This window comes from Paenibacillus sp. 32352, from assembly GCF_002042965.1.
Classification (GTDB): Bacteria; Bacillota; Bacilli; order Paenibacillales; family NBRC-103111; genus Paenibacillus_S; species Paenibacillus_S vulneris.
On the sequence record NZ_MZNT01000007.1, the window covers coordinates 230,687 to 288,357 of the forward strand.

Genomic DNA, 57,671 nt, shown 5'->3' on the forward strand with positions numbered 1-57,671 from the left:
GGCGCCTGTCCCCGACCCCAGTTCAGCCAAATGCTTAACCTCATCCCAAGGAACGTGTTGAAGCATCGTTTGGGCCAAGTAGACGGAGCTCGGAGTTACACTCCCGATTTGTCCCGGGTGCCGGGTGAATTTATATAAAAATAACAGCTTTTCTTGAACGGATTTCATCATGTTATAATCGCCACTCCCTTCGAATTTATCCTAAGAGTAACGGATAAATCTGCAGAACAAACGAAGGAGTTTCTTAAGATATTCTGAAGATTAAGCAGATTTTCCCCTCAAAGTACAAGGATAATCACATAGATTAAGAGAATGTATAGAGAACCGATATCCAAAATATAGTTTATTTGGAATCCCCCCATCAATAAATAGCAACAAGATTGGAGAACGCTATGACTTTCCCTATTTGGATCAACCTTGGATTTATAAGGCTTCATCCCCATATCGTCTTTGAAGCATTGGCTTATTTTATTGGCTTTCGAGTGTACCTATTTACTCGCAGCAAGGACAAAATTCCGGCTGAACAGGGCATATGGGTCATCGTAGGAGCGATCTTAGGAGCAGCTATCGGCTCCAAGATACTGTATTGGCTGGAGGATCCTATTAAAACTATAGAAAATTGGAACAGCTACACCTATTTGATGGAAGGAAAGACGATTGTCGGAGGACTGTTAGGCGGGCTGATTGGTGTGGAGTGGGTTAAAAAGCGTGTCGGTATTACTCGGTCAACAGGGGATGATATGGCGCTGCCGCTTATATTGGGTATGGCGATCGGACGCATCGGCTGCTTTATGACAGGGCTGGACGACCATACCTATGGTACTCCTACGTCTTGGATTATAGGCGTCGATTTTGGTGATGGCATCCCTCGTCATCCTACTCAGCTCTATGAGATTGTCTTCTTAGTGCTGCTTGGCGGCTTTCTGCTTATTTGGAAACACCGGAAGAGAACGCACGAGATGTCAACGTCATCTGCCTTCAGGCCGATACCCGATGGAGCTATGTTTCAGCTGTTTATGACAGGATATTTAGCTTTTCGCTTGGTCATAGACTTCATCAAGCCGACGCCTCATCCTTTTATCGGGTTAAACAACATTCAATTAGCTTGTCTCGCAGGCTTGATCTATTACATCGTTTTATTGAACAAATGGCTTGGCAAATCACACAGCATACCTAAGGAGGATTACCGTAATGTCAACCAAGAATAGACCCTATATTTTCTATGAGCTTACTAACAGCATTTGCTCCCAGTGCCTGCGAAAGGTGGAGGCCAAGGTTATTATTGAGGATGATCAAGTATTCCTGCTCAAATATTGCGGGAAGCATGGCCGTGAGAAAGTCTTAATCGCCAATGATGCAGCCTATTACAAGAAGTGCCGCGAGTTTCTAAAGCCCGCAGAAATGCCCCAGCATTGGAACACACCGATCCGCTATGGCTGTCCTTATGATTGCGGGCTATGCCCCGACCACGAGCAGCACAGCTGCTTGACCTTGATCGAGGTCACGGACCGATGCAATCTCCAGTGTCCCATCTGCTATGCCGAGTCTTCACCGCAGCGGGAAACGTGGCGCTCTCTAGATCAGATCGAAAAGATGCTCGATGCGATCGTCCGAAACGAGGGTGAACCGGATATTGTGCAAATAAGCGGTGGGGAGCCTACCATCCATCCGCAATTTTTTGACATCCTCGATCTTGCCAAAAGCAAGCCGATCAAGCACATTATGGTTAACACCAACGGCATTAAAATTGCCCAAGACCGCGAATTTGCAAAAAAATTGGCAGCCTATATGCCAGGATTTGAAATATACTTACAGTTTGACAGCTTTCAGGAAGAAGCATTACGGGAGCTCCGCGGCGCGGATTTGCGGGATATTCGCCGCCGGGCCCTGGAGCATCTGAATGAATTCAACATTTCGACTACATTAGTCGTCACCCTAAAAAAAGGGTTGAATGACCATGAAATCGGGGACATCATTCAGTTCGGCTTGAAGCAGCCGGCCATACGTGGAGTTACCTTCCAGCCTATCCAGGCCGCAGGACGCTTGGAGGATTACGATCCGGCGAAGGACCGACTGACGCTCAGTGAGGTAAGGCAGCGTATTATTGAGCAATCCGGTGTGTTTCGTGCGGAGGATATGATCCCTGTCCCATGCCATCCCGATTGCCTGGCGATGGGTTACGCCCTGAAGCTCGGCGATGAAGTACTGCCGCTTACAGGTCTGATGGACCCGCAAATTTTGTTAGAAGGCGGTCGCAACACTATCGTTTTTGAACAGGATCAAACGCTCAAGTCAAAAATTTTCGAGCTATTCTCGACAGCCCATTCTCCTGCCTCATCAGCACTTTCGCTTAAAAATTTGTTGTGCTGTCTGCCCATGGTAGCCGTTCCGGAGAATATCAGCTACGATAACGTATTTCGCGTCATTATAATGCAATTCCTGGATCCTTACAATTTTGATGTTCGCTCCGTCAAAAAATCTTGCGTCCATATCGTGCACCCTGATGGAAGAATTATCCCGTTTGACACATACAATATGTTTTATCGGGGAGATCAGGAGCAGAAGCTGGCTGAGCTCCGTGCTGAATTCGACTTACAAGCAGGAGGTGTCATTCATGACTGAAGACGGAAACAAGGAACAGAATCATCTTCCATCTGAAGAAGGCACGTTATCCAATGATCAGGGACCTAGCGAACAAAGACCTCCTACCCAGCCGCCGCCGCAGAACCACACCTTGCAAGTGCTGAAGGGAATGGGGTTACTGCTGCTGCTTCATCTGTTATTGTTTCTTGTCCCCGTTGCAATTTTCTTTATAAGTGTCGCTCAGCTTGTATACCTGATTCCGGCGCTTATTCTTTTACGTAAAAATAAAGGCATTTTTCAAGGCCTGCTGATCGGCGCGGGAATTACCTTTCTGCTTAATGCCGCCTGTTTCGGTCTTCTGCTTGGCGGCAATTTTAGATTATAGCGAAGCTGAATAGACTGCAAACACAATGCGAGGGTGTCCCAAAGCCATGAATATGGTTTTGAGCACCCTTTTTTTCAAGAATATACAACTTTACTTCAGGACGTCCTCTTCATAATCTGCTTCCAATCTACTTCCGTTTCTCCTGCTCGATCGCTTTGTTGGCCTCTTCTTCGGCTGTCCGCAATGCGGTATTAAGATCGATTTTGCCGAGCGAGAGATCGACTTGCGGCTTAGTGTAGGCCTTCTCCACGGCACCGTCATACTTGCTTTTAGAGGATATCGGCGCCAGCTGATTGAAGAAGATCGCTTTCAAATTTTTGTCTTTGAACTCCGCACTTTGTCCAAGCGCATCCTGCACGGTCTTGCTCTTCAGAACCGGCAAAGCCGCTTTCTTCGCCGCCAGCGTCTGGTATTCTTCGGAGACCAAATATTTCAGCACCTCCATGGCTGCATCTTTATTAACGGTTTGATTGGTAATACTCATGAAGGTTGGATAAGCTTGGGAGCCCATCCCTGGAAGCTCTTTGAAGGTCGGCATTGAGACGATATCCCAATCCAGCGCGGCCATCTCCTTGGACAGAATGGATTGCAAATCCGACAAATAGACGAACATAGCCAGATTCTGATCCTTGAGAAAGTCATCCTTATACGGCAGCTTGTTATTCAGTGCGACAATCCGGTCTTTGTAGCCTTGATCCTGAGCGGGGATCGTATAGTATGCCTCGTACATCCTTTTCCACATATCGCTATTGATGGTAGCCTGCTCCGTTTTCGGATCGACGTAAGGCTGTGAAAACTGGTTCAACCGAAGCACATGCGTCGGGGACACCACGAGACCGATATATTGCTTGCCTCCGTCATTGCGTGTCATCTTACGTGCAAGATCATGCATTTCGTCCCATGTCATGCCATCCTTAGGAGACGGAATTCCAAATTTTTGAAATAACGTCTTGTTATAATAAGTCACCATTATGTTGTTAAAGACAGGTAATCCGTACAGCTTCCCGTCCGAAATCATTTTCGCCGCATCAATCAGTGTCGGTTCAAAGCTGCTCAGGTCCACGTTATGCTTCTTAACCAGGTCGGTCATATCGAATTGAAGTCCGATTTGGGTAAATTCGGGGAACACACCGATAGAGCCGTAATAAAAATCAATGCGTTTGCCCGCCGTGACCAGCTGCTGCAATCTATTATTCGTGTCAACAGGAATGTAGGTAATATCATAGTTCGGGAATTTTTTGCGGAGCGCATCGCCGAACCTTGCATCGAAGGCTTCAGTCGTATCCCCGCCTCCGGAATAAAAGAACAGCTCCGTTCGTTCCCCGCCGGGTGGTGAAGCGTCATTAGTCTGAGATGCACTAGGCTGACCCTTACTGCACGCGCTTAAGCCCGCTGCGGCTAACACACAAATGGACATGAATACAATACGATACCGCTTCATAGGAGTTCCTCCTCAAAGAACTGAATGTGCCTTCACTTCTTTTTCGCGCTTTCGATCCCCTTGTTGGCCTCTTCCTCTGCTGTTCGGAGAAGGGTATTCAGATCGATCTTCCCAAGGGAGAGATCGACGATCGACTTGGTGTAAGCCTTTTCAGTAATGCTATCGTAAGGGGTTTTGCTCATAATACTTGGAAAACGATCGTAGAACACCGCTTTATAATTTTTGCCCTGATACCTGCTTTCCCCATACAGGTCCTTGAATTGTTGCCCGTTCAAAACGGACATGACGCCTTTTTTGGCGTTATCCTTCTGAACCTCATCCGAGGTCAAATATTGAATAATTTGAAACGCTTCCTCCTTGTGCTTGCTGAAGTTCGGAATGGCAAAGTAGGTCGGGTAGCTCTGGGTGCCAACCCCTGGCAAATCCTTGAATGTCGGTGTCGCGACCATATCCCAGTTGACATTGGCAAATTCCGGTATGAGGGTCGGAAGGTTGGACAGCATTTCAAACATGGCTACGGTCCCGTCCTTAACGAAGTTATCCGTATAAGGCAGTTTGTTTCCTATAGCCTGGATCGCATCCCGGTAGCCCGAATCGGACGTCGGCTCGACAAAGACCGTTTGAAACAGCTGCTTCCATCGCTCATCCTTGTTGATGGTTGCAGTCCCGGTTGCCCGATCCACCAAGGGGAGGGAGAACGGATTCATCTTGATAATATGTGCCGGAGATACGGCTAGGCCGAAATACTGCTTGCCACCATCCTCCTTGTTCAGCTTGCGGGCAAGCGTCAGCACTTCGTCCCACGTCATCCCGTCCGTCGGATAGGGAACCGCAAATTTATCGAAAATATCCTTGTTATAATAGAGCACCATGCTGTTCGTATAGACGGGCAGGCCCCATATTTGGCCGCCCGCATTTTCTTTCATCGCTTCTATGGCAGTCGGTTCGAACCGGCTAACGTCCAGATTATATTTCTTGACCAGGTCACTCATATCGTACTGCAGTCCAATCTCCGGAACACTAGAGAAAAAACCGCCTATCGATTCGTAATATATGTCGATGTTTTGCCCGGCTACAATCTGGTTTTGAATCTTGAGCGCGTCATTGCCCCGGGGATTGATGAAACGGATCTTGTAATTAGGAAATTTTTTGCGGATGGCGTTTCCGAAATTTTCATTCCAGGATTCTTCCGAGTCTCCTGGCGCCGAATAGACCGTGATCTCAACCTGCTCGCTCTGGACCGGAGGCGCCGGCTTCGAATCCCCCTCTACCGGCTGGACTGCCTGCTGCTGACTGCAGCCGGCAATGAACGAAATGATGGCCGCCGCACCTGCGATGGTTCGCAATGCTTTTGATTTCATGGACACCGACACTCCTCTAATTGAGCAAGATTATCTTCGATTAGCTCAAGCAGCGGCTGCAAGCCGCCGTACAACCGCTGGACCGAACCTAAGCGAAATCCCTGATTCATCACCGAATGAACATGCTTTGCCCGTTTTCCGGATCCTATTGTTCAAAGAGCGCACCTGTGTTATCCAGATTCAACGAGCCGTTCCATCTATCATTAGCTGCCGTAGGGTCCTATACCGTCTCGCCTCTTCAGGTTACAAGACGGGCTCTCACGGCCAGATACGGCCTTCCCGGTAATTCGACACGGCTTATCCCGCTATATAGTCCTTCAAGGGTCTGAATCTCCATGCTCCATGTATCGATAATGTCAATTTGGAAGGAGGCATCCTCCGGCAGCGGCAGCTCGCGGTAGGCAGGACGGTGATTCCCGTAATATTGCAGATAGCAGACACCCGCGACGCCGATCGTAGGCACATCCCGGAATGATTCCAGCGGCGCTGTTTCAATTGGCAATTCGTTAAGTATCCTTTGGAGAAATGCGATTCGCGGTACACTTTCACCATGCAGCCGCCCCCCCTTGGACCACCAGATCACGTCTTCCGGATGCAGGAAGGTCTCGCCATGACCAACATAACCGCCTCGAGCAATGCCTTCCCAGAACCGTGCCGTCATGTCCTCCCCTGTAATGTTACCCCATCGCTGCGGCAAATTGCCCTCATAGCAGCACTCATCCACCACTACAGGCTTCCCATATCTGCTTCTCCACGCCGTGACCGGTGAGAGCTCCCAGTACTGCATGCTGACATGCGTTACCCACGGCTTGGTATGATCGTACAAAACAAGCTGAGACGGATCGTACATTTTGGTTCCGTTATGTATCGAACGCAGGTGCCCGTAAGGGTCCTTCTCTTGTATAAACTGGAAGAAGCAGTCCCAATCGTCCATCGTTTTGTTGGACATAAAATCAAACTCATTCGCCAATGACCACCAAACGTTGCGGAAAGCGGCCAATCGGTTGATCACGTAACGCAGATATAGCAAATCCGTATCGCGATCCATCCTGTCGAATCCCCAATGGCCTTTATCGTAAGGATGGAATAAGATCAAATCCGCTTCGATCCCTAATTGCTGCAGCTCAACCAACCGCTTTTCGAGACGGTGAAAATACTCCGGATTGAAGCGAGTCCATTGAAAGCCCTCCTCTCGTGAGCCTTCAAAAGGAAACCGCTCCGGTTCATTCGTATTAAAGCTGTACCGTTTGGGGAACAAGCACATCCTGATCTTGTTAAATGGCGAATCGGCCAAGCTTTGCAGGGTTTGCTCCTGAAGCATATCGCTCTGATGGGTCCAAGCATAGCAGGTCGTACCAATCGGCCGGTAAATGCTGCCGTCTTCATAGCCAAAACGGTCGGCATCCTTGACTCGAACCGGCCCATGGTTATCCGCCGATGGAGCCGTGCAAAGGAAATGCCCCGCTGCACCATCCAGCTCCGAGCAGCCGCTCTTCACGGTAAAGCTCCATTCCCCCTCCGCGTCGGGCATGAATCGGGCTTTATATGCCCCGTTCCCGTCATAAAATCCTTCAACAGTCACGGTGCGGGTTGTCGTCGTATGCTGAAACCGGGCTTGAAGCTGTACATCGACAAATGGATTGCCATCCTCAGGTCCGGATAAGGAAAGCTCAAACACTCCCCAGCGTTCGATCGTTTGCAATTGGTTTTCTGAAACCATAGATCTGTTCCCCCTTAAATGAATGAAGACTTATGCTTCGTCCTGTTCATTCCATCGTTGTAAGCGATTGCAAAATTGCCGATAATGTTCTATTATCGTACTTATGGCCTAGAATTTTACGTAACCAGCAGGCTGTCCACACCAAAATAACTAAATATATTTAGTTGTATATTGACGGCAACCTCCCGATTTAGAAGTGCTTATTACCCTTGAACCGTGGGGTTCAACCTACATCCATCCAACGCGCTTCTGTAGCTAAAAAGTTAAGACTTAACAGTAACTTTATCCAAATGATATCATCACGCCTAAACCGGGTCAACTATTTTTAGTAAAATTATTTATATCAAAATCAAAATTTGTATAAACATATTCACCTCCATTTGATAGCCGGCTAAGATCCCCACTCTAACAAACCGCAGGCGCACATATTGAATAATGATAGTAATCATTGTAAACTAATTCTAAACAAGTTTAGAAAAAGTGAAAAGACGTTCACAGAAGGAGCGACTGTATTTCGTGAAGATTAAGATGGAAGATATAGCCAAAATGGCGAATGTTTCAAAATCAGCTGTCTCGCTGGCCTTAAGCGGGAAGCCCGGAATAAGCGAGGAAACCCGCTCCAAAATATTAAGAATCGTGAAGGAAAGCGGATACCTGCCCCGTCCGATGATCAAGGCGGATCGCGTTTACGGCTTAACGAAGACACTCCGGTTCGTGGCTTGCACCAATTCCGGTATTGTTCTCGAGGAATATTATAAACAACCCTTTTTTATGGAGCTGATTCATCACATTGAAGAGCAATGCCGTTCTCGCGGCTACTCCCTGTTCTTCTCCTCCGTTCCTACCGATCAGTTCGAGGAAGTGATAGAGTCGATGGAAACGGAGCATGAATCCAACGGACTTATCCTGCTGGGGACCAACCTGACTTCCGACCAGATACGGACTATAGCCAAAAAGCAGCCCAATCTGGTTGTCCTGGACACCTGCTATGAAACGCTAAGCGTGAATTATATTGTTATGAATAACGTGATGGGCGCCTACCAAGCCGCAAGCCATCTCATAGAATTGGGTCATCGGACTATCGGGTATGTCGAGTCGAATACGCGCATGTATAATTTCGATTCGCGCAAACGCGGATTTTTCCAGGCATTAGAGGAAGAACGCATCAAGTGGAACGACCGGTATCTTTTTACCGTGTCCCCGACCGTTGTGAGCTCTCAGGAAGAGTTCAAACAGCAGCTGGCCAAGCTTAAGGGAGAGCTGCCGACCGCTCTTTTCTGCGAGTGCGATTATATTGCCATTAGTGTCATCAAGTCCTTGGTAGAGCTAGGAATCCGCGTTCCGGACGATATATCGGTCATCGGCTTTGATAATATCCGGGAATCGACCGTCATTACACCGGAGCTTACGACCGTGCATGTTGAAAAAGGGAAATTGGCCGAGCTCGCCGTCACCAAGCTGATCGATATGATCGAGTACGGCGACAATATTAAAATCAAGTCATTCATAGACACCCAGTTGATCATACGAAGCTCCTGCAGGGAACTTCATTGATTAGGTATATGCTGTGTAACGGAACGTTAATAAGAAAACCGACCCTTCTGTTGAGAAAGGTCGGTTTTTGCAATGGGTGGAAACTTTAGATCGAACTCCGAATCGAAAATTTATTTCCATATTATAACAATATCTGTAGGATACCGTCCCGAATTTCGGCCGTATAGCGCGAGTCCTCCTGCCTCCCCTTCAACACTGCCAGCAGGTACGGAGAACCTTAAGCTGAAGCTCCCTTTATCGAGGATACGGGCAACGAGCCTGCTTGGGATCCGCACCCGATGAAGATAACCGTAAGATCCGGCTTCTTCGAGCTTGCGGTCATTCGACTGATAGTGCCACGATAAGACTCCCCGGCTGTCCGCAGGATCATCCTCCAAATAGCAGGTACGAATCAACTCCCCATCAATGGAAACCTCGATGGAGGAGGGCGACTTATGCTCATCGGTCATAAAGTAGGAGTTGATATTCATACCCGGATCCATCTTCGCGCCATGCATATAAGAAATATCCTGCGGTTTCGCATGGACCAATTCTTTATCCTTACCGAGAACCGCTTTGGCTCCGGCCTCAAAAACCACCTCAAGATCCGTTACGGCAGAAGGGTTGACGCTCTCGGGCAGTACAATCTTATATTCAAAAAAGCCCGCTCCGCCGCCATTCACTTTATGCCCAGACAACGCCTTCCACTCGTAATCCCACTGAGCAGCTGAATAGGAAGCCGGACGAATGCTCATCCACTTCCCTTCGATGGCATACACCCCTTGCGCTTCTCCGCTCTGTACATCAAAGGTAACAAAATTACGCGTGATGGCGTTCCCATCCTTGGTTTGAAGTGTGACAGCAAGAACGGCTACCGCATCGGCCTCAGGCATAGCCAGCTGCAGCCTCGTTAACTGCCTTACCCCGTAACCGTTCCATTCAACCACCTCTTCCCCTGCACCGGCTATCACTTTCTCTTCAAAATTATGAAAGATCAGCTCCCATTTCAAATGCAGAGACTCTCCATGGTATCGTCGTGAGTAACTGGAAGCGAGAAGCGGCACTTCCACTGCTTCTCCTAGTCTTACCGTACGGCTTGGGGGAGCATCAATGACGATAAAATCAGGCGAATGCAAATCGCGCAAGCTCATCCCTGGGCAGAACGATTCATAGCCAAAGTCCTTTTCTTGGCGATCCATTCGGTAATAGCCGTTAAATTCGTTGATAACGTCATGAAACTCTGTAAAAATAAATCCGCATAATTTATCATGGCGTCGAAACTCGTTAATCATATAACGGTAATGCCAGGCTAGATCACTGTCGCCCGCACTGCCTTCTATTCCCCATACAGCCCCGCATTCGCTATTCATCAGCGGGGCGTCGCTCTGCACATTTCCACCGATATAATTGAACGAAGACCCCGGAAAGGTCTTATCGACGACATCCTGAACATGATTGCGGACAGTTTCATAACCGTTAAGATAGAAATGCCAGGTGTTCAGATCTGTCTCTACATGATCATAATTGCATGGAGAATTATCTTCGACAAGTCTCGTCGGATCCTCCGTCTTTGCCCATTGATATACGGAACGGACCCATTCCTGAGTTTCCGGAAGATACTTCCTTTCCCCTGTCTCCTGTTTTGTAAACAGCCCCCAGGTTTCGTTGAATACTACCCAGGATATAATCGACGGATGGTTGAAATCACGTTCGATAATCTCGCGTGCCTCCCTCTCGTACGCCGCTCTCGCCCTTTCATCCGGTTCCCCCCAGAAGCAGGGCATATCCTCCATAACCAGCACGCCCAGTTTATCGGCCCAGTACAGCTTCAGCGGCTCCTCCGGTTTGATATGAATGCGCACAAAATTCAGGCCCAGCCGCTTCAATCTCCATATTTCATCACGAATGTAATCTTCACTTGGGAAGGTGAAGAATCCGTCCGGGATGAAGGATTGATCCAACGTTCCATTCAGGAACACAGGCTCGCCATTCAATGTGATCCAGCGATATTCCCTCCCGTTGAACTTGGCTGCTCCTATCTCACGAATGCCGAAATAAGTGGAAATACGATCCTCTCCGATATCCGGCAGGTCATGCTCGAGGGTCAGCTCTCCTTCATACAAATAGGGGGAATCCGGACTCCACAGCTTTGGTGCGTCAACCTGGAACGAAGTGCGGAACGTGTTACTGCCATCCGTAAGCTCCAACCGCAGAACATGATTCACCGCTCCATTGCCAAAGTCAAATCGCAGCTTCGCGTGACCTGCCAGGCGGGCTTGAACGGTCCCGTCTACTTCAACAGTCCCGTCTATACGCGTCGAGAAGCGAGCCGCAGCAATATAATTATGCGGACGGGATTCCAGCCAGACCGTCTGCCATATTCCCCGAAGCTCGCCATAGCCTTGCTTGCCCCGAGTCTGGTAAGCCTCGTCTTCGTCTTGAACCCGAAGTATTATCCGATTATCCCCATCAGGCTTCCAGGCATCGGTAATGTCGAATTCAAAGCCGCCGTAGCCCCCCTTATGGGCTCCAATCTCAATCTGATTGACCCATAGCTGACAATGGTAATCAACGGCTCCGAAGCGGAGAAACACGCGCCCTTCCTTTTGCCGAGGCTTCCATCGGACCGTTGTGCCATACCAAGCGATGCCCTTCACATCTTCTCCGATGCCTGAGAGAGGACTCACCCAGGAGAAGGGGACTTGAATCTTCCTTGTGAATACAGGGCCATCAGCCAAATACCACGCTTCCGTCAAGCCCTGATCCTCGGTATCGAACATAAAATCCCAGCTGCCGTTCAAATTAAGCCAATCGTCACGCTGCCAGTCCGGTCTCGGATATTCTGGTCTCGCGATTGGATTTCGTACATTTTGTTCGGTTTCTAGAAAGGTCACAGCCTATCCCTGCTTTCTCTTTAAAATGGCGGTTCATCTCCGGCATATTGAAGAAACCATTAACAGCTGCTTCGCACGATCAGCGTCGTTTCGAATATTTCCTGATAGCATTCAAGCTCCGCCTCTCCTTTAATTTTTTTCATCATAATCTCAACAGCTCTAAAAGCCATGCGATCCTTGGAGATATGAATCGTCGTTAAAGGAAATGGGTAATACAGCTGAGATTGAATATTATCATAGCCTACAACCTTCATTTGTTCAGGGACCCGGATTCCTGCTTCTTGAAGGGCGTAGATAGCTTCCCATGCCACAACATCGCTGAATGCAAAAATACCCGTAAACTCAAACCGGTTTGCCAAGATTTGCTTCAGCAAAGCATACGTGTTGCCATGTGTGATTTCGTGTTGAATCACCAGTCCAGAATTATATCCGATTCCGTAAGCCTTCAGCGCCTTTCGGTATCCCTCCTCCCGCTCCCTCGCACAGGACATATGGCCAGGCCCATTTAACAATAAGATCCGCCTCGCCCCTGCTTGAATCAAATGCTCTGTTGCAAGATAGCCGCCATTGATATCATCGGTAATCAGGAAGTCCGTGTCCTCGTGATCAAAATGTCTGCCGACCAGCACATAAGGAATTTTTGCGTGCCTCAGCAGTTCGATGCTTCTAGCAGACTCTTGAACCGGGAACAGGATGATTCCGTCGACGCCTTTATTCATAGCGATGCCGATGGCTTGCTCCTCCAGCTCCTGCTCCTCTCCACTATTGAGCACGAAGACAGCGTAATTGTTTTTTCTGGCGGCTATCTCGATAAATCTAGTCATGATGGCAAAGAATGGATTGGCGACATCACTGAGAATGACGGCAATCGTCCTTGTCAATCCGGACCTCAGTCCGCTGGCAAGCCCATTCGGGATATACCCGAGCTCCCTTGCTGTCGCAAGAATAATTTGCCTGGTTTCTTTGGCAATATCCTCTTTGTTCTGTAACGCTCGGGAAACCGTGTTAATGCTGAAGCCTGTTCTCAAGGCAATGTCCTTCAGTCGAATTTTCATAGCGCAATCTCAGCCTTTGATTCCCGAAAGTGTGATACCTTTGACAATATATTTTTGAAAAATAATAAACACGATAATGATGGGAATAGAAGCATAGGCGTTAATCGTCATTGGCAGCGTCTCATCCTGCGTATAAGAGCTGTTGAAGAACGGAATACCGACGGGGAGCGTCATCAGCTCTTCCGAGGTTATGGAGAGGAACGGCCATAAGAAATCATTCCACGAACCGAGGAAGGAGAAAATCATCAATGACGCCAGCACGGGCTTCGACAAAGGGAGAAACATGTTCCACCAGATCCGAAACATGCTGCATCCGTCAATTTTGGCCGCATCTACCAGCTCATCAGGAATTCCGTCAAAAAACTGCTTCATCACAAGCACCCCTAAAGGACCTGCCAAGGATGGCAGAATGAGTGCAAAATACGTATCCAAGAGGTTCAGGCCATTGGTTACGATATACAAGGAGATGATCGTCGCTTCACCGGGAATCATCATGCCGCCAAGAATAATCCAAAAAGCAACCTTCCTGTAGCTGAAGTCGATCCGGGAAAGTGCGAATGCGGCCAGTGAGCCGAGTGTTAAGCTTGCGACCGGTATGATGCAGGATACGATCATACTGTTCAGCGTCCATTTCAGTACAGGCGCATTTTCAAAAATGTAAACGTAGTTTTCAATGGAGAACGGCGGCGAAAATCTTTGGCTTATATCGGCAACCAGGCTGCCTTGCGGCTTAAAGGATGTCACGATCATCCAAATCACCGGAAATGCGATAGCGATAGCCAAGGCATAGCCGACTGCATACAACGCCACTTTACCAACGGTTAATCTTCGGCTTCCCGCATACTCGTTCATTTGGTTTTCTCCTCAACCTTTTTTTCCGCTGAAAAATTTGAATTGCAAAAACGAAAGCGTTATTAAAATCAGGAAGAAAATAAACGACATTGCTGTTGCCCGCCCCAGATCATTGGCTGAAAAACCTGTCTCGTAAATATATTGGATAATCGTTCGGGTCTGGTTGCCGGGTCCGCCACGGGTTACGAGCCATACCTGGCCGAATATTTTGAATGAGGCAATAACCTGCAATACGGTTATAAGAATGAAAATTCCTTTCATTGCAGGCAATGTAATAAATCTGAGCTTCTGCCAAGCGCCTGCCCCGTCGATCGTAGCTGCTTCGTAATGCTCTGCCGGAATGTCCTGTAAGCCGGCCAAGTAAATCATCATGTTAAACCCTTCGGTCCACCATAATGTGATCATGACGATGGAAATCCAGGCTAGACCCGGCTCACTCAGCCAGAAGAGCTCCTTTTCTACCCCGATGGTATGCAGAATATTGTTCAGCAGCCCGTTATACGGCTTTAGCACGAAGATCCACACACTGCTCACTACGGAAACCGACAGGATGTTAGGAGTAAAAAAGACCGTTCTGAGCAGTGTTCTTCCTTTCATTTTCTGGTCGATGATCAAAGCGAGGAGGAAGGGAACAAGAACCAGCACCGGCGTGGAAATGAGAACAAATAATGTGGTATGCCAAAGTGACAGCCAAAAGTCAACATCCTTAACAGCGTAGATATAATTTTCCAAACCTACAAAGCTTACCTTACCTACCAGCGTCCATTTATGAAAGCTGACCCATAATCCATAGAATATGGGCACCAGGGAAAACGTGATAAAAAAAACGAAATACGGTGCTATGAAGGCTGAACCCAGCCATTCGTTATATTTGTTGAGCTTGCGTCTGGTTCTTGCTTTTCTGGTGGACTTGGGATCGGCTGTTGTCATTGCCCCATTCATCTTACTCCCTCCCATAGCAGATTGGGGTCAGGGGTTACGGGTAACCCCGCAGTGATGTGTACACCCTTTAAGGCTGGGACAAAATTTTCTCAACGCTTTGCACAGCTTTCTCCAGTCCTTTATCCACCGGTTCTTTTCCAGCCCATATCGCATCCAGCGCTTGAACCAGCTGGTCTTTTGCCGGCCACATTTTTGGAGAATTAGGTAAATAGACGCCGTCGGAGGCTGCTTTGAGATAATCGGAACGAAGCGGCATACTCTTGAATTCTTGTGATTGTACAGCCGCGTTTGATGCCGGAATATGCCCGGCCTTAGCCCACATGGCACCGTGATCCGCAATCCACTTGGCGAAGCTCATCGCCGCTTCGATCTTTTTGGGGTCTTTATTTTTCTTCTGAACAGGAATGACCAAGGTGTGGGAATCTATCCATGTAGCCGATTTATTGAAAAATTGAGGTAATGGAATGGCTCCAAATTCAAGCCCTTGTGTAGCTTCTAACGTACTCGTGAACCAGACACCGGAAGGCATCAGCGCCGCTTTCCCTGCCTGGAACGCTTTGCCGATATCTTGGAAGTTCTTCGGCACAAGACCGCTGTTGAAGAAATTCAGCGTGTACTCAGCCGCCTTCTTGCCCTGCTCGTTGTTGAATACCGCTTTTTTCCCCGACGCATCCAATAATCCGGGCCCATTCAGCTGATTGTAGAACGCCCACCACATCCGGTACGGATCCTCTCCGCTGGATGACAGCAGCATAGGATAAACGCCCTGAGGTGCATTTTGCTTCACTTTGCTGAGGAGGCCCGTGAATCCGTCTGCGCCTGGCTCCATTTTGGGTTTTCCATCATCACTCAGCAGGTTCATATCCTTCAATATTTTTTTGTTGTAATACAATATGAAAGGATGTGCGTCCAAAGGAAGTGCATAGTGTTTGCCATCAAACACGGTCGCATTCAAAATATTCTGGTTATATCCGCTCCAATCCACTGAGCCTGCTTTGGCATAATCGTCCATGGGCTCAATGATTCCTAGCGTAACAAGCTCCGATAATTTGGAAGTATGCGAAATGCCGATATCCGGTGCAACCCCGCCTGCAACAGCGGTCTGCAGCTTTGTATAGTATTGTCCCCAATCCTGGGTTAACGCCTTTACTTCGATTTTATCCTTGTTCTCCTCGTTAAATTTCTTAACCATTTCGTTCATGTTCTCACCGTCACCGCCGGCAAACAAGTTCCAGTAGGTGAGTGTTACCTTCCCGTTTTTAGCGGAAGGGCCATCTGTAGAACCGCTGTCATTGCTATTCTTGGTGCTATCGGAACATGCGTTTAGTAAAAGCGATGAAAGAAGGATAATGCTCATAGGCAACGTTACCATTTTGAAACGATTCATGTTAACTCCTCCTATTCGATTCGTTATCCATTCAAGCTTACATTCATGCATGTAACACCATAAGAAATCAACGTAATGTATGCGCTTTCAACGTAACTTTTTTCTATGTTCCTCTTTTTGAAAAAGCCCCTCCTCTCGTTATTGTTCAACCGGACTGTCGATTAGGTACCATGAACGTTCATGTTAACGTTCCCGGTATCGTTAATTCAACATTAACCAAGGACTTCCAAAGTGTCAACAGTATTTTCTCGATATTTCGTTTGTTACAAAACATCCGTAATAAATGCTTGTACCAAATCAGGTTTTCTATCCGGAACCTGGTTAATTCGACAAAAAAAAGCCCATCGATCCCACCAAAAGTGGCTCTCCGGGTCTTTACTATCAGGTATAAATGATTCTCATTACGATATCCTGATCATGATCTCCTAACTCTTTGCCAAATAAATTAATGCCCCCCATATGCTCTGCATGAGGCATATTGCCTACGCGAAACCGAATGGCTTGATGGTCCCCTAATTGAATATCCCGCAAGTTAATCTCCGATATTTTCACATCGTCAAGATAACTGCCCGTTGCGTCCACCTTCCAGGTTTTCAATAATCCATACTGGGTATGTTGGTCGGGAAACCACGCCGGGTTCAGCCTCCCCCTCCGATCCCCAAAATCTCCCGGACAGGTCCATGTCCCAATTTCAACTCCATTGATCCAAGCAGTTATATCCGAAGGCCAATTATGATCGTATCTCGGCGCCTCAGAGCACAGCTCCATAGAGAATTGAATGGACTGAACTTTGGCATTCGGTACGGTCAATGTTGGAAAACGGTATTCAACGAAGCCGCGGCGGAACCAAATCATCTGCGCTGACATCCGGTTGGGATGAAAAAAGATCGAAGGCTCGTCATCGGGCTTGCATACGCCATTCTGATTAATCATTCCGCAAGTAGGGTGAATGTCACAATCCGTATAAAAGCCTACCGGCATATCGATCTGGTAGCAGTTCGGATTATTGTATCCGACATTCACATTAAGGTTCATATGAATATCATCGAAGGTTCTGGCACAAACCTTCATTGTTCCTCTCGATGCCCGCCGAATTTCCGTCACAATAATCCCCGCATCCTCCATCACTTTTACATTGGAAGCAACGGTTGATACTGGCAAATTTAATTTGTCCGCAATATCGACAATGTTTTCATTTTGATTGCTTAACAGCTTTAAAATATTGATGCGAATCTCTGAAGACAAAGCGTGTGCAACCTTTATCAACCGATCGGGCTCATCTATCGTTAACTCTAGCATGCACTTCCCCTACTTTCTTGTTATTTTACAAAAAATAACTGAAGTCTGCCGCTTTTAGTATGAGTATATCGCATTTAGGGAACGATGCAACGATTGATGGTATGAATTCATTTTGATCCTAGCAAAGGAAGCAGCTCAGTTAGCGAGTTCACAACATAATCCGGGGTAAAGGATTGCGGAAGCTGCTTATTTTTACGATTGAGCCATGCTGCTTGAATACCTGTGCTCTGGGCTCCCCCTATGTCGCTGGTAAGTGAGTCCCCTACATGGAGAACCTCTGAGGGTTTTAGATTGTAGGCTTCAAGTGCCTGCAGAAACATGTCTGGTCTTGGTTTGTAGGCTTTTGCATCCTCGCTGGTAATAACGTTCTCTATAGGAATTTCATTATATCTAATGGCAGATTGAATGTCTGCCCGATCGATATTGGAGAGGATAACGATGGGAATTCCGACGCTCTTCAGAAATAGCGGTGAATCCTCGAATAGCTGAGGGGCTTGCCAGTATGGATAGATAAGCTCGCTTAGTTTGTGCGGGTTCTCCGGCGACTTGTAATAAGAAATGGTATCTTCTAGAGATTGCAGTTCGATGTCGCGTTGCGATTGAAAGAGCTCGCCGTAAGATGCATGCATGCATCCTTTGGGAGAATGATTTCCACCAATAGGCAGCTATCTCTTGGGCGGTCGCTTGACTCTGTGCAGATGCTGCAATCTTCCTGCTGATATCGCCAATAACCTCATCATCTTCGTATACCAGTGTACCGTAGAAATCTAGAAACACCGCTTTAAACATAGAATGTATCGACCTTCTTTCTTTAATATGTTAATACTTTAATACGTTACCATTGTACCATTCCAATATACAGTAAATGGTATTATTTGTATATCATTTTTATTAGATTACGCAAAAAAGACTGCCGTTCGTCCGGCAGTCAGCGTATGATTTATGTATGTCTTCCATCTTGTTGTACAACAAATTTAATTTGAGAGGGCAATTCCTTCTCGCTAGGTTTATAGGCTTTGATAATGTCAGGAACATATAGCATTGTTAATCTCATGCCTTCAATCATTTGATCACGTTCAAAAGCATTGACTGCAAAGTATTCATGGCTGCAATGGCTGCAATGGCTGCAATAGAGATGCCACAACCCATCCGTTTCTACCAAGTCCTGCAGCAGATTAAAAGTCTCCACATGGAAGCAATTTGTACATGTGAAGCTGAACATGGGATTCCCTCCCTTTGTTGATTAGTGAACCGATCCTCCTACAAATGCCTAGAGGAAAATTAATCTATGCTAATCAGCTCAGCTTTTGCCCACAATTCGGACAAAAGTTAGCTCCTTCGTTTTTCGTGCCACAGTTAGGACAAAAGTTAGGCTTGCTTCCGCCTGGAGAAGAGGAAGGTGTCTGAGCCTGATTCATATTTTTCATCATTTCATTGGCCATGTTCATTCCCATCATCATGCCTGCCATGTCTGAAGCTGCTCCACCGCCATGCAATTTACCGGATGCCATTGCATCGGTCATGCTGACCTGCTGATATTTTTGCAGGTTGCCGATCATTTCGTGAGAAGCCGTCTTTGTAATCATATCCTGAATCTCTTGAGGATAATTAAAGCTCATCACTTGAAAGCCCGTAATGGTCATTCCATTATCCAATACTTCCATATCCAGATCCTCACGAATACCTCTGGCAATTTCGGACGCATTCGCCTGCAGATTGAACATGTCCTTCCCTTCTCTGCTGATCCACTTCATCAGAAGCTGGTCCAGCACCGAAATGATACGAATTTTAATATCCTCCACAAGATAGCTGTCCTTCATCCCGGCAATTTTATCGATCAGCTTAACATAATCATTCACTTTAAAATTGAACGTTCCGTTCGCGCGTATCGGCATGCCGCCCGGAAGCTGCGGTGTCGGGATCAGAACAGGATTTTGCGTCCCCCATTTGACAGTAAATTCCTTTGTGTTCACAAATAATACTTCCACTCTCATGCCGCTGTTAAAGCCGAATTTGAAGCCTTTTAAAGTGGATAAGAAAGGAATGATATCCGAATCGATCTTATATTCCCCGTCATCCTGGAATATCCCCTCAATTTTGCCATTATTCACGAAAATAGCATCTTGACCCGGGCGGATAATCAGCTTACTTCCTTTCTTAATCTCCCGATTGCTCCACTTCCAAAAGATCATATCCTCTCTAAACTCTTCCCATTCTACTACGTTCGAAAACTGATTTTTGAAAAATCCCATCGAAATTCCCCTTTCCTGTTGTTCAAACTAAACACTTGATTAAAACTTGCCTCTGCTGCCGCTATGCGAATGGCCTCCTCCGGTGACTCCGCCACCGCCGCTTCTTCCAGTGAAGCCTCCACTGCCACCGGAGCTACCGCCGCCGCCCCCTGAGCTTTTGCCAGAGCTATTTCCAGAGCTTTTTTCAATTTTCTCCTGCGTTATGGTTGTTCGAATGTACTGATCCTGCCGATCCAGAATTCCTGAACTGCTTGCATCCTCGTAGGTATGCCGATTTACAGTGACGCGTCCGCCGGAGCGGTAGGCCATTATTCCAACAACCATACATCCAATAGCCAAGGACCCTACGAATTGGAACCTTATGTCAAACAGCACGTTATCTGGATCCACTCCGGGCTTGACGCCCATATATTTATAGGACGTTAAGATATAGGTTTCGAATGCCTGCTTATAATTGCCTTGTGACAAATCGGGAGTAATCTTATCCCGTATTTTGTCTAGTCTGTTATCGCCAAGATACTGTTCAGCCTTATAAAATCCAGCCAAATAAATATCACGGTTTTTCATATCCAATGTCAAAATGACTGCGTTGCCATGAGACTTGTCGTACCCGGGTCCATTCTCATCATAGAAATTCTCCGTCATCTTTTTGACATCTACATCTTGGTCGTTATTGGAAGTCATGACGATAATATCCGTTTTCCTTTTGGCGCCATATTGATTGGCCAGCGAATTTAGTTCACGAATTTCTTCAGAACTAAGCAGCTTCGCCTCATCATAGATCAACGTCTTCTCTTCCCTGGCTGCCGCCATGATTTGAACAGGAACGGAAAGATACATCACGAAGAAGAATAGAACTGCCAGCAAAGCACCTTGCCTTGTCACAGGAACCCTCCCCCCATCATCCACGAGATTATTTTCAGAGATAGGAAAGAAAAAACAGAAACTCCTGCAAACCATGCCGTTACCTTCAGCATGCTGATAGGAGGCTTGCCGACGACCTTGCCCGTCTGACCGTTCATGGCAAACGTATACTCCCGTTTATTATAATCATAATGAACAACCCATACCGGAAGCAAACAATACTCTACATTCTTTACTCTTGTATCTATATCCTTATTCGTTATAGTAACAGTAGAATATCCCGTCACCGATGACGAAATGGAAGCTTCGATATATTCTCTGATTTTATCCTTCGCGCGCGGCAGCATCTCCGTATCCGTGTAACTGTATTTCTCCGCTACGTAGCCTGCCAGATAAGGAGTTTTAAAGCTCTTCAGTTGATCGTAGTGAAAAGGCTCCAGTCTATCCATTAGCTTATCATTCATCTTCTCAGACGAATCAATAGGCACTCTCACATAATTCAATTGAAGCCTGCGGTAGATGTCAAAATGCTCGGTTTCCGTATATCGGTAATCCTCTTTTGTATACGTTTTTACCCTCGTGGCATGACCGCTTACTTCCACATTGTTATGTAATTCGTACAGCCAAAAAGGGATGTACATGCCGGTTATACTTTTGATACGATCTGCGGTCATAAAATCGTCCGGAGTAAGAAGCCCGTTTCTGCACCATTTTCGGAACGCCTTTATCGCTCTCTCCTTACTGATTGTGAAAGGAATAACAACAGCAGGAGCCAGCTTCCCGCTCAAGCGGTCACCGAGAACAACAGCCGAGCCGCAAAAGCTGCAAACGGTTGCCGCCGTTTCCGGTTCCGTGATAATGACGGCTCCGCAGCTTGTACAGTGATATTCCTGAACCTCATTTGAAGATAGACCTTGCTGGCCAAGCGGATCGGAGATCTGCTCGATATTATCCTTTCTTCCGCAGCTATGACACGACAACATCCCCGTCTCGGAGTCGAAGACCATGCCGCTGCCGCAGTTAGGACATTTGTATTCAATAACGTTCATCTGTTCACCTCTGGGACTTTAGGAATAACCAAGAACTTTATCCTTTCTCACCTTGTTGTGCACCCGAATGCTTCTCCAGTTGAGCAAGCTGCGCGTCCAAATCATCCTTCTTCGCTCCGGCCCTCAGCTCAGCCAGTGCCTCGGCTTCACACAACGCTTGATCGGCCCGTTCCTCCATTGCCCGAAAGGACGTCTGAACATCCCCGGTAGTGGACCGGACTGAATTCGCTTCCTGCTGCAGCTTCGCAGCGGCCAGCTTTCCTTTAAGCTCTACCCGCCGGGCCTCCAACTGTCCCAGATCCGCAACTAGCTTATCCTGCATTTGCTTCATGCTTGCAGCATGGTTGGAGGCAAGCTCGTAAGCTGCCTGAAGCTCGGTTAACCTCTCTCCCAGCTGCGCTTTCCTCTCCAGGAATTTCAAGGCGCCTTCCTCATTACCTGATTCGACCGCTTTCTCCGCATACCGCTGCAGCTTCTTGATCTCGGCACTGCACTCATCGAGCTGCGCCTTTGCTCTTTGCTCATCCGCAAGCACGGAAGCCGTTTCGGCTTTTACTTTCCCCAAGTCGCTGTTCAAGGTCCGCATATATTCATCGATCGTCTTCTCCGGGTCATTATTCCGCTGTAGTATGGAGTCGACATTCACTCTCATAATATCGGTTAATCTTGACAAGATTCCCATGATGCACCACTCCCTTCATCATAATGCTTTATTCTAATAATACAATAATTTCATGAAAAAGGTTTCAATGACTAAGAAAAATATTATTTCATTCAACTATTAGCGGGGTTAAAGAGCAGCTTCATGGTACCGGTTCAATAAAAAAGGAAGCGATTGCTGTGGCAATCTGCTCCCTTACTTTGTGCTGCTTAACACCGTTAGATTCTTACTTCCCGTCAAGTAATCGGTAATTTATTCCTTCTTGGATGAGAAAACTGAAAGAGCCTGTTTTGGCATTGTATCGGAAAGGGACAAGGTTGTCTGATTCCGTCTCGATGATTTCTAGCGTTTCGACATTCCATCCTGCATTATCGTTCGTGATGATGGTGGAATGCTTGCCGTCAGGATAATGGAAAACGTACTGCGAGCCTTGCTGCTGAATAGGATAAACCTCGGCATAAAGTCGGTCATCCGTTAAATCCCTTACCACAATCACTCCCTTGCCTCCGATAAAAACCGGAATTTTTTCCAGGGGAATTTCGTATCCGTACAAAGTTACAGGGCCATGAAATACCGCTCCCGTTTCATAATCGATCCACTTTCCTTCCGGCAAATACACATCCCGGGCCGTCACCCGAGCGTAGTCACTGCCATAAGCGGGTGCAGCCAGAAGGGATGGACCCAGCATCCATTCATATTGCTTCTTACTTTTGCAGCCCAGCTCATAGGTAGTTGTATCCGTCGGAAACGCGATCGGAAGAGGCGTCATTGTATGCGGGTATCCTGAATGAAAGCTATCTACAGCCGCGCTATATAGGTATGGCGCCATGGATGAATGCCAATCACACGCTTTTTTAACAATGTCTTCGAAATGGGCGGAGTTCATGTTCCAGGGGCCTAATCCTACGGACATGGCCGGGAAAACGCAGGCAAACATGGCATTGCGAACCATATACAGCTTCTGATCCTCCGTCAATGGAGTTGCTAGATATTTGCCCGCAATGATATCTGCGTAGACATTCGGAGCCCCGCTTGCCGCATAATTTAAACCGTTAATAGCCGGACGGTCCTGATCCATGCCGTACATCGTATCTTCCAGCCGAAGAATCTCACCCGGTACGGAGTATGCTGCATTCCTAACCATCGAGTAATAACCAGCTTCCATCAGCTTGGCGTTCGTCCCATTGCATTTGGCGTCATTCAGCAAGAGCGCCCCGTCCTTCAGCATCGTATCCTCCTTAAAGCCGTCAGCGCCCCAGAGTTGGGCAAGCGACAAGTACCAGTTCACCGCTTCAGCATTCCGGGCATCCAATAAATAAACGGCCCCTTTAGGAAACTGGACCCGGAAGGTGATAGGCTTTCCCCTTTCGTCGGTTACGAAATAGCCTCGCTCCAGCCCTTCATGGATAAAGGTGCCGTCATATAACGCATTGTGATGGCCCCCATGTTCGGGGAGTGCCTTAAAGCTGATCCGCAGCCCAAGAATGAGCTTTATCCCCCGGGAACGGAAAAATTCCTTCATGGCCTCCTTATCCGGATACCTGGGATTAGGCAATCCATCCGTCCGATCTTCCTCACTCACGTCATCCCAGATCCCAAAACTGGTGGTTGCCCCTTGGTCGTCCGCCTTCCTGTCCCCTTTCCAAAATCCGGAGCCGATAACAGCCCACTTCAATCGATACCCTTTATTTAGATAGGTTTGAACATCCTCCGTCACAGACTCTTGACATGTATTCCAGCCCAAAGAGCCAAAAGCCTCGTAGCCCACTTCAAAAAAGTCATACTTCGGTTTGAGGTCGGGATAGCCTTCCCAGTGACGCGCTTGCTTATAATCTAAATAGATTTGCTTCAGGTCTCCGATAAAATAATACAGGCTGTGAACTCCTCTAACCCCGGAAGCTCCAAGAGCGTTTTCTTCCCCGTTGATTCTCACCCGTTTTACCCCGTCCTCAAAGAGCACCTGTGCAAAACCGGCCGCCGGAAACACAGCGAAATTGGATACGAAGCGTTTACCGTCATTTGAATTCAAAAACTGATCGTCGGTTATACCGAAAACGTTCGTGCTCTCCCCGTATCCGCCGTGATCCCCTAACCCGTAAACCGGCTGTAACGAAGCTGTCCTGGCATCGATAATATACCTTCCCTCCACTCGGGGAATCACTTGCAGCTTAACAAAGCTGGAGAAGGGCTCGATCCTTATGTGCGCTTGATCTCCATTCCTATTACTCACAAGGATGCAGACTTGATGCTTGTCAATCGAAATCAATGAAGCCGATACCGCATCATATACTTCCTCTTCGTTAGGGGAGGAGAACCGGATTCCCGACACGGTATGTGCCGCAGCAATAACTCTCCCTTCAGGGGAATGAAAGGAGAAACAGCATCCTGGTTTATCTATATGCATAAAGAATCCCGCTGTACCGATGATCAGCTGGCCCGGCTCCTCCTGCACGGTGAACCCCTCTGCGTGAAGGGGCGCTTCCTTTCTAATCATTACTTCACTCTCCCTAATTCGTTGGTATGAAATATCTACAATTTCACTTTAAACGATTGAATTTCCTTTTAAAATGCACTGTATTCATATATAATCAATACATTATTTCATCCACTGGAGGGTTTCGACGATGGACTTATTACCGCTCTGGTCTCTCACTCCCCAAATGATTCAATGCACCTATTGGGATCAAAAGCAGCAATTCTCTTATAAGGTAGATACTTATGACGAGTGGATCATATTTGCTGTTGAGGACGGCGCTTTCCAATATGAGATCAATGAACATTCCGGAACGGCCTTGTTCGGTGATCTCGTCATTTGTCCTCCGGGTACACCGTTTTATAGGGAAATCGTTACCCCGCTTTCATTCTTTTTCTTCCGGTTTCAATGGTCGGATGCAAGCGCTGATGTCGTTGCTTACCACGATTCGATCCCCACTGGCAAAATAACGGTCAGAGATACCCAGAGACTCGCCTCTGATTATTTTCGGATAAAAAAATTGGCGGAAGGTACAGACCCTTTTCACTTGGCTTGGATTTCCCTTCATCTTAAAGATATAATGTTCCAATACGGCTTCGAATCCGAACAGCCTGAAGTAAAAGCGCCTTTACGGGATGATCCGCTTATGGAACGCGCAGCAGCCTTGATCAAGCAGAACGCCTTCGAAGCCTTCAGCATGAAGTCTCTGTCCGATTCGCTTGGACTTAGCCCCGTACAATTCACTAGAAGATTCCAAGCCGCATTGGGGACGGCACCCAGCGAATATCTCACACGGATTCGTTTGCAGAAAGCCTGCACCTTGTTGATTACAAGTACCCTTACCGTGGAAGAGGTAGCTCAACAGTGCGGTTATGAGAACGGCTATTATTTAAGCAGGCTATTTTCCAAAAAATTAAAGATGAGCCCCTCACTCTATCGCAGGACTCATCAATTATAATTAAGGTTACTTCCCGGATTCCGTTTGAATCATTCTATTAATTTCTTCATCCAGCTGGGAAAGCGCGCTATTCACATCGATATTGCCGTTTACATATTCAGTAAATTTGTTACGGACCATCGTTTCCGCTTTTCCTCTATACTTGGAAGCAATCGGATATTTTACCGGCTTGCTTTTGAAGATGCCCTGCACGTTTTTGTTGTTCAGGACCTCTCGAGCGGTGCCGAATGCGGCTTTGAATTTAGGATCCTTCAGTGGGGTGACTCTTCCCTTCCTCGCACTTTCCAGCTGAACTTCGTCCGAAGTGGCCACATTAATGACCTGAAGCGCCTGATCCTTATGCTTGCTTGTTTTCGTAATCATCAGCATATTGACGCTGGCATTCCCGTATACGTTCGGCTTCTCGGGATAGCTGGGATATTGCACCATATCCCAGTTCAACGCATTTTTGGATGCAAGCTCCAAATCGTTGATGATGCTTAAATCCGTATACATGGCCAAATTTTTCTCCTTCAGAAATGCATCCTTCGCTACGCCATTCGGCTCATTCCCCGGTATCGAATAAAACGCTTTCACAAGTTCGAATACTTTTTTCCATTGATCATTATTGATGGAGGCCTTCTCCGTTTTTGGATCGATCGCCGCGATGTCTAAGGGCTGGGAAACCCAGATTACACTGTTACCGGGATCGAACCCCCGTATTTGTGTGCCGTTATCCATGCGGGTTAATTTCTTGGCAAGCTGAAGCACCTGATCCCATGTCATACCATCCGTAGGATACGGGACACCGTATTTATCAAAAATATCCTTGTTATAATACAACGCATGGTAATTTAAGCTCAACGGAAGGCCGTAGAGCTCATCCTTGGTCGAGGCGATTTTGGAATCCTCCAGAATAGCAGGCTCGAACCTGCTTAAATCGACATCATGCTGCTTCGATAAAGGTGTCATGTCGTAAAGAATTTCGAGGTCCTGATAGGAAGCGAGCTTGCCGTTATAAGTAAGAACGATATCCGGCGTTTGACCTGCCATGATCAATTCTGCAAGACTGGTTCCATTGCCGGGCTTGATCAGCTGCAGCGTAATGTTCGGATGCTTCATCTTCAATTGCTCTTGAATTTGTGCGATCAGATCTTCATCAATATTGGTGTCCAGGCTCATCGTGATGGTGACAGGTTCGGTATTAGCGCTAACGGCTGCAGGACTGCTCCGTGCGGCTTCCTCCGCTTGATTCCCCCCCGGAACAGCCTGAAATGAGAACCGTGCCGGCCATACAAAATACAGCGAACGCTTTGCCCCTTTGGTTCATAAGCCCCTCCTAATATGAAACGATATGATATTCCTTCTTTCAATGTACATCATTCCATAACAGGTTGTAATGCACGGAGTTATCAGATCACTTGCACTTTATTTCAGCACGAATCAAGCTGCAGCCTGCACCTTCCCATCGCTCCGAATGCGTACCTTTATAATCCTTGGATAAGTCCATCTATCTGATCGTTTACATTGACATTACTTAATCCCCCGTGATAACAAACCACGTTTGTAATGTCTAGGTCTGCATATTTTTTCAAAGAAAGTCGAGCTGCTGTTATATCCAGTGTGGTTGGAATATGAATTCCCCCGAGCCTCCCGTCTACACTGTACATGGAATCTCCGGCAATGAGAGTCTTGCTTTGTCTTAAATAAAGGCTGATATGGCCCGGCGTATGTCCTGGGGTATGGATGACACGGATCCCGCCGCAAAACGGCAGTTCCTGACCGTCTACCAAGGTTTCATCCACTTTGCCCTTCGGAGGATTCTCAAAGTGTCCGTCTTTGATAAGAGGTATCTCCCCCTGAATATACGGCTTATCGAGCTCATGCGCGTATACTTTAACAGCATTGCCGCACTCCTTCAAAATCTCAGGGAGACTGCCTATATGATCCACATCCTGATGCGTCAATATCACTGCTGTTAGCTTGTCGAGCGGCATTCCTGCCTTTTCCATGGCGAAGCGCAGATCTTCAAATTGTCCCGGAAATCCTGTATCTATTAAAACGGACATTTCTTGATCCCATACTAAAATGGGATGAATTACATTCCCGTGATAATCAAGGAGAAGCATTTCTATTCCCTTACCTATTTCCATTGTTTCGAACCTCCATCGTAAAATTATTATTTTATGTAAAAATATTTTATTATGTCGATTTGCCCATTGTCAACACATAGCAAAGCATCACACGACCTATTTTTTGGGGGGATGCAATAAACTGCCCTTTCAGCACAAAGAGGCCGCCGAATCCGGCAGCCTCGTCGGGAAAAGGAATCATTGATCATCTCTATGTTTATTAAATTATAAATATTGGCGTTCACCGGTTTGTGCTGCTTTTTCCACTGCATCAAGAAGCTGATGAAGTTTTACCGCATCCGCAAAACTAGGTGTTAGGGATGTTCCTTCTTGTATATCTTTAGCAAACTTACTGTGCGCCTGAGCGACATTCAGAACAAAACCTGCATCATTTTTAAGGGAATCTGGTACCCAGTAATAAGAATCAGGAATTGTTAACTCATGCAGCTCTTTATCCGTAGGGCCTGCACCCCATAATTGGTGTGATCCAAATTGAATTGAAGCAGGCGCTTTGAGCACGATGGTTCCCTTGTCTCCGAAAATTTCAAGAGTAAGCCCTGTTTGGTGCTTAACTCCCCCTTGTATGTGAACGCTGGCTGCTGCGCCGTTGCTCAATTGCCCTGCAATAAGGATTTGATCATCTGTCGTTTTTTCAATAACTTTTTGAATATCCACAAGTTCGACTTCAGGGAATTGCTGCACTGTCACGGCTGAAAGTTCCTTGAACTCTCCAAGCATGTAGGTAAATGCATCAAGATTATGTCCTCCTACAATCGTGAGTAAGTTCCCACCTACCTTCCGATCAAATAGGTACGCAGTAGCCTTGTCAGCCACTCCCCCCATTGCACTGACAGAAATCTTTAAATTGGCCGACAAAAGCTTCCCAACATAGCCTTCCGCCAATAAATCTTTCACATAATTAATGGCTGGGGCCTGTCTGGCTTGCAATCCAATCGCATTTGGCAATTGTCTGGACTCTACCCATTCTTTCATTTCGAGAGCTTCAGCTGTGTTTGATCCCAGGGGCCATTCACAATAAATCGGTTTTCTGGCGGGAGCAATAGCTTTTACTGCATCATAATGTTCCTTAACATTGATGCTGACGACTACCATATCCACATCGGAATGTTGAGCCAAATTATCCACTTTATCAAAAGCATGCGTTGCCTTGAAGGCATCAGCGCTTTGCTTGGCACTTTCCATATTGCTTGTCCCAACTGCTATGAGTTCAAGCTCATTCAGGTGCTCCATTGCTGGAATGTGTGTCCCTTTAGCCCATCCGTTATTTATAGATCCGCCAATAATACCTGCTCGTAATTTTTTGCCCATGAGAAAACAACTCCTTTTTCATAATTAACGCTGTAATGCTTGCACCGATACTACCAACACCCGTTTTCTGTTAAATCATCATATTTGTCTCCTTTTTGGTTTGTATGAAGAAATTAAGTCTGCTAAATAATTCAGCAAATTTTTAAACAATATTTAATTAGTGCACTAAATAATAATTTATACTGCTAAATAAAATTCGCGAAAAGGAGAGATAGTTAAAACAAATTACTCTCCATTTGTTTCATAAGCCGCCTTAAAAACAGTCGTTCTTCAATTGAAATTGATTTTAGTAACTTATCTTGATGCTTTTGCCATATGATACGAACGGGCTCTTCAAGCTCTTTCCCCCTGTCGGTTAGAAAAATACGCATAACTCGTGCATCTTTCTCATCACGCTTACGATAAATAAATCCGTTTTGTTCAAGTGATTTAACCATATTCGTGACGGTAGGTGGTTCACAATTCAAATGTTCACTTAGCTGCATTTGCGTTATGCCATCACCTGACCATAAACGATAGAGCAGATTATCTTGTCCGACATGCAGGTTTAATTCTCTTAGACTTTCACTGTAATCTCTTCTCATTCTAGCCGATAGTTTGTCGAATAGCTCACGAATCTCACAGTCAACCTTTGTTGTCTCCATATTGCTTTTCTCAGCCTTTATCACCAAATTTATTTAGCAAGCTAAATATATCACGATTGCATTCAGTAGTCAATTGCGGATCAACACTCGTTATCTTTTTCTATCCTTACATGACGTTACTTAGAACGCCCGACAAAGAAGCATTCATTTGTGATAATTATCATTTAAGATCTGCGACTGATCTGATAGCTTATTCATTGTTATTGAATATGAATTGTGACGGAGGGGTCCAACATGTTTTGTTATCAATGCGAGCAAACCACACCCGGTGGATGTAAGGTCATCGGTGTCTGCGGAAAAGATGAGAACATTGCAAGTCTGCAGGATACCATCATCTTCGCATTAAAAGGTATCGCTGCTTATGCTACGCATGCAAGACAGCTGGGGTATCATGATCCTGAAGTAGATCGAATCACACATGAAGCTCTATATATGACACTTACAAATTCCAATTTCAATCTTGAAGAGCATATTGATATGGCTATGAAAGTAGGCTCCGCCACGGTAAGAATTATGGATGTGCTTGACCGCGCGCATACGACACATTTTGGAATACCTCAGCCCGTCACGGTTTCTCAGAATAAAATCGAAGGTCATGCCATTGTTGTCACCGGTCACAACCTTTACGCTTTGGAGGAATTGCTTAAACAGACGGAGGGCAAGGGTGTCCATATCTATACTCACTCCGAAATGCTTCCTGCCCACGGATATCCCCAGCTAAAGAAGTATGCTCACCTCAAAGGAAATATCGGAAAAGCCTGGTATGATCAGAGGCGTCTGTTTGAAAAATTCCCGGGGGCCATTCTGGCTACAACTAATTGTGTTATGCCAATTAAAGGCGCCTACGCCGACCGCTTCTTCTCTTACGATATTGCAGGTCTCGAAGGGGTTACCAAAATCGCAGAGGATGACTTCACCCCATTGATCGAGAAGGCTTTGTCATTACCCGCTGTAGACATTGACTCCGAGCAGATTCTAACGACGGGCTATCATCATGAGACGGTGATTGGACTTGCTCCTGAGATCATTCAAGCGGTGAAGCAAGGAAAAATCAAACGCTTCTTTGTCATCGCAGGCTGTGACGCGCCAGGAACCGGCGGCGAATATTATCGCGAGCTTGCAACCTCCCTGCCTAACGATACGGTCATCCTCACCACCTCCTGCGGCAAGTTCCGCTTCAACGATGTGGATTACGGAACGGTGGCGGACACAGGCATCCCTCGTTATATCGATCTTGGGCAGTGCAACAATTCCGGCTCAACCGTCAAGATCGCCATGGCCTTAGCTGACGCGTTTGGCTGCAGCGTTAACGACTTGCCGGTGAGCATCGTGCTTTCCTGGTTTGAGCAAAAAGCAGTCGCCATCCTGCTCGGCTTGTTTAGTCTCGGAATCAAGGATATTCGCATCGGACCTAAGCCTCCGGAATTCATTACTCCAGGGGTCATGAACGTGCTTACAGAGACATTCGGGCTTAAATTGATAGGGAATGCTCAAGAAGACATGGCCGCAATGCTCGCACAATAAGTAAGATATGGACGTATAGCTCATCGGCTATGCGTCCTTTTTTTTATAATATGTACCAATAGATTTTCTCTTCCAATTATGTCTCACTTACTACAATTTTATTACAGAGCAAGATTTCTGCTTTCGAATCCATAACCATCTTTTACAAAGAATAGAGGTTCACTTGAAATAAGACAATAGTGGACAGGAGGTGGAATATGAAAAATTCGTTTGGCAATGTAATCAAAATCTTTTTAATCCCGACCCTATTTTTAGGAACAGTAACCGGATGTACTGCTAAAAAAGGGGTGAATGATAAGGATGGAGCTAAGCCTAATGCGGTAAATGACACAAGACCGTATAAAATCCAAGAGGCAGCAGACGTACCCCAGTGGCAAAAAACAGCAGATTCCATTATTACAGAGGGAATTCGTTATATGGGGACTCCCTATGTCTACGGAGCGGAAAGATTTAATGATAAAGCTTTTGACTGTTCTTCTTACGTTCAGTATCTTTACAGTAAACAAGGAATCAAACTGGGCTATAATGCAAGAGAACAGGCGGTTCAAGGGGAAGAGATCCCATTTATGAATTTGCGAAAAGGTGATCTCATGTTTTTTTCCGATGAAGATTTCCCCAATGAAACGGGATTAAATAAAGTTAGGCATGTCGGTATTTATATGGGAGAAGGGCAAATCCTCCATACTTATGAGCAAGGAATCGGAGTTATCATCAGCAATATCCATAAGGATCAAAAAGAAGGAGAATACTGGTATCAGCATTACCTTTTTGCCCGTAGAGTAATTCCAGGTTAGGCCACTTTTTCGTTGATCCATGAAAACGCAAAAAACCCGATAATCGGACCATTATCGGGCTGCACTGTAGATGGCTATTAATCTGGAGGCTGTTTGCTTCCAGCTGAACCGGTTCACTGCGTCGGATCGGGCCTGCCTGGACAATTGATCGGTCAGCTCCCTATTTTGAGCGACCCTCAATATATATTTGGCGTGGTCCTCAGGACGAGTATACTTCCGAACAAGGTAGCCGTTGCTGCGATGGTTCACAATTTCCCCGATCCCGCCAATTTTGGACGCAATAACCGGCAGTCCTGAAGCCATAGCCTCCACATTAACCAGTCCGAATGCCTCATGCCTTTGTGACGGGCAAGCGAAGCAGTCTGCCTTCCTGTACCATTCATGAATTTTTTGATGCGATACCCTGCCTGTAAAGCGGGTTGGTACGCCATATTTGCGGGCAAGTGATCTCAACCAGCCTATATAATGAGGCTTTCCTCCCCCGACAACCGTTAGGTGAATATTCGACTGCTGCCTTCGCGCAATACTTATTGCTTTGATCAATACCGGCACTCCTTTGCGGGGGATGACCCTGCCGGCAAATAATACATGAAAGGTCCCCTGCCGGCTAGAGCGGCTAGAGTGGCTCGAGGGCCTGAACCGGTCTACATCCACGCCTAAATGGACCACTCGGATTTTGTGCGCTTGGGATGGGAACATTCGGGACAGGTTGGTTTTCAAGGAATCACTGTTGGCGATGATCAGATTGGCATAGGACATACTCGCGGCTACACTGCTGGTTCTCGGAACGAACGTCAGTGAATGAAGGAACAACGCAACCGGAGTATGCGGAAATACCCGTTTGACTTGCGCCATGTAATGAGGACGATTGTCCACCTGAATGACATCGTAATGTTTACCCCGAATATACTGCAATACGGATGAAATATATCTTTTCCCGCTTCCGGAAGGAACTCTGACGATAGTCAATTTCCCATGATGGCTTATTTTTGGAAGCCCCGAACTTTGGCGGCTGACTATGGTGACCTGGTGTTGCTTTGCAAGCTGCTTAGCTATGGACAGCATGCATATTTCGACGGACCCGTTCCCCGGTACCGGAATTTGCTCGGGCGCTACCATGAGGATTCTCACCCACAATCCCTCCACTAATTATGACATCGTACTCTTACGATATGTATTAGAGAAGATTGTGTACTAGATATCTGTTGCACAATTGCTTAAAACTCACTAGTGCCCATTAGTGGCAAGCCTTATTGGTTATTTTCCGCCCTTTTGAAGCACCAGCTGCTGTATAGCGGCGTTGGCTTCTTCTTCTACCGCACGAATGGCGCTGTTTACATCCATATTGTTTTTATAGATATTATCAAAAATTTTACTGGTATTGACGCTGTAATAGACGAGTCCTGAGGCTCTTGGAGGCGCAGGCTGCGCGTTCTTGCTGTAATATACCGCTCCTGTATTTTTGCCTTTTAATTGAGGAAGGCTTTGACCATATACATCATGCACGGCTTTGCTTTTCAATGGGGTTACGATACCCTGCTTGGATAATTCGGATTGAACCTCATCGGAGAGCAGGTACGAGATAACCTGGAAGGCTTGATCTTTATACTTGGAATTTTTGGTAATAAATAAAGAATACGTGTTAGGCAGCATGCCGGTGTTGGGCAGATCCTTGAAGGAGGGTGGCGAAGCCAAATCGAAGTTCAGGTCTTTGTTCGCTGTGTACCAGCTCGTGACTTTCTCAGCTACATGGATTCCTATGGCCATTTGACCCTTCGGAAAGTCGTCAATGTTAGTGAATTCATTCCCTGGAATATCATAGAACCGCTTGTAATTCTCGATCAAGGTCTTCCACTTTTCAGTATTGATCGCCGCTTTATTTTCCTTTAAATCCAGCGGGGTTAACGACAATTGGTTATAGCTCGTCATGACGCCCGGATGCATGGACAGCCCTTTGTATTGTACACCATCCACCGATCGGGTCATCTTCTTGGCGACGTCGTAAACTTCATCCCAGGTCATTCCATCCTTAGGATACGGAACTCCGAACTTGTCGAACAAATCCTTGTTATAGAACATAATAATGTTGCTGAGCGTAAAAGGAAGACCCCACAGCTGCCCGTCAGGGTTGGCGTTCTTCACTTGGGCAATCGCTGCCTCGTCCATTCTGGAAAGATCGAAATTATGCTTTTTTATAAGATCCGCCATATCGTTGGCCAAATCAAACTCTTTGATTTTGGAAATGATGTTACCGCTTGATTCCAATACAATATCAGGGATGGTTCCCGCTGCAATAAGATCACCGTAATCCTGCCCGGCCGCTTTATGGATATGCTTGATCGTTATATTGGGGAATTTCTTTCTTATGTATTGGCCAATCTCATTGTCGAAACCGCTTTCATTTGCGTATACAGAATTTTGCGCCGTAAAAAATGTGAGGGTAATCGGTTCATTGCTTACTTTAGCTTCAGATTCATTGCTTCCCGTTGGGGCAGCAGGCGCATTAGACGGGCTGCACCCGCTAGCGATTAGTACGAGACCTAGCGATAATGAAACCATTTGGAACGGCAGCTTTCTCTTCATTTATTGTTCCCCTCTTTTCAAATGGATGATTTGGAATAGCCCAGCTCTTCTGATTAAGACTCGGAATACGTTTATCATATTACAAATGAATACGCAAACTGGATGTTTGATATTAACAAATTGTTGTACAATACTAACTTTTTGCGAAATCATATCCCTGTTCACAAATAAAAAAAGCCCCCCGGCATACAAAAAAAATGCATGCCAAGCGGCTCTACCTTTTCTATAGACACAGGGAACCTTTATGGAGAAGAAGTTCCTGCCGTACTCACAGGTGCAGACAGATCAAATTTGCGGTTATCGTTCACAACGATCTTCTCGTACGTTCCTGCCGTATTAACCCAGCCGGTTGCGAGCAAGGAGGCTTGTCCAGAGTTAACCTTGATTTCACCCAAGTAAACTCGCTCATTACATTGCTTGTGGTTGCCAAAATTGATGTGATATACCCCTGTTGCATGAGCTTGAAGGCTCGTCGGCTTGCCGGGGACGATATCCGATTTCATCTCACGATAAGCGGTTCCTTCCTCCTTAAACTCAGTTCCGTCTTGTTGGAAGAAGCGGACCGTAATGTTCGCTGCCGAGTCGGAGGCGTTAGACAGCTGGAATGAGAAATCCTGCGGGTTCTCGAGACTGCAGTAGTTGTTCATTGGAATTTGAAACGACATGCTGCGCGGTTCAGCCATCTGCTGATGCTCAGCCGCCGTCGGCTCTACAGCAGCCGCAGGCATAAGAAACATCATGCTGAGGGCAGCAACAGGAATCCATATTTTTGATAAGCTCATGAAGTTCTCCTCTCCCATCCGCATCGAATGCCGACGGAATTCTTTTCTATTTTTCCTACCGATTGTTTAGTTTAACGCCATTTGCCCACCAAGATCAATAGGCTAATAGACCTTATAAGCAATTCCCCGCAGCTGCAGGTGTTTGGAGAAGTTGAGATAAAACAGGCCGCCTTATCGGCGACCTGTCCCTTCTATCCTTCATTATGGCTGCTTCGGAAGCGAGTCGAATTCAGGCACGTCAACCAGGTACAGATTGCCATAGCCGGTCATATCGCTTGTAAACAAGACTTTGGTTCCATCCGGACTGAATCTTGGGTGTACGTGAAGCTTTTGTGCCTGGAAGCTTCCCCGGTGCCGACACAGGATTCTCGGTCCCTCCAGCACCCCGGCGTTGTTTCTCCACAAGCAAATCGTATCCTGGAACTGCTCTCCATGATAAGCGCTTGTTTGCTGCCCGTCTCCCACAATAAGGCTGGAATCGTTCGAATGGATGTGCATATTCTGGAACGGGAACGCACTCTCTTGGCGGTTCGTATTATCATATCGGATAGAGCCGATAAACTTGCCGTCCTTGTTGGATAGGGACTCCGTATACCCGTGATACCCGATCGTAATACCGTCGGCATGCCAATACTCGTGACCTACGAAGACGTTGTCTTGGGATGGGCGTATTTTCCACACCTCCTGAGTGTCCATGTTCAAGCACCAGATACGGTGATCGACAAGATCCCAGGGACCCTCGTGGCAAAAGCTCAGCAAATGCGGCTGTGTCGGGGATGTATTGATATGTCCTATCCATACTTTATCCTCGTGGATGACCTTAGCCTCCCCGCTCGCTACAGGAATCTTCACAATCTTACAGAGAGGCTTGGCTCTTGCAGTCTCCTCGAATCCGATATAGCCCGCTCCAAGGGATGCCTGAATGCGATCGGACAAGTCTTCCTTGATGCAGGTGCATAACCATTCCCCGTCCGAAGTACAGCTCATATTCCCCAGGTTGAACTTCTCCGGCGCCTCATAGATGACTCTCTCTTCAAGCGTTTGCAGGTGGATAGCGATGATTTGATTCCCTTTTTCAAAGTAAGCTTCGTGGCCCTTCGGATTGATATACGTTTGCTGAAGATGAACCAACTCGCCCTCCGGGTGATCCGTCAGCTGCGTAAATTCACCGGTTTGCAGATCCAAGCTATATAAGTTCGTGGCATTGTATCTATCGGAAGCGAACAACAATTTCCGGCCATTGTCATACCAGCCGTCGTTAGTGAAATACAGGTGGAAGCTGTGCGCCATATGATTCGTTAACTGCTTCATTGGAATTCCTGTAATCAAGTCCTTCGTTGTTCTCCACTCTGCCGGCCATACGGTACCTTTTCCATGTCCTTTAGCGTTCATCTCGTCCACCTCATTATCATAAAGTCTGCTGCTTAGAAAAAGACTATCCGATCAGCGCCTTTCGAACAACGGGACTTTTTTGAAACGCTTCATTTCATGCTAGTACTTTCTTTATTACTTTGCATTATTTTGTAGTGAGGCGAGGATTATCCTGATAATGGAAAAAGTCCAGATGGCTATCTAGACTTCCATCTAACTTTCGCCAGGAACTTGCTGCAATAATTAGAAATAACGATACCTTACTTGCAGAACGATATTTTTTATAAAGTCCTCCAGCTTCCCTAACAGCGTTGTCTCTTTGTTAATTTTCGCAACCAGACCCTCTCCCGTCAACGAAGGAACGCCTGCGGTAACTCTCTTAATCAGGATGTCACCCTTGGAATTCAGGCCGTAATCACCGGTGTAGATGTATTGAATCCCTGCTTGCTTGCTTAAATCGATGAGGGATTGATTATAACGTCCATGAGGCAGACAAAGGATGGATAGGGTGTTGCCCAGCTGGTCATGAAGCACCTTTTCCGCCTGGCTCAGATCCTTAACCACTCTGCTCCGGTACTCTTCTTCCGTCTCCATCCGGCTCTCAGACTCCAGCCAGATCCGGTTGGTTAAAGGTGAAACCTGCTTCCCCTTTTCATTCGTATTAAAGCCGTGAGAGTCAAAGGTATGGGAGAAAAAGTCGAAGCCGTCCGCGTTCATTGTTTTTATTTCATCCCAAGTCATGAACGGACTCTCCGCCGTACGGTCGCCAACAGAATTGACGATAAGAAAATTAGTTGCGGTCATCCCCTCTTTTTTGAGCTCAGGATAGGCATATTTGTAATAAGATTCATAGCCATCGTCGAAAGTAATGACAACCGCGTTAGGCGGAATCGGTTTGCCTTCCTTCAGGAATCCTACGAACTCCGCTGTGGATATCACATTGAATTGATGATCCGTGAGGGCGTGCAGATGCTCCCGGAATCGTTCGGGGGATATGGTATAGTCCGATTCCTCCGTGTCAATATGGTGATAGGTCAGTACCGCGACTTTATTCTGATAATGATAGGCGCCCCATTGCATTTGACCCAATACCAATACGATACCGATAACAACAATAAAACCGATAATGAATAAGATCTTTTTGTTCATAATGGCTCCTTTTCACAATGCAATCCATTTTATAATAGCAGATAAGCAGGGCTTAGGAAAACTTTGCATGTTGATGCTTATGAAATGGAGTCCGCGTTGTGCTTGGTAAGAAGCCTTCAATTTGAGGCCCTTTGATGGTATGATTGGGGATAAATGACGTTTGGCAGGTGCACCTTTGAAAAAACCGATCTGGATCTCTCTCCTGTTTCCTCTTCCATTCGCCGTCGTCTTCTACATCAATTCCAGGGACTGGCTCGAGTGCGGCTTGTACTATGCCATTTTTGCCGTCCTGTTGTTCGTATCGTTGTTTATACGTAGGAAAAAGCCCAAAAAAACCGATTACTACGACGATTATATGATCTAGCATGCCTTACATGTTAGATTAGATTTTAATAGAGAGCGGTACCTTTATGACAAAGAAAGTCCGATCTGAGAGTCAGACCGGACCTTGTGCATCTATTATTTCTTTTTGCTTTCGGCGTAGGCATCATTCATTTCTTTAATATATTCATTGCCGCCGTTCTTCTTCCACAGCTCCATCTCGGCTTTGAAGCCGGCTTCGTCCATTTTCCCTACGATAAATTTGATACGTGCGTCCTCTACTTGCTGATCCAGCTGAGCGCCCTTCTGGGTATAAGTAGCGGAGATCAACGGCTCGCCGGGGTTCGCCAGAGCAATCTTCTCATTAGCCGCTTTCACCTCGTTCGCTTTGGCTCTCAAAGGCGTCCCAGCCTTGAAGGCCGTATCCAGCACGTTCGGAACCCCGATCAGCATTTGGTTGAAGCTCTTGATGTTAATATCCGGCGCTTGCGGCATCTCTGAAGAGAGAATCGTGACAAGCTTGCCGTCCTCCACCTTATAGTGCGTGCCTTCAATACCGTACGTCAGAAGAATCTGGTATTCCTTATCGTCGATTTTATCGAAGAAATTAAGGATTTTACGCACCTCCGCTTCGGTTTTTACCGCCGATTTGGAGATGAGGAAGATACCGCCGTATCCAGTTGTAGCTGGAGTTACAGGACCATTCTTGCCGCTGATAGCCCCGATAATATCCATTTCCCCTTTGACATTGCCCGCCTTCATTTTCTCATCGATCTGATAGGAACGATCTACTACATCGACCGCTACACCCGCTTGCCCGTTAATGATCGGGTCGTTCCACTTGGCAGAATCGTAGACGGCGAAATCCTGGTTCACCAGCTTCTCGTCATACAGCTTCTTGAAGTAGCGGAGCGCATCCATATATTCATTCGTCAGATGGGCGGGAATCAGCTTCCCGTCTTTATCAACTCCCCATTTGTTAGGAACTCCGAACCAAGTCTGCATAATATCCCATGGACCGGAATATTTGGTCACGACCATGCCGTACGTGTCATCTTTGCCGTTCTTGTCCGGATCCTTCTCCTTGAACGCTTTTAACATATTGTAAAAATCGTCCGGCGTCTTCGGCTCAGGCAATTCAACATTTTGCAGCCAGTCTTTGCGGTAGGAGATGGCAAAGCGTCCCAGCGGTCTTGCGGTATACAGGCCATAGGTTTTGCCGTTAACGGAGGTATTGTTCAATATCGTGCTATTCATTTGGCTTAAGTTCGGATAATCCTTCAAATACGGGCCGATTTCCCAGAAAGCTCCCCCTTTGATCGCGTTGACAATGGATGGAGTTTTGGCGCTTGCCGTAAAAATAACCGAAGGCATCGTGCCCGAGGCCAGCGTAATATTCAGCTTATCGTTGTAGGCGGCATCCGGTGTAAACAACACCTCCAGACTCGTGTTCGTGTACTCCTCTACCTTCTTCCAAACTTTGCTCTCGGAGGTTATGGCATCATTTTGAAAGCTTTTTATCATAATCGAAAATTTGTAAGGTGCTTCCTTGCCCGTGGATGCTTGTGTGCCGGCCTTGCCTGCTTCTGGTTTAGGATCTGAGCTGCAGCCAGTGAATACGCTTGCAACCAAAGCGATGCTCATGGCGGCCATGGCCGTTCTTTTCTGTTTTACGAATCTCATCTTCCTTGTTCCTCCCTTTTTTGTATACAAAGTTGGATAGCATCTATGATAATCCCTTCACCATACTGTGCCCGGGAACAGCGTTTGTGAGGATTCCCATCCCTGCACCGGCAGCCGGCGCTACGGATATTTCCGCCCAGCTATTCCAAACGGAAAGCAAAGTACTCGGGTTTATCAACATAGCGGAGCAGCCCCGTTATCCTTTAACAGCCCCTAACAGAACCCCTTTGGCAAAATGCTTCTGCAAAAACGGATAGACCAGCAGGATCGGTAAGGTTCCAACTACAATAACAGCCATCTTGATGGATTGATCCGGCGGCTTGACGTATTGCGGGTCCATTGTCGACATATCCATGGAACCTGTAGCGAGCAATATAATTTGGCGCAGCAGCACCTGCATCGGCCATTTCTTCGCATCGCTCAAATACAGCAAAGCATTGAAGAAATCATTCCAGTGGCCTACAGCATAGAAAAGCGCGAAGGTGGCGATAACCGGCTTGGATAGCGGAAGAACGATGCGCCACAGAACTCCAAGATCGGTACAGCCGTCAATACGGGCGGATTCGATCAGCTCATTAGGAATTTCCTGAAAGAATGATTTGATAACAATCAAGTTAAATGCACTGATCGCCGTAGGAATCATGACCGCCAAGTACGAATTCAGCAGACCCATGCTTTTTACCACCAGGAAGGTTGGAATAATACCGCCGCTGAACAGCATGGAAAAGACAACCATATTCATGACCACGTTCCGTCCAACCATATACCGGCGTGATAAGGCATAAGCCATAGTAAAGGTGAAGAACAGATTCACCAGGGTGCCTCCAACGGTTACAAAGACGGATACCAGCAGGCTTCGCGGCAGCGCGTTGTCCTTAAATACATATTCATAAGCGTTAAGCGTCACGGTCTTCGGGATGATGAAGAACGCCCGGTTGCTCAGTTCAATCTCGGTTGCGAAGGATCCAGCGACGATATACATGATCGGCAGAATCATCGACAAAGCCACGACGGCAAGGAATATATAGTTGGCGGCATCGAATAGTTTTCCGCTTAAAGTGTTGTGTCTCAAGGCAGCTGCCTCCTTTGCTTTAAGGATGAGGAATCATTTAGAAAATACCGGAATGGCCGGCACGTTTGGCCAAGTAGTTAGAGCCGAGCACCAGGATGATGCCGATAACGGATTTGAACAGCCCTACCGCCGTGCTATAGCTGAAGGCCCCTTGGGCAATGCCGATCGTATACACATAAGTGTCGAAGACTTCCGCCACATTGCGGTTCAGCGCATTGCTCATCAAGAGCACTTGCTCAAAGCCGCGGTCCAGGAAATTGCCCATACGCAGGATCAGCAGCACAATAATGGTACCCCTGATCGCCGGGAGGGTAATATGCCATAGCTGACGGAACCGGCTCGCGCCGTCTACAATAGCGGCCCCGTATTGCTCCTGGTCAACTCCTGCGAGGGCGGCAAGGAAGATGATCGTCCCCCATCCCATTTCCTTCCATAAGCTTTGCGTAATAATGAGCGGCCGGAACCAGTCCTCACTTGTCAAAAACTCATATTTCACGCCGACGAATTTGAACAGAAGCTCGTTAATAATCCCGCCTTCCGTAGTCAACATGAGGTAGGTGATACTTGCGACGATAACCATAGAAATAAAGTGCGGTATATAAATAATGGTCTGAATAAACCGTTTGTAAAAGGATTTGCGGACTTCATTAAGCAGTAGGGCTAGAATAATCGGTGCGGGGAAGAAAAATACCATGTCATATAAACCAAGCAAAAGCGTATTCTTCATTAAGCGGAAAAAGATCGGGTCGTTAAAAAATTGCCTGAAGTTATCCATTCCAACCCATTCGCTCTTAAAAAATCCAACGAACGGCTGATAATTTTTGAACGCGAGCAGTACCCCCCACATGGGAATGTACTTAAATATAATGAAGTAGGCCAAACCGGGTAATAAAAGCATCAGCAAATATTTATCCTGAATGATTCTACTCATTAATGAGCCCCTCTTGCGTGTCCTCGTCGACGGAACGCTTGCCGGAAGCTGCTCGGCTTGTGATGTTTTGACCATCCTCTCACTCCTCGTCATCATCTTCAGTTTGCTGCAGCCGCTTGCTAATTTCACCTTAATCGGGGGGCATTTTTCCGGCAACCACACTTTTTTGGAAGCGCTTTTTATGGAATTTGTACTTTTTCACTCCGCCTAGCACTTTCTTGAAAATCCTGTCCCATGCGTTTAGAGCGTTGGGCTTGGACTTTTTTGACAAAGAAAAAACAAGCCGCCGCCTGATCTCCAGACACCAGCTTGCTCCAGGTTTAACTATGCATATTTCTGCTCATTTCACGGTAATGGCTCGGAGTGACACCGACATTCTTTTTAAAAATACGATTAAAATAGCTGTGCTGATACCCGACCTGTACGGCGACATCATTAATTTTTTGCTCCGTATCGCGAAGTAATTCTTTTGCCTTCTCCATGCGAAGCTCCGTCAAGTAATCAATGAAGTTCGTTCCTGTTATTTGCTTGAACGACTTGCTAAGTGCAACAGAGTTTACTCCCACATGATCTGCGCAGCTGTCCAGGGAGATTTCATTCATGTAATGATTTTGCAGATAGACCATTGCGGTTTCGACCGCCTTCTTCCAATGAACGTCAGAGCGCGATTCCAGCTCCTGAATGTAAGGATTCATGATCTTGTGCTGAAACCAGTGCAGCATTTTCTGCGGCTCGCGGATTTGCCCCAGCTGCTCATATAAATTGACGGAACGAAACACCCGATTCGGGTCCATTCCCAAATGCCGAATCGCATGCAATATACTCCCAAGCAGCTGCAACATCCCCTGCTGAGCTTCCATTTCCTTGGCTCCTCTCTCCAGCAATGCGTCCAGGAACGATTTGATCAAATCCATCGCTTCATGCTGCTGGCCGGTCCTGATCATCTGAACGATCTCCCTCTCCAGGACGAACGGATAATGCAGCTCCGCCATGTCCTCCTCCGGCTCCGGGGAATTGAGATCTATAATCTGATTCTCGTTCTTGAAGCTGCGGTAGCTCAAGGCTTGCTTTGCCTCTTCATAGTGTGACGGAATCTGTCGGACAGCGGCCGAAGGCTTGCCGATGCAGATCGATACGTTGAGCTTTAGAACACGGTTTATAGACTGGATAATCTCATCGCTCAGTTCATGCACTTCGGTTGTATAAGACATGTGGGGTGGCAGCATGATCAATAGACCCATAGATAAATCATGAAAATTGATCCCATTCACCTGCTCCAGACGGTTAGTTGACAGTTCCTCGATGATATTGGCAGCCGCAAACGTAATCAAGCTTTCATCTCCCTGGCCGAATCGTCCTTCCAGGTTTGTAAAGCCTGTGAGCTGAATATGCATGACGATAAACTGGCGCTCATCCACTTCCCAACCGTAATTGCGCATCCGCTCCCGCAGGTCGTCCTCGGAGTATGCGGAGAGAAAGCCTTGCACCAGCTGAAGCAGGAACCCTTCCTTCACATGGGGAAGCTGTGCTTCGAGCTTGTTTTGCAGCGTCGTGCTTTCCCGCCATAGATCCAGCCACTCCTTTTCTATCAATTTAAACTCGTCATGCTGCTCGCCAATGCTTCCTGTCAAGGGTCTGCTTCCGGTTAACAGGGTCACCAGCCGATCTACAGGAGAGTAGATTTTGCGGGAAGCGAACCAGGACAACAGCACCGCCAGTAATAAAGCGCCAAAGCTGACGGACAAGATGAGCTTGGAGATAAAATCGACAGGCTTCGTAATGACGCTGATCGGGGAAGCGGAGACATACATCCACTCCGTACCGACTCTGCGGAACGTTCCATAGGAGACGGTGTACATGTTTTTATGATTCTCATAAAGGAAGGAGCCCGATTTGCCTCCCCGTTGAAGCACTTCCTCCTTCAAAGCTTCGTCAAATATAACCGATTGAGGGTCCTTGGAGCTCGCCAGCAGGACGTTCCCCCCGTTTTGCATCATGAACGTTTCACCAACGTTGTAGGGCGTTAACGTTTTTAAGAGATTGGTTGCCTTCTCCTCACTAATCCGGATGAACAACGCCCCGAAAGGATGCATGTCCACTCCGGGAATCTTATGGACCAGCGTCAGGTCTTTCTTATCCGGATGACTGGCATCGTCGGATAAAGTGGTCCAAAACACAAGATTGTCCTGGGATAAAAATTGGTTGTATGAGGCAATCATATCTTCGTTCGAGATAACATCGTATTCCGGGTAAAACCGGATGTACTGAGTCCCCTTTAAAAATAGCTCCACCTGCTTCGCCAATGGCGTAGATCCCTGCATTACATTCAATGTCTTCGTAAGATCGCGGGCGATTTCGAAGTCCTGATAAAAGTTCGTTTCATATAAATGGCTGTTGAATTTGGTGTCAAATGCCCAATGGGCGAGCGACGTCTCCAGATAGGTGAACTGGTCGTCAATGTTGGACGCCCTCTGCAGAATTTGGCTTGTGTGAAGTTGAAGGAGCGCATGTTCCAGCCAGCCTCCCGTCATTCCATATAAAATCCCCCCGACAATGATTCCCGGGATACTGGAGATGAGTAGTATCAGGATAAGACTATTCCGGTAAAACCTTCCTTTGAACATGGGTTCACCCGCCGTCAGCTAGGATCGTTGAATATTATGGCTATGTCTCCTAATATAGTTCGCTGCAGGAAATTAAAGCCCTTCCAATTTGGAGTGGATTCCACAAATTTCAACGAGCTTTTGCTAGGGGCGCGATAAAAAAATAAGCGGGATTTCCCAAAAAGAGGCGAACGCAAGCCCTCCTAGGAAACCCCACCTATATACCCTACGCTATTTCCCCGCCAGCTGCCCTTCAGCAAGGATACCCGGAGTCGCACGCTGATGGCTGCTAAGCTTTTGCATGATGCTGATGAATGGAGCAGGCGCAGTATAGGTAACCGCTTCATTCGCCTGAACGTCCAGTACACCCAGGTTGTATTGCACTCCGGCTTGCTGGGCGCCGTCCGGCGACATGATGCCCAAGGCGCGCCCCGTCGTTGCCGTGCCATTAAGTCCTTGGTTATCCCCGGGCGTGAAGACGGCTAAAAGCTGATCCTCCTTCAAATCGGCCGCCGTCAATCCGTAATGATCACGAAAACTATCGATACCCAGGCTATAGCAGCAAGGCTGCTTCTTAATCCAGATGACTTTGGCTTCTCCCGGTTTTATAATACTGCTGGTGCTGTAGGTATCCTTTTGAATCGTCCATTTGTTCGATTTCGCCTTGTCGAACGGAAGCAGCGGATCGTAGTAATAATAAAGTTTATACCCGTCGAGATCGATATCGCGATCACTGTTATTGACCACTTCCACATAATTGTAATTTCCTTTGGTCGAATTAGGCACGACCTCTGTGATGAGCAGGGCAGGCTTGGCTGGCTGTTTTACTACCGTTTCGTCCGGTGATTTACTCGTCTTCTGCAGGACCAGATCCACAATGACCGGATAGTGATCACTCGGGTACTGGCCATCCTGCTGGTAGGTTACCGTCTCGCTTCGGACGACATTCACCTTGCCGCGGGACAAGATCCAGTCAATCCGTTTGGCGCCCCCGCCCCCTGTTGGATCTTTGTAATTATGGAAGGTGCCCAGGTCATCGTGGATTTTTTGATGGGCTTGAAAAAAAGCATCTTCCATCAGCCCTGATTGGACCAAGGTTTGATACACGGCTCCGTCCGGTGTCGTGTTGAAATCGCCTGTCAAGATCACAGGAACATCGGGATCTAAAGAGGAGATCGTATCCGCTATAAGCTGCGCGCTTTTTTGGCGGGCGGCTTCAGATTCATGATCCAGGTGCGTATTGACCATGTAAAAGGTTTTGTGATTGTGCAGGTCCTGAAACCTGACCCAGGTCACCATCCGTGGTATCCGGTTCCCCCACCCTGCCGAGCTAATGAGCTTGGGACGGTCGGAAAGCCAGAAATGATCCTGCTCCAATGGCTTCAGCCGCTGTTTATTGTAGAAAATGGCCATGTACTCGCCCAGATTGCCGCCTTCCCTGCCAACGCCGATCCATCCATAATCGGGCAAATCCGCTTCCAAATCTTTGATTTGCCTGTCAATTCCTTCCTGCGTTCCAATAACATCCGGTTTGGCCGCCTCGATGAGCTGCTTCATAACCGGACGCCGCTTCTCCCAGGGCTGGTCGTCAACGGCACTGGCCGTCCTCAGATTGGAGGTCATGATTCTTAGTTTGCCTGACGACAGCTCTTCATCACCAGCTGCTGCTGAAGCTTGATTCCCTGCAATAGTTAGACCAACAGCTGTAAGCAGAACCGCAAATGCCGTTATTTTCGCCCGCGTTATGATCATCTTCTTTCCGCCTCCTCATTGTACTATGGAATAAATTCCCTTTGATCATACAGCAGGGAAGATGACCGTCCTATTGACATTTTTATAGATTGTTGCCCTTTCTTTATAAAAAATTCCTGCGACCGACGTCTCGGCTTCCAATAGCAACAAAGACGTGCCGACAACCTCTTACCAATGCGCTAAAGGCAATGGATCAGTCGTTTAAGCACGTCTTCCATTTACAAACGAATCCTATGATCTGCTTACTTCTGCTTTCATCCGTGCAGCAGGCTTTGCTGGCGTTTGCTTCTTCTTATTGCCTATGTTCAGTTGAAGCACCAGCATAATAACGATCAGAACAGCCAGCCCTCCGAAAGCCTGCTCGAAGCCGCCCCATTTGTCATGCACCCAGCCAACGAACAGCGGGCCAAGGGAGCCGACAATATAACCGCCCGATTGATTCATGGCCGACAAAGCGCTTGCCGCTTCCGCACTGTCTGTCTCCTCAATCGGCAGCATGAGTGCCATTGGGAACAACCCTCCCGCTCCGAGGCCAAGGAGGATCACAATCAGCCATGGATTCGCATGGGTTATGAACAGGATCACTCCGGCCAGCTCCAGCAAGGCACACCCCAGCAGCCAATACATCCTTTTGGGGAACCGGGCGATGAGCATCGGCAGGAAGAAGCTGACCGGTATTTGAATGACTGTAAACAGCGTCAGCATTCCTCCCGCAAAGCCTTTATCATAGCCGAGACTCACCATGGCAGGAGCGAGCCACGCCGTCATAGAATAGAACATCCATGCCATTAGGCCGAAAAATGCGGTCAAGAGCCATGCCCGCTTGCTGCGCAGCGGCAGCCGCGATTCATTGGAGGCTACTCCTTGAGCAGCGCCTGCCGCACGCTTCTCCCGCAGGGACAGCTGAATCCAGATCGGGAGGGCAATGATGGCAAACAATGCCCATATCGCCAAGGAGGCCTTCCATGAGCCGTGCATTACCGACTGTAACGGAACCGATAGACCGGCGCTGAGTGCGGCGCCCAAGACCAACGCCATAGAATAGATTCCGACGATGGATGCCGCCCTGTCGGCAAAGTATTTTTTGATAAATCCAGACAGCAGCGGTCCGCAAATAGCAATCCCAAGGCCGCTTAGAAATGCCGTTACAAGCAGCAGCGCGGAGGAGCCGGAAGAGAATCTGAGTACCGTACCCAGTCCTATCACGATAAGAGAAAGCGTCAATATTCTCTCCAGCCCCCACCGGCTGCTCAGCTTCACCGCCAATGGCGAGAAGACGCCCATGCACAGCACCGGAATAGAGGTTAACAGGCTCGCTACCGAGCCGTTCATGCCTAAATCATTACGAATCGTCTCCAATAAAGGAGATATGGAAGAAATGGCCGGCCGCAAATTGAGCGAAGCCAAGAAAAGCGCGCAAAGCAAATATCCGAATCGGTATTTCATCTACGTATCCACTCCTACATCCTGTCTCTTTTTGTAAAATCCTCAATCGCTGTAGTAAGTGTAAGAGCAAATCGTTAATTGATCAATATAATTATTTCTATTATTATCATTGGTAAAACCAATGATTGAAGAAGGTGAACAGCCAATGGAACTGCGCCAATTGGAATATTTCATTGCAGTTTGTGAAGAAATGCATTTTACCAGAGCTGCTGAAAAAATCGGCATATCACAGCCAACCTTAAGCCAGCAGATCGGGGCCTTGGAGGACGAGCTGAACACCCCGCTATTCGACCGGATCGGGAAAAAGATCGCCATCACGGAAGCAGGACTTATATTGCTCGAGCAGAGCAAGCAAATCCTCCGCAACCTGCAAAATGTGAAGGATTCGATTCTTGATCTTCAACATATTCGCAGAGGAGCACTAAGTGTGGGGACACTGCCTTCCGATCTGGATTACCGCATTTCGAGGCTGCTGATCGACTACTATCATGACTATCCGAATATTCATCTGCGCGTTGTCTCCTCCGTAAATATTGAGGAGTTGGTGCTAGCGAACGAGGTCGACATCGGGATCTGTAACATGTCGTTCATCGATGATCGTTTGGTACAAATTCCTCTGTGTCAGGAAAAATACATGCTTGTCGTATCGGAGCATCATCCTTTGTCAGAACGAGACTATATCCATCTTGAGGAGCTGCGCCACATAGATACGGTCATGTATCCGATGGGGTTCATCGGACGTGAGTTGATTGAGCGCTGCTGCCGAAGCCGCGGCTTTCAGCTTAAGACAATTATGGAGACTACCTCCGTGCTCTCGCTCATCAATATCGTCAAAGCTAATATCGGGGCCACCATTCAGCCGCTGCAGCTCATTCAATCCATGAAAGAGAGCACATTGCGCTGCATCCCTTTCAAGGAGGACGCCCCGACGCGGGAGCTGGTGATTATTTACCGGAAGGACCGTTTTTTGAGTAAAGCAGCCCAAGCGTTCATTAGCAGACTGGCCGATCACTTCAGCGCCCTGTGAGCAGCATTTGCTTTGGACCTCACTCTTCGTATATGCTTTTATTATGAGCCTTTAGCTTATGTGCGGCTATGGAAAGGAGAATGACTGTGAACACACTTCCAGTTGAACAATTCCGCAAATTTAAAAACGATATTACACGGTTTCTGATGGCTTATAAATTCGCTTTGGATGCATTTGAAACCAAGATTGACATTTTAACCGAGGAATTTCAGTTATTTCACGACTACAACCCGATTGAGCACACCAAGTCGCGATTAAAATCGCCCGAAAGTATTTTGAAAAAGCTGTACAAAAAAGGACTGGATATTTCGCTAGCCAATATAAAAAACCATATTACCGATGTCGCGGGTATCCGAATCACCTGCTCGTTTATTGCCGATATTTATCGCATCAGCGAAATGCTGCAAAATCAGAGCGATTTGAAAATCATCGAAATTGAGGACTACATACAGCACCCGAAACCTAACGGTTATCGCAGTCTTCATATGCTCATAGAAATACCTATCTATATGTCGGATCGGCAGGAAAATGTATGCGTCGAGGTACAAATCCGTACGATCGCTATGGATTTCTGGGCCAGTCTTGAGCACAAAATTTACTACAAATACAACCGGACGGTGCCCCGTAACCTGCTGCAGGAGCTGAAAGAAGCATCCGACTCCGCGGCGGCTCTGGATCAGAAGATGGAGCGTCTGCACAATGAGATTACGGAAGTCAAGGAAGCCCAGTCACAGGAATGGGGAGAAGAACTCAAGCGAATCAGCATCAGCAACCAGCAATTTCAATTGCCTGAAGCGCTGTTGAGATTAATCAGTGACGGACCCGGCGAAGCATAGACTTTTATCCGGTGACAGTCCGTAATAGAACAAGCCTGGTGCAGATTCATGCGCCAGGCTTATTCTTTCACGTTAACTAATCGTCTTAAGCTGCACGTGCAGTGCTTAGAAGATACTCTTCGCATCAGCAGGCAGATTCCTTACTTGCTTAAGATATGCGGTCATGTTCTTATCATCCTCAGCAGGATAGGTGAACCGACAATACATGGCGACTTCCTTGCCCAGCATCCTGAATAACTCCCCTGCCGTAAAGATAGCTTCCCAGAAGCGCTCGTAGTCACTCTCCGAATAAGTTCGCTGATACCTATCCCAGTATGCTTCGGGTAGATAGGTTTTGAAATATTTGCCCATCTTGCCCGCAGAAACTTGAAAATCATTGTGGATTCCGATCCACCATCTAACCATATCATCAAGGGAAGCTCTGGTGGTTTGCTCGTACATTAGCTTCGCATAGGGCAGCTCGTCCCTCCATATTCCTTTTGCTATGTTTTGCAAACACCACCAGAAATTGTTCGTACAGCTGTTATACTGCCCTTCCGTAGGTCTTTTTACGTAATAATCGCTATCTGTGGGCGGCGGTATGGAGGGAAGGCAGCCATCCTTGTCTAATAAGGGCAAGGTGAGTTTGTTGCTGACATACCCGGTCTGCATGGATTCTATGGTCTCTATCTGGAGATCAATCCGGTTTCCATCCGTAAAGAGCATTAAATAGGCGTACGAGCGGTCGAAGTTTTTCTTGATTCCTAGTCCTTGATCTAATCGATCCGGCTCCTGAATCATCAGCAAATCCCCGAATATACGGATCCATGCGTTGTCTGATAAAAAAGAGGCCGTCTCCGTCACGACATAGACGATATCGTAGTCCTGAAACAGATCTTTAGGCGCATGCGGATTGGTTCTTGACCCGTTCATGTAAACAGCTCGAATCCGATTATCCTGCCGGGCCACACCCAGGATCAAATCCATCATTTCTTTCTCGCTTCTCATCAGACGGGTTCCCCTTCCTATTTGCCAACCAATATAGTTATTTTTGGTATATCATCCTATTATTTACATTGTAACTACCGAAATCTTCAGTAAAATGAGGATGTAACAAATGGTTCTATAAGAAAAGTAACTTTGCATATGCCCAGCTTTGTCATAAAATGAAAAGTAATCGCCACAAAGATCAATAAGGAGAATACAACATGCCCGAAAATAAAATAGAAAGGGACAGGCTTGCGTCTTTGCAGTCCGATTGCGAGAAGTGCTTCGGCTTATGCTGTGTAGCCCTGCCTTACGCGGCATCTGCTGACTTTGCCGTCAGCAAGGAAGCCGGACAGCCCTGTTCGAACCTTCGTCATGACTTCCGCTGCGGCGTACACGAAAGCCTCCGCAGCATCGGCTTTCGCGGATGCACCGTATTCGATTGCTTCGGCGCAGGGCAGAAGGTATCGCAGCTTACTTTCAGCGGCCGCGACTGGCGGCAAGCCCCGGAATCCGCGAAGCAAATGTTCGAGGTATTCCCCGTCATGCGCCAGCTTCATGAGCTGCTCTGGTACCTGAACGAAGCGCTGACGCTTCAGGCTGCACAGCCGATTCACGATGCGATTCGTACAGCAATCGATGAAACGGAAAGGCTGACCTGTCTTCAGGCAGACCAGCTTGCCGGGCTGGACATCACCACCCACAGAGCCGAGGTGAACGGGCTGCTTCTTCAAACAAGCGAGCTCGTACGGGAGGAACTGCGCCGTAAGCATCAATGGCCTGCCGTAAGCAAGAAGAAGCAGGGCCGCGGGATAGATCTCATCGGAGCCAAGCTTAAAGGCGCCGATCTCCGTTGTGCGAATCTTAGAGGGGCCTATCTTATTGCCGCGGACCTGAGGGAGGCGGATTTGAGAGCAGCCGATCTCATCGGGGCTGACCTTCGGGACACGGATCTGAGGGGAGCCGATCTTACAGGCAGTCTCTTCCTTACCCAGGCACAGCTTAACTCGGCGATCGGCGATTCCAGGACGAAGCTGCCTTCAACCGTCGAACGGCCGGCTCACTGGAAAGCCTGTTAGCCTGTCCTCACTCAGCTGGCCCTCATAGCTTCATGGAGAAAAAACCGCCCGAATTATGTACCTCCCTCCACGTTAGATACAACTAACTGCAGAAGGACAGCATATTATCATCGGGCGGTATTTTCTTTATCCTCTATCTGCTGCTTCTCAGATCGATAGCAATTGACCAGTCCACATTCGTATAGACCCTGTCAACCATCGTTCGAACAAGCTTTACTTGAATATATGTTCGATATGCAAAAAAACGACATGATAGGGGGATGATTCATTCATGGACTAACCCCGGGTTTTGAACGATCTCGATTTCGCCGTTTGCATACTCCTTCACGATCATTCCCTTATCGGTTTTATACACAATGTTCCCGTTCGCTTTCGCATCCAACTTAGCCCATTCTCCAGTTAGCTTAATAAATTTTGACAAATCTTGTATTCGGTCCACGCCATTCATCATCCAATCGATTGAGCTCGTTTTTTACTTTAAACGATGCCGCAAGCGTAGAAGCGTGACCGCCGCTTCCGCCCTTGTCACTTGTTCGTCCGGGGCAAATCGGTTGCCTTCTCGACCGACAAGCACACCATACCGAGCTGCTGACTGGACGTAGCCCTTGGCCCAAACCGGTATGTCTGCGTCATCGGTGAATGTGGTTGCGCTATCCATCGGCTCCCATTTCATGGCTCTCGCCACAATAGCGGCTGCTTCGGACCGGCTGATCGTCTGCCGCGGCCGCAGCGTACCGTCTGAATAGCCGTTAAGGATGCCGCGCTCAACCGCGGTGCCTACTGTTCCCTTTGCCCAATCCGGAACGTCCGCACGATCTGTAAACGGGAGTTCGTTTGCTTCCGTCCCGGAGGACACCCCAAGTGCTCGCAGCAGCATAGCTGCAAATTCCACCCGTGATACTAGTCCGTTCGGACGGAAAGCATTCGGGGTATCCCCCTCGACGATCCCGTTCGCAGCCGCTTCGCAAATTTGTGACTCTCCCCAATGGCCTCGGATATCGCTGAACGAGCAGGACGGGGTATCATGTATTGCAGATGGTGGCCTGCGTACAATTAACGCGTAGGTCTTGATTGTACCGTTCTCTGCCTTGACGGAAATCTCGATCTGATTATCCCCCTCATGCAATGACACGGTTTTGGCGCCGATTGCAGCCTCACCTTGTACAGCAACAGAAGCGAAGGCATCGGATGGGATCGGACGAACCTCAATTTGATTTGCATCCGTTTCGATTGTGTACTCGGCAGTTCCGGCAGCGAATGCCGGACTTAACGGCAGCTCGATTCCATTAGCAGTGACGATAAGCTGCTTAAGATCTGCATTACCGGAATAATAACCGCTGGATGAATCGCCTCCGGAGTCGTCACCCGAGGTATGGATTCTTGGGTTTACCCGGACTGTTCGTATCGCTTCCAGCGCCGCGTTGCCGGCGATATCCCGAACGTTATATCTCAGCGAATACGTTTCAGGAATCTGGTTGTACACCGTCCCAGTTACCGTAATGTGCGCTGAAAGATCGCCGTCCATGTTGTCGACAGCCGTCGCGCCCGGATCGACAAACGGGTCCCCTTCCGTAATGGATATGGCGTTGCTCCCCAGTAGTGTAATAACCGGAGCCGTTGTATCGATGGTGAACATAATCGTATTCGAATCAGGGCTCGTATTGCCCACCGTGTCCGTAGCCATCGCCTTCACTGTATGCGGTCCTTCGGCGAGCGCAGATGCAGGCGTCCATGACCAGCTTCCGTTGGCCGCAGCCGTTGTCGTTCCCGCGGCAGCTCCATCCAGTACAACCGTTACCGCTGCGTCTGCCTCTGCCGTACCGCTGATATCTGGCATCGCATTGTTTGTTGTGAATCCGTTCGACGGCGTTACGACGATGGGCGCTGCCGACGGTGTTGTATCGATGGTGAACGTAATCGTATTCGAATCGGGGCTCGTATTGCCCGCGATGTCCATTGCCGTCGCTTTCACTGTATGCGGCCCTTCAGCGAGCGCGGACGCAGGCGTCCAGGACCAGCTTCCATCGGCCGCAGCCGTTGTCGTTCCCGCGGCAGCTCCATCCGTTACAATCGTTACCGCTGCGCCTGCCTCTGCCATACCGCTGATGGCCAAAGTCGGACTGTTCATCGTCGATCCGTTAACAGGAACGGTGATGACAGGCGCCAAGGGCGGGGCCGTATCGATAGTAAACGTGTTTGTATTCGAATCAGGGCTCGTATTGCCCACGGTGTCCGTCACCGTCGCTTTCGCAGTATGCGGCCCTTCGGCGAGCGCAGACGCAGGCGTCCAGGACCAGCTTCCGTTGGCCGCAGCCGTTGTCGTTCCTGCTGCAGCTCCGTCCAGTACAATCGTTACCGCTGCGCCTGCCTCTGCCGTACCGCTGATAACCGGCATCGCATTGTTTGTCACGAATCCGTTCGACGGCGTTATGACGAGTGGCGCTGCCGACGGTGTTGTATCGATGGTGAACGTAATCGTATTTGACTCGGGGCCCGTGTTGCCCGCGATGTCCATTGCCGTCGCTTTCACTGTATGTAACCCTTCGGCAAGTGCGGACGCCGGCTTCCACGACCAGCTTCCGTTGACCGAAGCTGCTGTCGTTCCCGCAGCAGCTCCGTCCAGTACAATCGTTACCGTTGCGCCTGCCTCTGCCGTACCGCTGAGGACTGGCAGCGCATGGTTCGTCGTGGACCCGTTTGACGGCGTTACAACGACAGGCGCTGCCGGCGGTGTTGTGTCAACAGTAAACGTGTTCGTATTCGAATCGGGGCCCGTATTGCCCGCTATGTCCATTGCCGCCGCTTTCACTGTATGCGGCCCTTTGGCAAGCGCGGATGCGGGCTTCCACGACCAGCTTCCGTTAGCCACAGCCGTTGTCGTTCCCGCGGCAGCTCCGTCCAGTACAATCGTTACCGTTGTGCCTGCTTCTGCCGTACCGCTGATGGCTGGCGTAATAACGTTCATCGTGGACCCGTTTGACGGCGTTACAACGACAGGAGCTGCCGGCGGTGTGGTGTCAACAGTAAACGTGTTCGCATTCGAATCGGGGCTCGTATTGCCCGCTATGTCCATTGCCGCCGCTTTCACTGTATGTGTCCCCTCGGCAAGCGCTGATGCGGGCTTCCACGACCATGTCCCCGTGGCTGTAGCTACCATCGAACCCGCCGCCGTTCCATCCAGCACAATCGTAACCGTAAGACCTGGTTCCGCAGTGCCGCCGATCATTGGCGTAGCATCGTTCGTTATGTACCCGTTTGCTGGCCTTAAGACGACAGGAGCTGCCGGCGGTGTTGTGTCAACAGTAAACGTGCTCGTATTCGAATCGGGGCTCGTATTGCCCGCCCCATCCAACGACTTCACTTTCACCGTATGAGGTCCTTCGGTAAGAGCTGCTGCCGGCGTCCACGACCAGCTTCCGTTGGCCGCAGCCGTTGTCGTTCCTGCGGCAGCTCCGTCCAACACAATGGTAATCGTATGGCTTGGTTCCGCAGTACCGCTGATGACTGGTGTCGTATCGTTCGTCGTCGACCCGTTTGCCGGAGTCGTGACGACAGGCACTGCTGGCCCAATCACATCTACCTCATCCGTAGCAGCGGCACTGATTTTGGTACCGTCGTTCACGATGAAGCTAATCGTACGAATCCCAGGCATGCTGCTCGCCGCTGTGGAGAACCAGACCGCGCTTAAAGCATTTGACCACTGCACCAAGGCGGCCGTTGCGCCCGACGACGTCAGAGTCAGAACGCCGTTGACTGCGTTATAGCTTCCAACAATATTTCCGAATAAGGTCGCGCTGGTATTGACGAAAGTCAGCGTATCTCCAGAGTGAAAGCCGGTCCCGATAGATACTAGCGCACTAGACATTGTTGTGCTATCACGGTCGGACACCGTCACATTGGAGTCAATTGTGACTGCAGACGTGCCGATCGTGTAGGCGGTCGTCCCGCCGGTGGTTTTTACTTTAGGTGTTTGGTACGTCGCAGTCACTGTAACTGTTCTCGTCACCATATCGCTGGTAGTTCCTGTGCCGTTAATGGCGGTGAAGCTTATCGTGCGCGTTGCTGTATTTGGCATTATGGCCGTATCAGTATAAGTAATGGATCTTAGGGCGCTTTGCCACTGTGCCAAGGTGGCCGTTGCGCCTGCAGATGTCAGTATCATCTCGCCAGTGGCTGCATTATAACTGGCCGAAATATTGCCCATGGTCGCCCCATCATTGGTGAACCCCAAGAAATCTTCTCCACCATGAAAACCGTTCTGAATGGCAACTGTTGCACTTGCAAGCGTAGTACTGCTTCCATCAGTTACCGTGATACCGGAGTCAATAACGACGGGAGTCGATGTCGTGTTATCCCCGGCCACGAAAGATGCGGATCCAGGACTAGTGGTTAAGACAGGAGGGGATGCAAAGGCTATTTGCATAAAAAAACTTCCCATGACCACTTGAAGGGTTAATGCAATGGCAAGCATGAATGTCGATTTCCGAAATACGTTCTTCATAACGAATTCCTCCTAAATTTAAATCCATAACTATGAACCCTTAAAACTTATAACAATGATATCTATACCAAAACTGACCCTAATGAAAGGACTTCTGCTATTTTTTCCTTTCAGGTAGTTGATAGATTATTTGAACAAACCGATACTTAGTATTTCGGATCATTTACCTTATGAGTTAATAATCATTTCGAATAGTTTCAGCCCAAGACTGACGACTACTATCCCCTATTCCAGTCAAACCATTTCTCTCACTACTTACCGCTTCTCTTTCCACATACTCTCCGCCCTCTGCTATATGAGCTTTATACGTTTATCGCCGCCGCAATTCGTCAACAATGAGAACAAAGAATCGAATACGCTTACTTCCAGTAAAGGAGATCAACCGAATGATCGACAAAGGGAAGATTTCCGCACTTCAACTAGGAATGCTGATGTATTTGATGATCGGGGCGACCTCAACGTTAATCGTTCCGGCCATCACGGCAAAACAAGCCGAAAGAGATATGTGGCTTTCCCCCATCCTGGGATCTATAAGCGGATTTATTGTCGTTATCATCATGTGGGCTTTGCATAAAAAATTTCCCGGCCAGTCCATTATGCAATTTGGTGAATTACTTCTAGGACGTTTCCTTGGCAAATGCGCCAATTCGCTCGTGCTATTTTTTTTGCTTCATGGAGTCGGTCTTATCTTGAGGGAATACGGTGAGTTTGTGGTCAGCGCTTTCCTATCCAGAACTCCGCTGATTACGATTACCATGAGCCTGATCGTCGTATGTGCCTTTGCGGTGCGCTCGGGTATTGAAGTATTGGCCCGCTGTACGCAGCTGTTTTTACCGTTCATCGGTTTGGTTTTCGTCTGCATTTTTGCCATGCTGATCCCGGATATGGATCCCCGAAAGATGCTGCCTATGCTGGAAAAGGGAATCCTGCCGGCTCTGCAAGGCTCTATAGTGCCTCATACCTGGTTCTTGGAATTTTTCCTGATCACCTTTTTGTTTCCCTTCGTCCATGACCTTTCCAAAGGCCTCAAGGCCGGCATGTTATCGGTCTTGTTCATGATGCTGATTATGGTGGCAACGAATTTTGCCAGCCTGTTCGTCTTCGGAAATCTCACCGGGCACATCAGCTTCCCCGTGTATTATGCGGCGTCTTATATCAGCTTCATCAATTTTATTGAGCATCTTGATGCTATTGTCATGGTCACCTGGATATTGGGAGGATTTGTTCAGATCGCTTTATGGTACTATTCGCTTGTCATCGGTACAGCACAATGGCTTGGTTTGTCCCATTATCGCTTTCTTGTGTTTCCGATGGGGCTGCTGTGCGGCCTGACTAGTATTTGGGTCACCCCTTCTTTACAAGACTTGATTCATTTTTTTGCAACGACAGCCCCGTTCTATTCCTTCACGATTCTATTCTTGTATCCGCTGATTCTGCTTGCCATTTCCTGGGTCCGCA

At 47.7% G+C, this 57,671-nt stretch carries 47 protein-coding genes (2 of these 47 running past the window's edge); 12 read left to right on the plus strand and 35 right to left on the minus strand.

From position 1 onward, the window contains the following. Positions 1-168, minus strand: the beginning of a protein-coding gene (locus B1728_RS18155; RefSeq protein ID WP_079911930.1) for a class I SAM-dependent methyltransferase. Its footprint begins 393 nt before the window's first position; 168 of the gene's 561 nt are visible here — the first part of the coding sequence; it begins with the start codon at positions 166-168; its stop codon lies off the left edge, out of view. Between the two features lie 224 nt (positions 169-392). On the opposite strand from B1728_RS18155, the gene B1728_RS18160 reads away from it, so the two are divergent. Genes B1728_RS18160 through B1728_RS18170 form a run of 3 tightly spaced genes read left to right on the plus strand, consistent with a single transcriptional unit; the run spans position 393 to position 2,968 of the window. Further along, on the plus strand, positions 393-1,208 hold the full coding sequence (locus tag B1728_RS18160) for a prolipoprotein diacylglyceryl transferase (protein ID WP_079911740.1): 816 nt from the start codon (positions 393-395) through the stop codon (positions 1,206-1,208). After that, on the plus strand, positions 1,192-2,622 hold the full coding sequence (locus B1728_RS18165) for a radical SAM protein (RefSeq protein ID WP_079911742.1): 1,431 nt from the start codon (positions 1,192-1,194) through the stop codon (positions 2,620-2,622). The genes B1728_RS18160 and B1728_RS18165 overlap by 17 nt, the downstream gene beginning before the upstream one ends. Continuing rightward, entirely contained in the window at positions 2,615-2,968 is a 354-nt protein-coding gene (locus tag B1728_RS18170) for a hypothetical protein (protein WP_079911743.1), read from the plus strand. The genes B1728_RS18165 and B1728_RS18170 overlap by 8 nt, the downstream gene beginning before the upstream one ends. A gap of 127 nt (positions 2,969-3,095) precedes the next feature. On the opposite strand, the gene B1728_RS18175 is transcribed toward B1728_RS18170, so the two are convergent. From B1728_RS18175 to B1728_RS18185, 3 genes are all read right to left on the minus strand, one after another. Further along, positions 3,096-4,409 (minus strand): ABC transporter substrate-binding protein, encoded by a 1,314-nt coding sequence (locus B1728_RS18175; RefSeq protein WP_079911745.1) that lies wholly within the window; start codon positions 4,407-4,409, stop codon positions 3,096-3,098. Positions 4,410-4,441: 32 nt separating this feature from the next. Further along, on the minus strand, positions 4,442-5,770 hold the full coding sequence (locus tag B1728_RS18180; RefSeq protein WP_079911747.1) for an ABC transporter substrate-binding protein: 1,329 nt from the start codon (positions 5,768-5,770) through the stop codon (positions 4,442-4,444). A gap of 238 nt (positions 5,771-6,008) precedes the next feature. After that, positions 6,009-7,490, minus strand: a complete 1,482-nt coding sequence (locus B1728_RS18185; protein WP_079911748.1) for a DUF5060 domain-containing protein — start codon at positions 7,488-7,490, stop codon at positions 6,009-6,011. Between the two features lie 516 nt (positions 7,491-8,006). Here B1728_RS18185 and B1728_RS18190 point away from each other — a divergent pair. Then, positions 8,007-9,044: a LacI family DNA-binding transcriptional regulator gene (locus tag B1728_RS18190; protein WP_306293536.1), complete on the plus strand. Its 1,038-nt coding sequence runs from the start codon at positions 8,007-8,009 to the stop codon at positions 9,042-9,044. A gap of 110 nt (positions 9,045-9,154) precedes the next feature. On the opposite strand, the gene B1728_RS18195 is transcribed toward B1728_RS18190, so the two are convergent. The 13 genes from B1728_RS18195 to B1728_RS18255 all read right to left on the minus strand — a co-directional run bounded on the left by B1728_RS18195 (position 9,155) and on the right by B1728_RS18255 (position 24,772). After that, on the minus strand, positions 9,155-11,917 hold the full coding sequence (locus B1728_RS18195) for a glycoside hydrolase family 2 protein (RefSeq protein ID WP_079911750.1): 2,763 nt from the start codon (positions 11,915-11,917) through the stop codon (positions 9,155-9,157). Positions 11,918-11,976: 59 nt separating this feature from the next. Next, a complete protein-coding gene (locus B1728_RS18200) occupies positions 11,977-12,972 on the minus strand; it encodes a LacI family DNA-binding transcriptional regulator (RefSeq protein ID WP_079911752.1) in 996 nt (331 codons plus the stop codon). A 9-nt stretch (positions 12,973-12,981) separates the two neighbouring features. Continuing rightward, positions 12,982-13,824, minus strand: coding sequence for a carbohydrate ABC transporter permease (locus B1728_RS18205; RefSeq protein ID WP_079911754.1), 843 nt, complete (start codon positions 13,822-13,824; stop codon positions 12,982-12,984). A gap of 12 nt (positions 13,825-13,836) precedes the next feature. Continuing rightward, complete coding sequence (locus B1728_RS18210) at positions 13,837-14,766, minus strand: carbohydrate ABC transporter permease (RefSeq protein ID WP_256865409.1); 930 nt, start codon at positions 14,764-14,766, stop codon at positions 13,837-13,839. Between the two features lie 67 nt (positions 14,767-14,833). Then, a complete protein-coding gene (locus B1728_RS18215; RefSeq protein ID WP_179136071.1) occupies positions 14,834-16,153 on the minus strand; it encodes an ABC transporter substrate-binding protein in 1,320 nt (439 codons plus the stop codon). 381 nt (positions 16,154-16,534) lie between these two features. Next, positions 16,535-17,452 (minus strand): ArsR/SmtB family transcription factor, encoded by a 918-nt coding sequence (locus B1728_RS18220; protein ID WP_079911757.1) that lies wholly within the window; start codon positions 17,450-17,452, stop codon positions 16,535-16,537. Positions 17,453-17,559: 107 nt separating this feature from the next. Next, on the minus strand, positions 17,560-18,081 hold the full coding sequence (locus B1728_RS18225) for an HAD family hydrolase (RefSeq protein ID WP_079911758.1): 522 nt from the start codon (positions 18,079-18,081) through the stop codon (positions 17,560-17,562). A 311-nt stretch (positions 18,082-18,392) separates the two neighbouring features. After that, a complete protein-coding gene (locus B1728_RS18230) occupies positions 18,393-18,674 on the minus strand; it encodes a hypothetical protein (protein WP_079911760.1) in 282 nt (93 codons plus the stop codon). Between the two features lie 73 nt (positions 18,675-18,747). After that, the gene (locus tag B1728_RS18235; protein ID WP_079911761.1) at positions 18,748-19,704 is read right to left on the minus strand and encodes an SPFH domain-containing protein; all 957 of its coding nucleotides are present in this window, start codon (positions 19,702-19,704) and stop codon (positions 18,748-18,750) included. A 39-nt stretch (positions 19,705-19,743) separates the two neighbouring features. Beyond that, positions 19,744-20,589 carry a TPM domain-containing protein gene (locus B1728_RS18240; RefSeq protein WP_079911763.1) on the minus strand — a complete coding sequence of 282 codons (846 nt, stop codon included), beginning with the start codon at positions 20,587-20,589 and terminating at the stop codon, positions 19,744-19,746. After that, entirely contained in the window at positions 20,586-21,617 is a 1,032-nt protein-coding gene (locus B1728_RS18245) for a TFIIB-type zinc ribbon-containing protein (protein ID WP_079911765.1), read from the minus strand. The genes B1728_RS18240 and B1728_RS18245 overlap by 4 nt, the downstream gene beginning before the upstream one ends. 37 nt (positions 21,618-21,654) lie before the next feature. Further along, a complete protein-coding gene (locus B1728_RS18250) occupies positions 21,655-22,299 on the minus strand; it encodes a PspA/IM30 family protein (RefSeq protein ID WP_179136072.1) in 645 nt (214 codons plus the stop codon). Between the two features lie 205 nt (positions 22,300-22,504). Then, positions 22,505-24,772, minus strand: coding sequence for a TIM-barrel domain-containing protein (locus tag B1728_RS18255; protein WP_079911768.1), 2,268 nt, complete (start codon positions 24,770-24,772; stop codon positions 22,505-22,507). Between the two features lie 130 nt (positions 24,773-24,902). On the opposite strand from B1728_RS18255, the gene B1728_RS18260 reads away from it, so the two are divergent. Then, positions 24,903-25,709 (plus strand): AraC family transcriptional regulator, encoded by an 807-nt coding sequence (locus tag B1728_RS18260; RefSeq protein ID WP_079911770.1) that lies wholly within the window; start codon positions 24,903-24,905, stop codon positions 25,707-25,709. A gap of 6 nt (positions 25,710-25,715) precedes the next feature. On the opposite strand, the gene B1728_RS18265 is transcribed toward B1728_RS18260, so the two are convergent. The 4 genes from B1728_RS18265 to B1728_RS18280 form a co-directional block, all read right to left on the minus strand. Continuing rightward, positions 25,716-26,870, minus strand: coding sequence for an ABC transporter substrate-binding protein (locus B1728_RS18265; RefSeq protein ID WP_079911772.1), 1,155 nt, complete (start codon positions 26,868-26,870; stop codon positions 25,716-25,718). Between the two features lie 305 nt (positions 26,871-27,175). Continuing rightward, the gene (locus B1728_RS18270) at positions 27,176-27,841 is read right to left on the minus strand and encodes an MBL fold metallo-hydrolase (RefSeq protein ID WP_079911773.1); all 666 of its coding nucleotides are present in this window, start codon (positions 27,839-27,841) and stop codon (positions 27,176-27,178) included. Positions 27,842-28,045: 204 nt separating this feature from the next. Next, complete coding sequence (locus tag B1728_RS18275; protein WP_079911775.1) at positions 28,046-29,149, minus strand: Gfo/Idh/MocA family protein; 1,104 nt, start codon at positions 29,147-29,149, stop codon at positions 28,046-28,048. A gap of 215 nt (positions 29,150-29,364) precedes the next feature. Next, positions 29,365-29,793, minus strand: coding sequence for a MarR family winged helix-turn-helix transcriptional regulator (locus B1728_RS18280; protein ID WP_079911777.1), 429 nt, complete (start codon positions 29,791-29,793; stop codon positions 29,365-29,367). Between the two features lie 234 nt (positions 29,794-30,027). Between B1728_RS18280 and hcp the strand changes: the two genes are divergently transcribed. Further along, positions 30,028-31,317, plus strand: a complete 1,290-nt coding sequence (gene hcp, locus B1728_RS18285; protein WP_079911779.1) for a hydroxylamine reductase — start codon at positions 30,028-30,030, stop codon at positions 31,315-31,317. 197 nt (positions 31,318-31,514) lie between these two features. After that, on the plus strand, positions 31,515-32,111 hold the full coding sequence (locus B1728_RS18290) for a C40 family peptidase (protein WP_079911780.1): 597 nt from the start codon (positions 31,515-31,517) through the stop codon (positions 32,109-32,111). Positions 32,112-32,162: 51 nt separating this feature from the next. On the opposite strand, the gene B1728_RS18295 is transcribed toward B1728_RS18290, so the two are convergent. The 5 genes from B1728_RS18295 to B1728_RS18315 all read right to left on the minus strand — a co-directional run bounded on the left by B1728_RS18295 (position 32,163) and on the right by B1728_RS18315 (position 37,996). Further along, complete coding sequence (locus B1728_RS18295) at positions 32,163-33,242, minus strand: glycosyltransferase family 4 protein (protein WP_079911782.1); 1,080 nt, start codon at positions 33,240-33,242, stop codon at positions 32,163-32,165. A 126-nt stretch (positions 33,243-33,368) separates the two neighbouring features. Then, the gene (locus B1728_RS18300; RefSeq protein ID WP_079911784.1) at positions 33,369-34,694 is read right to left on the minus strand and encodes an ABC transporter substrate-binding protein; all 1,326 of its coding nucleotides are present in this window, start codon (positions 34,692-34,694) and stop codon (positions 33,369-33,371) included. Positions 34,695-34,936: 242 nt separating this feature from the next. Continuing rightward, a complete protein-coding gene (locus tag B1728_RS18305) occupies positions 34,937-35,476 on the minus strand; it encodes a hypothetical protein (RefSeq protein WP_079911785.1) in 540 nt (179 codons plus the stop codon). Positions 35,477-35,677: 201 nt separating this feature from the next. Beyond that, positions 35,678-36,868: an oligogalacturonate lyase family protein gene (locus tag B1728_RS18310; RefSeq protein WP_079911787.1), complete on the minus strand. Its 1,191-nt coding sequence runs from the start codon at positions 36,866-36,868 to the stop codon at positions 35,678-35,680. A 222-nt stretch (positions 36,869-37,090) separates the two neighbouring features. Continuing rightward, a complete protein-coding gene (locus B1728_RS18315) occupies positions 37,091-37,996 on the minus strand; it encodes a polysaccharide deacetylase family protein (protein WP_079911789.1) in 906 nt (301 codons plus the stop codon). Between the two features lie 175 nt (positions 37,997-38,171). On the opposite strand from B1728_RS18315, the gene B1728_RS18320 reads away from it, so the two are divergent. After that, the gene (locus tag B1728_RS18320; protein WP_144027909.1) at positions 38,172-38,360 is read left to right on the plus strand and encodes a hypothetical protein; all 189 of its coding nucleotides are present in this window, start codon (positions 38,172-38,174) and stop codon (positions 38,358-38,360) included. Positions 38,361-38,455: 95 nt separating this feature from the next. On the opposite strand, the gene B1728_RS18325 is transcribed toward B1728_RS18320, so the two are convergent. The 6 genes from B1728_RS18325 to B1728_RS18350 form a co-directional block, all read right to left on the minus strand. Further along, entirely contained in the window at positions 38,456-40,000 is a 1,545-nt protein-coding gene (locus B1728_RS18325; RefSeq protein ID WP_079911792.1) for an extracellular solute-binding protein, read from the minus strand. 196 nt (positions 40,001-40,196) lie between these two features. After that, a complete protein-coding gene (locus B1728_RS18330) occupies positions 40,197-41,072 on the minus strand; it encodes a carbohydrate ABC transporter permease (RefSeq protein WP_256865410.1) in 876 nt (291 codons plus the stop codon). Positions 41,073-41,109: 37 nt separating this feature from the next. After that, positions 41,110-42,078 (minus strand): ABC transporter permease, encoded by a 969-nt coding sequence (locus B1728_RS18335; protein WP_079911793.1) that lies wholly within the window; start codon positions 42,076-42,078, stop codon positions 41,110-41,112. Between the two features lie 245 nt (positions 42,079-42,323). After that, positions 42,324-44,627 carry a helix-turn-helix domain-containing protein gene (locus B1728_RS18340; protein ID WP_079911795.1) on the minus strand — a complete coding sequence of 768 codons (2,304 nt, stop codon included), beginning with the start codon at positions 44,625-44,627 and terminating at the stop codon, positions 42,324-42,326. 210 nt (positions 44,628-44,837) lie between these two features. After that, positions 44,838-46,358 carry an endonuclease/exonuclease/phosphatase family protein gene (locus B1728_RS18345; protein ID WP_079911796.1) on the minus strand — a complete coding sequence of 507 codons (1,521 nt, stop codon included), beginning with the start codon at positions 46,356-46,358 and terminating at the stop codon, positions 44,838-44,840. Positions 46,359-46,589: 231 nt separating this feature from the next. After that, on the minus strand, positions 46,590-47,804 hold the full coding sequence (locus tag B1728_RS18350) for an MFS transporter (protein WP_079911798.1): 1,215 nt from the start codon (positions 47,802-47,804) through the stop codon (positions 46,590-46,592). A gap of 145 nt (positions 47,805-47,949) precedes the next feature. Here B1728_RS18350 and B1728_RS18355 point away from each other — a divergent pair, with 145 nt between their 5' ends. Both B1728_RS18355 and B1728_RS18360 read left to right on the plus strand, forming a co-directional pair. Further along, positions 47,950-48,831, plus strand: a complete 882-nt coding sequence (locus B1728_RS18355; protein ID WP_079911800.1) for a LysR family transcriptional regulator — start codon at positions 47,950-47,952, stop codon at positions 48,829-48,831. An 80-nt stretch (positions 48,832-48,911) separates the two neighbouring features. Next, positions 48,912-49,667: a GTP pyrophosphokinase gene (locus B1728_RS18360; RefSeq protein ID WP_144027910.1), complete on the plus strand. Its 756-nt coding sequence runs from the start codon at positions 48,912-48,914 to the stop codon at positions 49,665-49,667. Between the two features lie 105 nt (positions 49,668-49,772). On the opposite strand, the gene B1728_RS18365 is transcribed toward B1728_RS18360, so the two are convergent. Beyond that, positions 49,773-50,654, minus strand: a complete 882-nt coding sequence (locus tag B1728_RS18365) for an aminoglycoside 6-adenylyltransferase (RefSeq protein WP_079911803.1) — start codon at positions 50,652-50,654, stop codon at positions 49,773-49,775. A gap of 200 nt (positions 50,655-50,854) precedes the next feature. On the opposite strand from B1728_RS18365, the gene B1728_RS18370 reads away from it, so the two are divergent. Further along, on the plus strand, positions 50,855-51,712 hold the full coding sequence (locus tag B1728_RS18370) for a pentapeptide repeat-containing protein (RefSeq protein WP_079911804.1): 858 nt from the start codon (positions 50,855-50,857) through the stop codon (positions 51,710-51,712). 265 nt (positions 51,713-51,977) lie between these two features. Here the strand turns inward: B1728_RS18370 and B1728_RS18375 are convergent, their stop codons facing one another. Both B1728_RS18375 and B1728_RS18380 read right to left on the minus strand, forming a co-directional pair. Then, entirely contained in the window at positions 51,978-52,160 is a 183-nt protein-coding gene (locus B1728_RS18375) for a hypothetical protein (protein ID WP_079911935.1), read from the minus strand. A gap of 24 nt (positions 52,161-52,184) precedes the next feature. Continuing rightward, positions 52,185-56,213 carry an Ig-like domain-containing protein gene (locus B1728_RS18380; protein ID WP_079911805.1) on the minus strand — a complete coding sequence of 1,343 codons (4,029 nt, stop codon included), beginning with the start codon at positions 56,211-56,213 and terminating at the stop codon, positions 52,185-52,187. Between the two features lie 386 nt (positions 56,214-56,599). Between B1728_RS18380 and B1728_RS18385 the strand changes: the two genes are divergently transcribed. Beyond that, positions 56,600-57,671: the 5' portion of a GerAB/ArcD/ProY family transporter gene (locus B1728_RS18385; RefSeq protein WP_179136075.1), read on the plus strand. Its footprint extends 23 nt past the window's final position; 1,072 of the gene's 1,095 nt are visible here — the first part of the coding sequence; its start codon is at positions 56,600-56,602; its stop codon lies beyond the right edge, outside the window.

What these genes read in the sequence shown, in the direction of transcription:
- B1728_RS18305 (WP_079911785.1), bottom strand. Translation starts at nt 35,476, where the DNA reads ATGAGCTTATCAAAAATATGGATTCCTGTTGCTGCCCTCAGCATGATG.
- B1728_RS18345 (WP_079911796.1), bottom strand. Translation starts at nt 46,358, where the DNA reads ATGATCATAACGCGGGCGAAAATAACGGCATTTGCGGTTCTGCTTACA.
- B1728_RS18235 (WP_079911761.1), bottom strand. Translation starts at nt 19,704, where the DNA reads ATGGGATTTTTCAAAAATCAGTTTTCGAACGTAGTAGAATGGGAAGAG.
- B1728_RS18205 (WP_079911754.1), bottom strand. Translation starts at nt 13,824, where the DNA reads ATGAACGAGTATGCGGGAAGCCGAAGATTAACCGTTGGTAAAGTGGCG.
- B1728_RS18265 (WP_079911772.1), bottom strand. Translation starts at nt 26,870, where the DNA reads ATGAGCCTGGACACCAATATTGATGAAGATCTGATCGCACAAATTCAA.
- B1728_RS18220 (WP_079911757.1), bottom strand. Translation starts at nt 17,452, where the DNA reads ATGCTAGAGTTAACGATAGATGAGCCCGATCGGTTGATAAAGGTTGCA.
- B1728_RS18250 (WP_179136072.1), bottom strand. Translation starts at nt 22,299, where the DNA reads ATGGGAATCTTGTCAAGATTAACCGATATTATGAGAGTGAATGTCGAC.
- B1728_RS18380 (WP_079911805.1), bottom strand. Translation starts at nt 56,213, where the DNA reads ATGAAGAACGTATTTCGGAAATCGACATTCATGCTTGCCATTGCATTA.
- B1728_RS18325 (WP_079911792.1), bottom strand. Translation starts at nt 40,000, where the DNA reads ATGAGATTCGTAAAACAGAAAAGAACGGCCATGGCCGCCATGAGCATC.
- B1728_RS18260 (WP_079911770.1), top strand. Translation starts at nt 24,903, where the DNA reads ATGGACTTATTACCGCTCTGGTCTCTCACTCCCCAAATGATTCAATGC.
- B1728_RS18245 (WP_079911765.1), bottom strand. Translation starts at nt 21,617, where the DNA reads ATGAACGTTATTGAATACAAATGTCCTAACTGCGGCAGCGGCATGGTC.
- B1728_RS18275 (WP_079911775.1), bottom strand. Translation starts at nt 29,149, where the DNA reads ATGGGCAAAAAATTACGAGCAGGTATTATTGGCGGATCTATAAATAAC.
- B1728_RS18200 (WP_079911752.1), bottom strand. Translation starts at nt 12,972, where the DNA reads ATGAAAATTCGACTGAAGGACATTGCCTTGAGAACAGGCTTCAGCATT.
- B1728_RS18210 (WP_256865409.1), bottom strand. Translation starts at nt 14,766, where the DNA reads ATGAATGGGGCAATGACAACAGCCGATCCCAAGTCCACCAGAAAAGCA.
- B1728_RS18310 (WP_079911787.1), bottom strand. Translation starts at nt 36,868, where the DNA reads ATGAACGCTAAAGGACATGGAAAAGGTACCGTATGGCCGGCAGAGTGG.
- B1728_RS18350 (WP_079911798.1), bottom strand. Translation starts at nt 47,804, where the DNA reads ATGAAATACCGATTCGGATATTTGCTTTGCGCGCTTTTCTTGGCTTCG.
- B1728_RS18340 (WP_079911795.1), bottom strand. Translation starts at nt 44,627, where the DNA reads ATGTTCAAAGGAAGGTTTTACCGGAATAGTCTTATCCTGATACTACTC.
- B1728_RS18355 (WP_079911800.1), top strand. Translation starts at nt 47,950, where the DNA reads ATGGAACTGCGCCAATTGGAATATTTCATTGCAGTTTGTGAAGAAATG.
- B1728_RS18270 (WP_079911773.1), bottom strand. Translation starts at nt 27,841, where the DNA reads ATGGAAATAGGTAAGGGAATAGAAATGCTTCTCCTTGATTATCACGGG.
- B1728_RS18280 (WP_079911777.1), bottom strand. Translation starts at nt 29,793, where the DNA reads ATGGAGACAACAAAGGTTGACTGTGAGATTCGTGAGCTATTCGACAAA.
- B1728_RS18165 (WP_079911742.1), top strand. Translation starts at nt 1,192, where the DNA reads ATGTCAACCAAGAATAGACCCTATATTTTCTATGAGCTTACTAACAGC.
- B1728_RS18315 (WP_079911789.1), bottom strand. Translation starts at nt 37,996, where the DNA reads ATGAACAAAAAGATCTTATTCATTATCGGTTTTATTGTTGTTATCGGT.
- B1728_RS18225 (WP_079911758.1), bottom strand. Translation starts at nt 18,081, where the DNA reads ATGCATGCATCTTACGGCGAGCTCTTTCAATCGCAACGCGACATCGAA.
- B1728_RS18230 (WP_079911760.1), bottom strand. Translation starts at nt 18,674, where the DNA reads ATGTTCAGCTTCACATGTACAAATTGCTTCCATGTGGAGACTTTTAAT.
- B1728_RS18370 (WP_079911804.1), top strand. Translation starts at nt 50,855, where the DNA reads ATGCCCGAAAATAAAATAGAAAGGGACAGGCTTGCGTCTTTGCAGTCC.
- B1728_RS18360 (WP_144027910.1), top strand. Translation starts at nt 48,912, where the DNA reads ATGACTGTGAACACACTTCCAGTTGAACAATTCCGCAAATTTAAAAAC.
- hcp (WP_079911779.1), top strand. Translation starts at nt 30,028, where the DNA reads ATGTTTTGTTATCAATGCGAGCAAACCACACCCGGTGGATGTAAGGTC.
- B1728_RS18185 (WP_079911748.1), bottom strand. Translation starts at nt 7,490, where the DNA reads ATGGTTTCAGAAAACCAATTGCAAACGATCGAACGCTGGGGAGTGTTT.
- B1728_RS18175 (WP_079911745.1), bottom strand. Translation starts at nt 4,409, where the DNA reads ATGAAGCGGTATCGTATTGTATTCATGTCCATTTGTGTGTTAGCCGCA.
- B1728_RS18375 (WP_079911935.1), bottom strand. Translation starts at nt 52,160, where the DNA reads ATGAATGGCGTGGACCGAATACAAGATTTGTCAAAATTTATTAAGCTA.
- B1728_RS18365 (WP_079911803.1), bottom strand. Translation starts at nt 50,654, where the DNA reads ATGAGAAGCGAGAAAGAAATGATGGATTTGATCCTGGGTGTGGCCCGG.
- B1728_RS18215 (WP_179136071.1), bottom strand. Translation starts at nt 16,153, where the DNA reads ATGAATCGTTTCAAAATGGTAACGTTGCCTATGAGCATTATCCTTCTT.
- B1728_RS18170 (WP_079911743.1), top strand. Translation starts at nt 2,615, where the DNA reads ATGACTGAAGACGGAAACAAGGAACAGAATCATCTTCCATCTGAAGAA.
- B1728_RS18255 (WP_079911768.1), bottom strand. Translation starts at nt 24,772, where the DNA reads ATGATTAGAAAGGAAGCGCCCCTTCACGCAGAGGGGTTCACCGTGCAG.
- B1728_RS18300 (WP_079911784.1), bottom strand. Translation starts at nt 34,694, where the DNA reads ATGAAGAGAAAGCTGCCGTTCCAAATGGTTTCATTATCGCTAGGTCTC.
- B1728_RS18335 (WP_079911793.1), bottom strand. Translation starts at nt 42,078, where the DNA reads ATGGTCAAAACATCACAAGCCGAGCAGCTTCCGGCAAGCGTTCCGTCG.
- B1728_RS18290 (WP_079911780.1), top strand. Translation starts at nt 31,515, where the DNA reads ATGAAAAATTCGTTTGGCAATGTAATCAAAATCTTTTTAATCCCGACC.
- B1728_RS18160 (WP_079911740.1), top strand. Translation starts at nt 393, where the DNA reads ATGACTTTCCCTATTTGGATCAACCTTGGATTTATAAGGCTTCATCCC.
- B1728_RS18180 (WP_079911747.1), bottom strand. Translation starts at nt 5,770, where the DNA reads ATGAAATCAAAAGCATTGCGAACCATCGCAGGTGCGGCGGCCATCATT.